The following is a 57,448-nucleotide window of genomic DNA, read 5'->3' as shown; positions in this document are numbered from 1 at the left end:
GCGCCTGGGCTTGGGAAGCCGGAGCCTGAGAAGCAGGAGCCTGGGAGCTCGGAGCCTGGGCCGTCTGTGGCTGAGGCGTCTGTGGCTGGGAAGCCTGAGCCGGCTTGTTCTGTGCCGACGGCGCTGCCTGCGGGGCCGGGGCTGCCTGCACGGGCGCTTGCGGCTGAGCGGGCGCCTGCGGCTGAGCCGGCGCGGAACCCTGCGGCCGACCCTGCTGCGGCGCCTGAGGCGCACCCTGAGCCGGAGCAGCCGGCTTCTCCTCGTCCACCGGGTCGAGCAGCGGCACGACCTCCTGCAGCGCGGTGCGCACGTTGTGGAGCTGGTGCGACAGCCGGTTGCGGAGGTTGCGGAGCTGGTCGACGCGCTGCGTGGCGGCGGTGGTGCGGCGAGTGGCCTCCTCGGTGGCCTCGCGCACGCGGCGGTTCGACTCGTCGGTCGCTTCCTGGATGCGCGCGGTGGCCTCGGTGACCGAGTCGTGGCGGCGGCGGTTGGCTTCTTCGGTGGCCTCGCGGATTCGGCGTTCCGCGTCGGCCTTCGAGGTGGCCTGTTCCTGCGCGATCGCGGCGCGGACCCTGGCGGCTTCCTCGGCCGCCTCGCGCATGCGGCGGTCCGCCTCGCTCTTGGAGGTGGCCTCCTGGGCGGCGAGGGTGGCCATCGCCTCGGAGCGGCGGGCGGCCATGGCGATCTCGAAGTCCTCTTCGACGGTCACTCGGCGCTGCTCGGACTCGTCGGCGATCTTGCGGGCGGCGCTCTCGGCCTCGGAGACGATCTTCTCGGCCTCGTTGCGCGCGGTCTCCAGCACGCCCTTGTGCTCTGCCTCCATGGCGGCGCGGCGCTGGTCGAGCTCGGCGATCAGGGTCTCGTAGCGCTGGCGCAGCACACCCGCGTCGGCTTCCGCCTTGGCGCGGATGTGCCCGCCTTCGGCTTCGGCACGGGCCTTGATCTCGTTCGCCTCGTCCTGTGCCAGCCGCAGCATGCGCTGGAGGCGCTCGGAGAGCCCCTCCAGCGTCGTCGGCGGCAGTGACAGGCGCTCCACCTGGTTGCGCATCTCGGTGATCTCCGAGCGTGCGGCTTCCAGCTGGCGCGCCAGGTCGGACGTCTGGGAGACGGCGGCATCGCGGTCCGCGGCGAGCAGCCGCAGGTCCGAGTCGAGGCGTTCGAGATGATCCTCGACCTGAGCACGGTCATAACCGCGCTTGACGATGTCGAAGCCGGATCCCAGTGGGACGAGGTCACGGTCGTCGGCGAGGCCCATGCCCCTCACGCTACCCGTTCGGGTAACCCCAGAAGGTCACACACCCCGGAATCGATTGATAGCTGTGAGGTGCTGCGCGCGTAGTTCGTGATCCAGCACACCAAGACCTTCTTCCGGCGCAAGGCAGAGCACGCCGACCTTGCCCTGGTGCGCGTTGCGGTGCACGTCGTGCGCCGCCTGGCCCGTTTCGTCCATTGAGTACACCTTGGACACTGTCGGGTGGATCTTTCCCTTTGCGATCAACCGGTTCGCCTCCCACGCCTCGCGGTAGTTCGCGAAGTGCGAGGAGATGATGCTCTTGAGGTTCATCCAGAGGTAGCGGTTGTCGTACTGGTGCATGTAGCCGGACGTCGACGCGCACGTGACGATCTTGCCGCCCTTGCGCGCCACGAACACCGACGCGCCGAACGTCTCCCGGCCGGGGTGCTCGAACACGATGTCCGGGTCCTCGCCACCGGTCAGTTCGCGGATGCGCGCGCCGAACCGCTTCCACTCGCGCGGGTCCTGCTCGTGCTCGTTCTTCCAGAACTTGTAGCCCTCTGCCGAGCGATCGATGATCAGTTCGGCGCCCATGGAACGAACGATCTCCGCCTTCTCCGGCGAGGAGACGACGCAAACAGGCGTGGCGCCACCGTTCAGCGCGAACTGCGTGGCGTACGAACCCAGACCGCCGGACGCACCCCAGATCAGGACCGTGTCGCCCTGCTTCATGTTGGCGCCGTTGGTCGACACCAGCTGGCGGTACGCGGTGGAGTTCACCAGGCCCGGCGAGGCGGCCTCTTCCCACGTGAGGTGCTTGGGCATCGGCATCAGCTGGTTCGACTTCACCAGCGCGAGGTCGGCCAGGCCACCGAAGTTCGTCTCGAAGCCCCAGATCCGCTGCTGCGGGTCGAGCATCGTGTCGTTGTGGCCGTCCGGCGCCTCCAGCGGCACGTCCAGACAGTGCGCCACGACGCGGTCGCCCGGCTTCCACGCGGTGACACCGGGGCCGACCCGGACGACGACGCCGGCCAGGTCCGATCCCACGACGTGGTACGGCAGGTCGTGGCGGCCGCCCAGCTTCTTGAGGAAGCCGAACGTGGACACCGGCTCGAAGATCGAGGTCCACACGGTGTTGTAGTTGATCGCGGAGGCCATGACGGCGACCAGCGCCTCACCCGGCCCGAGCTCGGGCGTGGCCACCTCGTCGACGTGCAGCGACTTGCGAGGGTCCTTGTCCCTCGTCTCGAGGCCCGAGAACATGTCGGCCTCGTCCGCGTGCACGGTCACGCCCCGATAGCTGTCCGGAACGTCCAACGAACCGATGGCGTCCAGCTCGTCGGCCATGATCGCGTCAAGGATCTTCTGCACGGCGGCATTCCTTCCCTAGTGAGGGATAGTCGCAGGTTGCCGGAGGTTACTCAGGAGTAACCGATTCAGAATCCCGCTTGTGAGGGATTCCACTCGGAAGAGTTGACCGGGCGGCCAATCAAGGAGGACCATTGAGGTGTCCGAGAAGGAGGAGGTGGTGGAGATGACCAAGGCGTGGACCAGGTGGCAGGACTGGGCCGAGGTGGCGATCGGTGTTCTGGTGCTGCTGTCTCCGCTCGTCGTGGACACCTCGAACGCGGCCATGTGGACGATGATCGTGCTCGGCGCGCTCATCGCGCTCGACGGACTCGTCGAGCTCGCACGGCCCGCGATGATCTACGGGGAGTACGTGCAGATGGTGCTCGGAGCACTGCTGTTCATCTCTCCGTGGGTGATGGGCTACAGCGACCTGATGGCGGCCTCGTGGGTCTCCTGGGTCGGTGGCGTGCTCACCATTGCCGCTGGAGCGCTGGCGATGCCCTCCGCGAACGCGGCACACTCGGCCGCGGCCCAGCCGCACTGATCAGTCAGCAGACCTGTGGGCCCAGGAACGATCTTGGGCCCACACAGCCGTGAGAGGGAGACGCGTGGAGGATTCGGCCAAGGAGCGCATCCTGGCCGCGGCCGAGGAGCTGTTCGCCGACGGAGGCTTCGACGCCACCCCGACCTCGCGGATCGCCGAACGCGCCGGCGTGCCCAAGGGCCTGGTGCACTACTACTTCAACCGCAAGAAGGACCTGCTCGCGGCACTGGTCACGCGGCTGCCGGACAGCACGGTCGACCACCGCAAGATCGTCGTGGCGGGGGACGTCGCCGAGTCGCTCAGAAGGCTCGTGGCCGCACTCGACGCGCGCTTGAACGCCTCACCGCTGCTGTCCCACCTGTTGTGGCGTGAAGCGGACACGCATTCGGCGGTCAGAGACGCGATGCGGGCGCGCTACGAGAACGTCGCGGCGCAGATCAAGCAGGTCATCCTGGCCGCGGGCGGAGCGGCCGTCGCGCTCAAGGACGTCGAGGCCGCCGCGGCGCTCCTCGCGCTTGCCGTCAGCTACCGGCATTCGGTGGCGAGGCACAGCGACGAGGAGGACCCGATCGACCGAGAGCTGAGCTTCGTGGCTAACGCGCTGGCTCGACCAGCTCGATGAGCACGCCGCCCGCGTCCTTGGGGTGCACGAAGTTGACCCTGCTGTCGGACGTGCCGCGCCGCGCCTCGTCGTAGAGCAGCCGCAGGCCCTTCGCCCGCAGCGCGTCCGCCGCGACGTCCACATCGGACACCCGGTAGGCGAGCTGCTGCAGGCCGGGCCCGGAGCGGCCGATGAACTTCGCGATCGTCGAGTCCTCGTTCAACGGCGCCAGCAGCTGGATCGCGGTACCGGCGTGGTCGCCCGGCGCGTGCAGCATCGCCTCGCGCACACCCTGCTCCTCGTTGACCTCCTCGTGGGCCACTTCGAGGCCGAAGTTGTCGCGGTAGAACGCGATGGCGACGTCGAGGTCGGGCACCGCGATGCCCACGTGGTCGATCGCGGTCACGAATCGAGCGATGTCTGCGTTCATAGCGGGCAAGGGTAACTACGTGATCGGTGCAGGTGCTCCTGTGCGGGGTCTCACACGATTACCGCCCAGTAGCCCCAGGTATGGTGCCTAGTTAACGACCGTTCGCTCTTCCAATGGAGGCAGTTGTGTCCGGTTCCGTGATCGTCGCCGGGGCGCGTACCCCGATGGGCCGACTGCTGGGATCGCTCAAGGACTTCTCGGGCGCCCAGCTGGGTGGCGTCGCGATCAAGGCGGCACTGGAACGTGCGGGCGTCGCCCCCGAGCAGGTGCAGTACGTGATCATGGGTCAGGTGCTCACCGCCGGCGCGGGCCAGATTCCCGCCCGCCAGGCCGCGGTGGCCGCGGGCATCCCGATGAGCGTCCCCGCGCTGACCATCAACAAGGTGTGCCTGTCCGGCATCGACGCGATCGCGCTGGCCGACCAGCTGATCCGCGCGGGCGAGTTCGACGTCGTCGTGGCCGGTGGCCAGGAGTCGATGACGCAGGCGCCGCACCTGCTGCCGAAGTCGCGCGGCGGGTTCAAGTACGGCGACGTGACGATGCAGGACCACATGGCGCTCGACGGCCTGTTCTGCGCGTTCGACCAGGTCGCCATGGGCGTCTCGACCGAGAAGTACAACGGCCGCTACGGCGTCACGCGCGAGGAGCAGGACGCGTTCTCCGCGCGGTCGCACCAGCTCGCCGCCAAGGCCGCCGAGAACGGTGTCTTCGAGGCCGAGATCGCACCGGTCTCCATCCCGCAGCGCAAGGGCGACCCGGTCCTGTTCAGCACGGACGAGGGTGTGCGTGCGGACACCACCACCGACTCGCTCGGCAAGCTGCGCCCGGCGTTCGCCGCGGACGGCACCATCACCGCGGGCTCGGCGTCGCAGATCTCCGACGGCGCGGCCGCCGTGGTCGTGATGAGCAAGGCGAAGGCCGAGGAGCTGGGCCTCGAGTGGATCGCGGAGATCGGCGCCCACGGCGTCGTCGCGGGCCCCGACGCCTCGCTGCACGAGCAGCCGTCCAACGCCATCAAGGCCGCCTGCGCCAAGGAGGGCATCGACCCCGCCGACCTCGACCTGATCGAGATCAACGAGGCGTTCGCGGCGGTCGGCATCGTCTCCTCCCGTGAGCTCGGAATCTCCGAGGACAAGGTCAACGTCAACGGCGGCGCCATCGCGCTGGGCCACCCGATCGGCATGTCGGGCGCCCGCATCGCGCTGCACCTCGCGCTGGAACTGCAGCGCAGGGGCGGCGGCGTGGGTGCCGCGGCGCTGTGCGGTGGTGGTGGTCAGGGCGATGCTCTGATCATCCGCGTGCCCTCCAAGGCCTAATGTCCTTGGCTGTGGCCACAGCTGTTGACGTACCAGGACTGGTCGACCGCGCGCGTGACGGCGAGCCGCGCGCGGTCGCCAGACTGATCTCCCTGGTGGAACAGGGAAGCGCCAGGCTGCCCGAGGTGGCCGCGGCGCTCGCCCCGCACACCGGGCACGCCCAGGTCGTCGGCATCACCGGCGCTCCCGGCGTCGGCAAGTCGACCTCCACGAACGCGCTGGTGCGTGCTTTCCGTGAGCAGGACAAGCGCGTCGCGGTGATCGCCGTCGACCCGTCCAGCCCGTTCTCCGGCGGTGCCCTGCTGGGCGACCGCGTGCGGATGGGCGACCACGCCACCGATCCCGGCGTCTTCATCCGTTCCATGGCCACCCGCGGCCACCTCGGCGGCCTGTCCTGGGCGACCCCGCAGGCGCTGCGGGTCCTGGACGCGGCAGGGTTCGACGTGATCATCGTGGAGACGGTCGGCGTCGGGCAGTCCGAGGTCGAGATCGTGGCGCTGGCCGACACGACGCTCGTGCTCCTCGCACCGGGCATGGGCGACGGCATCCAGGCGGCGAAGGCGGGCATCCTGGAGATCGCGGACGTGTTCGTGGTCAACAAGGCCGACCGCGACGGCGCCGACCAGACCGCGCGCGACCTCAAGTACATGATCTCGCTGGGCCGCAAGGACCGCGAGGGCCCGTCCTGGCGCGTGCCTGTCGTGAAGACCGTGGCGGCGCGCATGGAAGGCCTCGACCGCGTCGTCGAGGCGATCACCGAACACCAGTCGTGGATGGCGGAGCACGGCGAGCTGACCGAACGCCGCCTGCGCCGCGCGGGCGCCGAGATCGAGGCGATTGCCGTCGAACGCGTCCGCACCCGCTTCGGCCCCGTCGACCAGCTCGCGAAGCGCGTGGTCGAGGGTGAACTCGACCCCTTCGCCGCCGCCGAGCTGTTGATCAGCGGTAACCTGCCGTCATGACCGCTTGGGGAGCGCCTCCGCCTGTCGTCATCGACCTCGGCAAGAGCGACACCCGCAAAGTCCTGATCGGCGGCTCGGTCGCCGGGATCCTCGGCATCCTCGCCCTGGTCGGCGCCGTCACCGCCTTCATCGACGGCGAACCCGTCGGCGGCAGCATCGCGGCCGTCATCGGCGTCGCCTTCACGGGCATCGGCGTGATGGCCGTGGTCAAGTGGAAGACGATCTCCCGGCCGCGCAAGCTGGTCATCGAGCAGCAGGGCATCCGCCTGGACGACCCGCAGGGCATGCCGTGGGCCGTGGCCTGGCAGGAGCTGGGCGCGATCTCGATCTCCCGGACCCAGGAGCGCGCGGTCCAGCTCGCGGACGCCCTGGTGCGCAGGACCCTGGTGCGGGTCGACCTGCACCCGCGCGATCCGCAGCAGTTCCGGCCGGCGCACCCGACGATGGAGCCGATGTGGGAGTTCCACCGCGTGCAGAACGGCTACCGCCTGCCGCTGGGTGACTCGGCCGGGTTCATCGGGCCGATGGACCACGCGCTGCGGACGTTCGCCCCGCAGATCTACCGCGGGGTCATCGACGAGGGGTTCACCGTCGGGCTCCACTGAGCCATCCGAGACGCACCTCTACTCTCAGTAGTCCCAAAGTTCACTGTTTGCAGTGATGGTCTCCCCCTTGACTACGCTGGGGAGTTACCCTCAGTCGTTCGTACGGTGTCACTTCTATCCCCCCAAGGGGTGAAGCCGTGGGCGGCAAGGTGAGCACGGAACAGCGAGTGCTGGACGTCGTGCTGTCGTTCGCCGAGGACGACACCCTTCCCGAACTCCTCCGCCACGTCGTCGTGTCCGCGTGCGATCTGATCGAGGCCCCCTACGGCGCGCTGGCCGTGATCAACGGCCACAAGGGGCTCACCGAGTTCACCGCCCACCACGACGGCCAGGTCCAGATCACGTCCGGTGACCCGCGCTCGATCGGCACGGCGGACTTCCTGGGCGCGCCGATCAAGGTCCACGACGAGACGTTCGGCAACCTCTTCCTGTCGGGCAAGCCGGAGTTCAGCGCACGCGACCGCGACATCCTCACCGCGCTGGCGACGGCGGCGGGCAGTGCCGTGGGCCACCTGGACCGCTACGAGCAGGGCCGCAAACGCGAGGTGTGGCTCAGGGCCGCCGCCGAGGTGACCACCAGGCTGCTGATGGGCACGGACGGCCGCGACGCCCTCTACCTGGTGGCGAGGACCGCGCGCAGGACGGCGAAGGCCGACTTCGCGGCGGTGGTCCTGCCCGACCACAACGGCGACCTGGTCATCGAGGTGACCGACGGCGGCACGTACGACGCCGAGGGCACGCGGGTCCCGCGCGAGGGCACGGTCACCTACCGGGTCTTCGAGTCGGGCCGGGGCGAGTGCCACGACGAGGGCAAGCTGCCCGTGGTGCCGGGCCCGTCCGCGATGGTGCCGCTGACCGTGGGGGAACGGACCATCGGCGTCCTCATCGTCGCCCGCCCGCGCGGCGAGCCCGGCTTCGACGACCCCGACCTCATCGAGGCCTTCGCCGCGCAGGCCGCGCTGGTGCTGGAGTTCACGCGGGCGAAGGGCGACACCGAGCGGCTCGCGGTGCTGGAGGACCGCGACCGCATCGCGCGGGACCTGCACGACCTGGTCATCCAGCGGCTGTTCGGGCTCGGGCTCGGGTTGCAGGGACTGACCGGCACGAGCGTGCGGCCGCAGACCGCCGAGCGGATCAGCGGGTTCGTGGAGGAGGTCGACCACACGATCCGCGAGATCCGCCGCACCATCTTCTCCCTGCAGGAACCGCCGACCGGGGGCACGAGCCTGCGCGGGCACCTGCTCAACGCGGTGCACGAGTCCGCGCAGCTGCTGGGGTTCGAGCCGGACGTGTCGCTCGAAGGGCCGTTGGACACCGTCGTGCCGGACCAGGTCAGGCCTGACCTGCTCGCGACGCTGAGGGAGGCGCTGACCAACGTCGTGCGCCACGCGAACGCGAAGCACGTCGCTGTGGCCGTGAGCGTCGACCGCACCGTGACGAGCGTCGAGCTGATGGTCAAGGACGACGGCAGAGGCTTGCCGTTGGCTGACGATTCCGGTGACGCGGCCCATCACACGGGCGGCCTCGCGAACATGGCGGCTCGGGCGCGGCGTCACCACGGCGACTGCGCGGTGGACTCGATCCCCGGTTCCGGGGTGAGCATCACCTGGTTCGTCCCACTGGTGCTGCAGGAGGCGAGATGGCGATAGCGGTGCTGTTGGTGGACGACCACGAGATCGTGCGGCGCGGACTCGTGCAGTTGCTGGCACAGGCGGAGGACATCAAGGTCGTCGGTCAGGCGGACAGCGCCACGTCCGCGGTCGCGCAGGCGCCGCGGCTCAAGCCCGACGTGGCGATCATCGACGTGCGGCTGCCCGACGGCGACGGCGTCACGGTGTGCCGGGAGATCAGGAGCCTGGTCGATCCGGCGCCCGCGTGCCTGATGCTCACGTCCTATTCGGACGATGAGGCGCTGTTCGGCGCGATCATGGCGGGCGCGGCCGGGTACATGCTGAAAGAGGTGTCCGGTAACGATCTCGTCGCCGCCGTACGCACCCTCGCCTCCGGCGGGTCGCTGCTGCACGCCGGCGTCACGGCCACCGTGCTGCAACGGCTCCGCGGCGGGCCGGAGGAGGATCCGCGCTATGCCGCGCTGAGTCCCCAGGAACGCCGCATCCTCGACCTCATCGCCGAGGGCATGACGAACCGGCAGATCGCGAACCGGCTGTTCCTCGCCGAGAAGACCGTGAAGAACTACGTGTCGTCGTTGCTGCACAAGCTCGGCTTCGACCGCCGCACCGAGGCGGGCGTCTACGCGGCCCGCCGCAGACGCACGCACCCCGGCACTTTCTGAGCCTGTTGCCAGAAGTTGTGTCCGTTACTCGCCCGAGCGGCCCCGCGCCTTGCCTTGATGGCGTCTGCAAGTACCACCAACTCAACATCAACAGGCGCTTTCCTACTACCAACAGGCGTGCGGGGCCGGGAGAGCCAGGCTAGGCGATCTTCGGCATCGGAGCCCCGGCCACCGCCGGAACCTCCTTCTCCACCAGGCGTTCCGTCTTCGCCCACGTGTTGCGCCCTGCGAAGTGCCGGTACAGCGCGCGCAGCGTCGAGACCGAGCCCAGGATCAGGAAGAACGGGTAGGCCAGGCTGACGAGCAGGCATCTCCACAGCGGCTCGTCGCCGTTCTTGAGCCGGTGCACCACGCCCCAGATCAGGCCGGGCAGCACCAGCGCCACCAGCCAGATCCCCAGCGCCAGCAGGACGTTCGAGCTCTCCGCGGTGAAGCCGCCGATCGCGTGGCCGGAGAGCTGCGCGTAGAAGTTGACGCCCACCAACCCGGTGATGAGCAACGTCATCGGCGCGACCAGCCACGGCGTCAGCAGGTACTGCAGGAACTCGAGCAGCGCGACGGACCCCACGTGCTTGGCCCTGATCAGCTTCGGCACGTACCCGAGGCACTGCAGGTTGCCCTGGCCCCACCGGGTGCGCTGGCGCAGCAGCCGCTGCACGTCGATCAGGCCCTGCTGGGTGATCGTCGCGTGCGTGGCGTACCGGACGCGCTGGCCGGTCAGGTGCACGCGCAGGCCGAGCTCCAGGTCCTCGACCAGGCACGCGGACCACGGCGTCTCGCCCAGGCCCATCAGCGTGCTGAGCCGCACGAACTGGCCGTTGCCACCGAGCCCGACCGTGCCGACGACGTCCCGCAACGACTGCGAGGCGTCCACCACGCAGCTGAACTCCAGGTCCTGCAGGAACGCCAGCAGGTTGGTGCGGTTGTGGATCCGGACACGGCACTGCACGGCACCGACGGCGCGTTGCGCGAAGTACGCGGAGATCTCGGACAGCATGCCGGGCTCGCCGCGGCCGTCGCCGTCGATCACGCCGACGATCGTGCGGTGCACCATGCCCGCCTCCTCCGCGATGCCGCGGATGTAGCGGAAGGCGTGGTTGAGCGCCTCGCCCTTGCCCTTGCGGGCCTCCGGCGGGTTGCGTCTGAGCACGTGCAGCCGATGGTCGTCGATCTCGGCCAGCACGTTCGGCGTGCGGTCGTCGGAGCCGTCGTCCACGACGACGACCTGAACCGGTGTGCGGGCTCCGTCCAAAGCGAGTGCGGAGCGCACTGTGTTGGCTACGACACGTTCCTCGTTCAATGCCGGAATGATGATCCAGTACTGCAACGGATGGCGCGAAGGCACTTCCGGTCCGCCCGGTTTCGGGCGCCACCAGACGAACAGTGCGAGCACCAGGTTGTAGAGGGGCCAAAACACCAGCAAGACGAGCATGAACGTGGCGAATTGTGTCGTGTCGCTCATGACACAAACCTGTCTACAAAAGCGGTTGCAGAGGCAATAACAGTTGTGTGGAGGTGAGGCTTGCTCATTCTGTGCTCCTGGTAACGAAGCGCTGGGCCGGTGCGAGATACCAGACAGCAGGGCCAGGAGCTGGTGTTCGTGGCGAGAGTAGGGCTAGCGGAGCAGAGCGTCAACGGCCATATCGGGGACGAATGGACCTTCGTTACACGAGGTTCGCAAAGGTGATCACCGATATGGCGGTACCCCGGAGAGCCGGGTACCAATTGATTGTCAGCGGAGATGAACCGCTGCGGTGCTGGCGCACGTTCGCCGCGCGTGCCTGAAGAGTCCAAAGAGGTAAAAGATGGGACTAAGTGCCCTGGTGCCCGGCCCTCGGCAGTTCCGCGCGGGCGAGGTTCCCGAAGTTTTCCTGATCGCAGGAACGCGGCCGGAAGCAGTCAAGATGGCTCCGGTGGCCGCCGCGATGTTCTCGGGCGGCCGCATTCGGCCGGTGCTGGTGAACTCCGGCCAGCACCCCGAAATGGTCGACCAGGCGCTCGAGTCGTTCGGCTTCGCGGCCGACGTCAGACTCAAGCTGAACCGCGTCACCGGCGGCCAGGCGGAGCTCACCAGCCAGCTGATCGAGGAACTCGACCGGCTCTTCACCGAACGCACGCCGGGCGCCGTGCTCGTCCAGGGCGACACGACGACGACGCTCGCGGGCGCGCTCGCCGCGTTCTGGCGGCAGATCCCCGTCGTGCACCTCGAGGCCGGCCTGCGCTCGCACGACCTGACCTCGCCGTTCCCCGAGGAGGGGAACCGCAAGATGGTCGGCCAGCTCGCGTCGCTGCACCTCACGCCGACCGGTGACTCCGCCGCGCACCTCGCCGCCGAGTCGCTGCAGGGCAACAACGTCCTGACCATCGGCAACACCGTGGTGGACGCCGTGCTCGACGTCGCAGCCCGCCGCGCGCCCTACGGCGACAGCAGGCTGCAGGAGATCGAGAACCGGGTCCACGGTGGACAGTCGCGGCTCGTGCTGGTCACCACGCACCGCCGCGAGTCGTGGGGCGAGCCGCTCGACCGCGTGCTGCACGCCGTGGTGGACATCGTGCGGGCCCGTCCCGACGTCGAGGTCGTGCTGCCCGCGCACCCGAATCCCGCTGTGCGTCAACAGGTCGTGGACGTGCTCGGTGGCGTCCCCCGCGTCACGATCACCGACCCGCTGCCGTACGCGCAGATGGCCAGGCTCCTCGCGCAGTGCACGCTGGTGCTGTCCGACTCGGGCGGCATCCAGGAGGAGGCGCCGTCGTTCGGCGTTCCGGCGCTGGTGCTGCGGGACGTGACCGAACGGATGGAGGCCGTCAACTCGGGCTGTGCCGTCCTCGTCGGCACCGACCGCGAGCGCATCACGTCGCTGACCCTCGAACTGCTCGACAGTCCTTCCGCGCGCGAGGCGATGACCGCGGACGGCAACCCGTTCGGTGACGGGCTCGCCTCCGTGCGCACGGAACAGGCACTGGCCTGGCTGCTGGGCCTGCAACAGCAACGACCCGCCGAGTTCGCTCCGTACGCGGGCAGCGCGACCGTGCGCATGTCCGGAGAGGTAGATGTGGCATGAGAAGCCGACTGCTCAAGGTCGCTGCCGGGGTTGCGCTCGCGGTCGCGATGGTGCCCGCGCCCGCCGCCCAGGCCGCGCCGATCTCGCTCAACCTGGACCCGGTCGGCGAGCTCGTCGAGAACGCGCTGCCCGCGCCGCCGAAGCCGCAGACCAAGCCGGCGGCGACCAGCCCGCGCATCGCCAAGCGCACGACCCAGCCGGGCGTGGTCTCGACCGCGCTGAGCTCGCTGGGCCTGACCGCGCAGGCCGCTGCCGCCGGCACGAACGGCGGCGCCGCGCCCGGTGCGAAGGCCACGCAGAAGACGTTGGTGCTCTACGACAGCACGGGTCCGTGGGCCTGGCTCGGCGAGGCGTACGCGGTGCAGACCGGCAACCTGGTCTCGCACGGCAGCTCGTACGTCATGCACCCGGTCGGGTCCTATGTGGCCGGTGAGATGTCGGGCTACACCGGCGTGATCTACATCGGTTCGACCTACGACGAGCCGATCCCGGTGGCGTTCCTCGACGACGTGCTGGCGGGCAGCAAGCCGGTGCTGTGGATGGCGCACAACATCTGGCAGCTCACCGCCCGCGCGCCCAGCTTCGCCACCACGTACGGCTGGAACTGGGTGCAGTACGACTTCGGTGCCGCGACCACGGTCCGGTACGAGAACACCGACCTCGGCCGCAACGCGCTCGCGACCCCGTCCGGTCTGATGATCACCTCGATCACGAACCCGGCCATCGCGTCCGCACCGGCGATCGCGACGGGTTCGGCGGCCGGCCCGATCAACTGGGCCACCAAGGCCAAGAACCTCACCTACATCGGCGAGGTCCCGTTCAGCTACGTCGACCACGGCGACCGCTACCTGGCGGCGGCGGACCTGATCTCCCGCGTGTCGAACCCGACCATGGTCGACCGCAAGCGGGCGCTGGTGCGCATCGAGGACGTCGGCCCCGACGCCGACCCCAACGAGTTGCGGGCGGTCGCCGACTACCTGTACGCGCAGAAGGTGCCGTTCAGCATCGCGGTCTACCCGCGCTACGAGAACCCGCTGGGCGCCGACAACAACGGCGTGCCCGAGGCGGCGAACCTCAACCAGAAGCCGCAGGTCATGAGTGCGTTGCGGTACATGACCCAGCGCGGCGGCACCATCCTGATGCACGGCTACACGCACCAGTTCGGCAAGGCGGTCAACCCGTACGACGGCCGCAGCGGCAACGACTTCGAGTTCTACACGGCCCACGTCGACGCGAACGACAGCGTGATCTACGACGGCCCGGTCCCCGGTGACTCGGCTGCGTGGATGCAGGGCCGGATCAACTCGGCGACGAACGCGTTCGCACTGGCGGGCTTCGGCAAGCCGGCCATCTTCGAACCGCCGCACTACGCCGCGTCCGCCGTGGACTACCAGGTCATCCAGCAGAACTTCGGCAAGCGCTACGACCGCGGCCTGTACTTCGGCGGCTACTGCCCCGGTGGCGCGTGCGGCACCGGCACCCCGCAGTACGACAAGATCTACGGCCAGTACTTCCCGTACCTGGTCCGCGACGTCTACGGCTCCGTGGTGGCGCCGGAGGCGGTCGGCAACGTCGAGCCGGAGCCGTTCAACAACCACCCGGCCCGCCTGCCCGCCGACCTGGTCAAGACGGCGAACCAGCTCAAGGTGGTCGATGATGGCGTGGCGAGCTTCTTCTACCACCCGTACCTCGGTACGACGTACCTGCAGCAGACCGTCGCGGGACTGAAGGGCGCGGGCTACTCGTTCGTGTCCGTCGGCACCCTGATGGCGGGGTAACAGGAGGTTCTTGGTGCGCTGGTTGTGGGCGGTGCTGCTCCTGGCCGGATGTTCAGCCGGTCAGGGCGGCCCGCCCACACCCGGTGGCGTCGACGAGGGCTGGGAGGTCACCGTCTACTACACCGCCGTCGAGTCGTTCCACACCGGACCGTCGGCGCCCGTGCGGGGATGCCTGGTCATCGACTGCGAGAACGGCGACGACGTGCTCGGCACGTTCCCGCAGTCGTTCGCGAAGGCGGTGAAGGACGAAGGTACCGGCCGCACATCCTCCGGCCGGTACCTCAACTGGTCCTACGACAAGGGCTACTGGCTCGACACCGAGCCGCGCGACTCGTTCGGCAAGCCCCTGAAGCCCTTCGTCTCCGCAGCCGCGGACGGGATGCGGACGGGGTCACGGATCAAGCTCGTCTCCTGTGGACAGACGCCCGAGGGCGGCAACGTCGACGCGGCCGTGTGCCAGAAGCTCGCGGCCTCGTCCTGGGAGATCACCGACGAGTTCACCCCTGGGCTGGGCGGGGAGCGGCACATAGATCTGTACCTGGGGGAGGAGACCGGGCCCCGGTTCACCGAGAGCGCCTGGTACACCACGTTCTCCCAGGCGGTGCTGGAGGTTCACCAGCCGAGCTGAGCCGCCAGCCGGTGCGCCTCGGTGAGCGGGTTGCCCTTGCTCTCACCCGGTACCGGCAACGGCACACCGGGGCAGCTCAGGTCCTTCGCCGGCACCACGCCGTCGACGAGGTAGCTCTCCACCACGTCGTCGACGCAGTTGTTGCCGCCGAACCCGTAGATGCCGTGGTCACCCTCGTCCAGCACGGTGAGCATGCGCGAGTTGGCGAACCCGGCATGCGCCCGTTGCGCGCCTCCGAGAGGCGTCGCGGGGTCGCGCACCGACTGCACCATCAGCGCCGACTCGATGCCCTTGCTGTTGGGACGCTTGAGCTGGACGTTCGGGCGGTCCCACCACGCGCACGGGCCGGTGATCTGGTAGCCGCCGACGAGCGAGTACTTCCTGACGCTCTGGTTCCCCTCGCGCTCCAGCGACTTCCGGTCCCCGCGGAACGGGGTGTCGTTGCACAGGATCGACATCTGCGTTCCCATGATCGAGTCCGGGTACTGCCGCGGTGCGGCCAGTGAGATCGGCAGGGTGCCCGCGACCAGCGCGAGCAGCTGGGCCGTGCCCTCGAAGGAGCCCTTGCTGTAGAGGCCGCTGAAGATCACGGCGTCCAGCACGACCGGGGTGACGACGGCGCCGTCGGGCAGGACGTAGGGCTGCTCGACCAGCCGTGCGCGCGTGGTCTCGTAGCTCTGCCGGACCTCCTCCGCGGTCTTGCCGAGCCCGAACGCGGTGTCGTACTCGGCGACCCACGGCAGGAAGTCCGTGCGGAACCTCAGCTCGGAGCCTGCCGGGAGGTTGTTGAAGGCCGTCTGCCACGACTCGGTGAACTCGATGTTGGAGTCGAGCACGATCTTGTCGAGCGTCTTCGGGAAGAAGGTGGCGTAGTGGGCGCCCATCCAGGTGCCGGCGGAGTAGCCGAGCCAGCTGACCTTCTTGCGGCCGAGGAGCTGGCGGAGCAGGTCGAGGTCGCGCACTGTCTGCTCGGTCGTCAGGTGACGGCCGAGCTCGCCGGACTTGGTCTGGCAGAACTTCGCCTGCAGTTCCATGCCGCCGTAGAGCAGGTCGAGGTTCGCCTTGCCGCGGTCGCGCCAGTCGGTGGCGAGGCGGTGCTGGTAGCCGCCGCAGGTGGCGTTGTCGCTGGCACCGGTACCGCGCACGTCGATGCCGTAGATCTCGGCGTTCTCGCTGAGCTTCGGCCGGTTCAGGTAGACCATCGGGAGCGAACGGCCCTCGCCGCCGGGCCCGCCGGGGTTGGTGAAGATGGTGCTCTTCGCCTTGCCGTTCAACGGAACCGTGCGGCTGACCGCGATCGTGACGGTCTTGCCGTTGTCGGGGTTGTGCCAGTCCATCGGCGCGGTGAACGTGCCGCACTGCAGCCGTTCGAATCCGGGATCGTCGTTGCACAACTGCCAGGTGATCTCCTGGCTCGCGAACCTGGTGCCTGCCACCGCTTGCGGTGCCACGAGCACTGTCGCGGCCATGGTCGCGGCGGTCACTACCGCCAATTGCCTTCTCACGAGAGACTCCCCCTCATCGTCGGAAGGAACGGGCCGGTCTCACGCGGAGACCGGCCCGTCTGGTCACCACCCGAGCTGGACCGCCAGCCTGCGCGCCTGCTCCAGCGGGCCGGCCTGCTGCTGACCCGGTTCTGGCAGAGGCACTCCGGGGCAGGACAGGTCGCCGGACGGCGTCACGCGGTCGACGAGATAACGCTCGACGACGTCGTTCACACAGCCGTTGTCGAGCCCGTAGATGCCGTGGTCACCCTCGTCCTTCACGGTCAGCATCCGCGATCCGGCGAACCCGGCGTGCGCCCTGCGCGCACCCTCGATCGGCGTCGGTGCGTCCCGTTCGGACTGCACCATCAGCGTCGGCGTGACGCCGATTCCGGTGGGCTGCTTGAGAGTGACGTTCGGCCTGTCCCAGTACGCGCAGGGACCCATGAGCTGGTAGTAGCCCAGCAGCGGCCACTTGGCGCCGTCCCTGGCCGCGTCACGCTCCAGGAACTTGCGGTCACCGCGGAACTCGTTGTCGTTGCAGATGATCGAGTGCAACGTGGCGTTCTTGGCGTCCGGGTAGGACGCCTGGGCGCTCATCGGCGTCGGCAGCGTGCCGGCCAGTTCGGCGAACTTGCGCGCGGTGCTGTCGAACGCGTACTTGCTGTACTGGCCCTGGACGAGCACCAGGTCCAGCGTGACCGCGTAGTACGTGCCCTCGGGCAGGGTGACGGGCTGCTGTGCGAGCTTCGCGCGTGTCCGCTCGTAGCTCTGCCGCACCTCTTCACCGGTCTTGCCGAGGTGGTAGACGCTGTCGTACTTGGCGACCCACGGCGCGAAGTCGACGCGAAACCGCCGCTCGAAGCCCATGCCGAAGTCGCCGAACACCGACTGCCACGTGCCGGTGAACTCGGTGTTCGAGTCGAGCACGATCTTGTCGAGCGTCTTGGGGAAGTAGGTGGCGTAGTAGGCGCCCATCCAGCTGCCGCCGGAGTAGCCGACCCAGTCGACCTTCTTGCGGCCGATCACCTGGCGCAGCAGGTCCAGGTCCTTCACGGTCTGGTCGGTGGTGATGAACCTGCCGAGCTCACCGGACTTGGTCTGGCAGAACTTCGCCTGCAGCTCCATGCCGCTGTAGATGAGGTCGAGGTTGGCCTTGCTGCGGTCACGCGGGTCCGTCGAGCCGAGCGTGTCGAACCCGCCGCACGTCACGTTGCTGCTGGCGCCCGTGCCGCGCACGTCGATGCCGTAGATCTCGGCGTTCTCGCTGAGCTTCGGACGGTCGAGGTAGATCATCGGAAGCGTGCGTCCCTCGCTGCCAGGTCCGCCGGGGTTGGTGAAGACCGCGGTCTTCGCCTTGCCGTTCAACGGAACCGTGCGGCTGACCGCGATGGTGATGGTCTTGCCGTTGCGCGGGTTGTTCCAGTCCATCGGCGCGGTGAAACTGCCGCACTGCAGCCGTTCGAATCCAGGCTCGTCGGTGCACTGCTGCCAGGTGATCTTCTGGTCGGCCAGGCCGGTCGCCTGGGCCTGCGGGGCGACGAACAGCGATGTCGCCGTGACGACGGCGAGTGCCGCCGCGATCTTGTTGCGGTACATGCGTTTCCCCCTTCTACCAGCCGAGCGTGGTGGCGAGCTGCCGGACCTTCGCGAGCGAGTTCTGCCCGCCCTGTCCGCCGGGAGCAGGCAGTCCGACACCGGCGCACCTCAGGTCCGCGGCGGGAGTGACGCCGTCGACGAGGTAGCGCTCGACGACGTCGTCGACGCACGGGTTGCCGAAGCCGTAGATGCCGTGGTCACCCTCGTCGTCGACGGTGAGCAGCACGGAGTTCCTGAAGTTCCGGTGTGCCCGCTGCGCCTGCTCGATCGGCGTCGCCGGGTCGCGCACCGACTGCACCATCAACGTCGAGGCGACGCCGATCCCGGTGGGCTGCTTGAGCTTGATGTCCGGCCGGTCCCAGAACGCGCACGGGCCGGCGACCTGGGTGTAGCCGACGAGCGGCCACTTGGCGCCGTCCTGCGCGCCGTCGCGCTCCAGGTACTTCCTGCCGCCGTGGAACGGAGTGTCGTTGCAGAGGATCGAGTAGGCGGTGCCCATTTGGGCGTCCGGATAGCTGGCCAGCGCGTTCATCTGCGCGGGCACGGCACCGGCCAGTTCCGCGAGCCTCTGCGCACCCTCGGAGAAGCTGCCCTTGCTGTAGAGCGTGGACCTCAGCACGAGGTCGAGCGTGACGCCGTTGTACACGCCGTCCGGTCGCGTGACGGGCTGCGCGTTCAGCTTGGCGCGGGTGCGTTCGTAGGACTGGCGAACCTCCTCGCCGGTCTTGCCGAGGTGGTAGACGCTGTCGTACTTCGCCACCCACGGCAGGAAGTCGACGCGGAACCGGCGTTCGAAGGCCATGCCCCAGTCGTCGAAGATCGGTTGCCACGGCAGGGTGAAGTCGACGTTGGAGTCGAGCACGATCCGGTCGAGCGTCTTGGGGAAGTAGGTGGCGTAGTAGGCACCCATCCAGCTGCCGCCGGAGTAGCCGAGCCAGCTGACCTTCTTCTTGCCGAGCACCTGGCGCAGCAGGTCGAGGTCCTTCACCGTCTGGTCGGTGGAGACGTACCTGCCGAACTCGCCCGACTTCGCCTGGCAGAACTTCGCCTGCAGTTCCATGGCGCCGTAGAGCAGGTCGAGGTTGGCCTTGCTGCGATCACGCGGGTCGACCTGTCCGTCGGTGTTGAAGCTCCCGCACGTGACGTTGCTGCTGGCGCCCGTGCCGCGCACGTCGATGCCGATGATCTCGGCGTTCTCGCTCAGCTTGGGCCGGTCGAGGTAGAGCAGCGGGATCGTGCGGCCGGGGCCGCCGGGACCGCCGGGGTTGGTGAAGACCGTGGACTTCGCCGTGCCGTTCTTCGGCGTGAGCCGGCTGACCGCGATCGTGATCGTCTTGCCGTTGCGCGGGTTGTTCCAGTCCATCGGCGCGGTGAAGCTGCCGCACTCCAGTCGTTCGCCGCCGGGCGGAAGTCCCGGGGTTCCCGGGGCGAAGCACTGCTGCCACTGGATCTGCTGGATCGGTTCCGCCAGTGCCTGTGGTGCGATGAGCAGGGATGTCGCTGTCACAACGGCAAGTGCCGCCGCGGTTTTCCTTCGTCGCATTCGAGCCCCCTCCAATGTGCTTCTAGCTCATCGGTTCTGGGGGGTCCTGAACATCCGCTGAAGGATGACTGAGTTGTACGACTTGGGTCTTAGCCCACCCGGCCAGGAGACCATGACATGCGTCATGAAGGCCCCGAAAGGCCGAAGGGCCGTCCCCCAGGTGGGAACGGCCCTCCGAGCGCCGAACGTCAGCAGGACTGCTTGTAGAAGTACTTCGAGTTGGCCGACGCGTCGTCCTTCGTGATGGCGACCAGGTCCGTCTCGATGTTGCGCTTGTTCTCCTTGCCGTCGATCGCCGCCAGGGCCTGCTCGACGCCCTGCTTGCCGATCGTGCCGGGGTCCTGCGCGATCAGGGCCTGCACGGTGCCCGCCTGCAGGTCCTGCACCTGCTTGGGCGACGCGTCGAAGCCGACCAGGTTCACCGTTCCGGTCTTGCCCGCGTTCCGCAGACCCGTCGCCGCGCCCTCACCGGTGTTGAGGTTGGTCGCGAACACGCCGATCAGGTCCGGGTTCGCGGCCAGCGTCGCGGTCACCTTCGAGGCCGCGGTGGCGGGCTCGTTGTCGGTGTACTGCTGGCCGATGTACTTGAGGTTCGGGTAGGCCTTGATGGCGTCCTCGAAGCCCTTGGCACGGGCGTCGGTCGTGGACGTGCCGGCCTTGGTGTTGAGCACCAGCACCGAGCCGGACTTGCCGGCCGAGAGCTTGTTCAGCGTCTCGGCGGCGAGCTTGCCGCCCTGCTCGTTGTTGGACGAGATGGAGGAGACGCCGATCGAGGTGTCCTGGAGCTTGGTGTCGACCTCGACGACCTTGATGCCCGCGTCCTTGAGCGACTTCATCGGGCCGGCCATGGCCTTGTCGTCGGTCGGCGCGATCAGGACTGCGGCCGGCTTCGACGCGAGGATGCCCGTGACGATGGGGGTCTGCTGGGCCGCGTCGAACTTCGCCGGGGCCTGGGTGTCGAACTCGTAGCCCGCGGCCTTCGCCGCCTCCTCGAAACCGCACTGCATCGAGATGTAGAACGGTTCCGCCGTGATGCCGGGGATCAGCACCAGCTTCTTGTTCGCGGCCGAGTTGCCCGAGTTCGAGTCACCAATCTGCCCACCCCCGCCACACGCGGCGAGCAGGAAAGCGGCTGAGACGGCCACTGCGGAGCGGATCTTCATTGGTCCAGCACCTTTCCTAACGTTGGTTGCGCGCCCGCCGCCGTGTCTGGTCCAGCCACACGGCGGCCACCAGCACGATCGCCACGGCGATCGGCTGCCAGAACTCCTTGACCCCGATGATCACGAGGCCCTTCTCCAGCACGGCCGGGATGAACACGCCGAAGACGGTGCCCAGCACCGAACCCATGCCGCCGAAGATGCTCGTCCCGCCCAGCACGACGGCGGCGATCGCGTTCAGGTTGTCCGTCTCGTGGCCGGTGACGACCGCGACGCGGAAGAACGCGTTGCCCATGAACCCCGCGAGACCCGCCAGGGTGCCCGCGAGCAGGTAGACCTTCGTGAGGTGGCCGCGCACCGAGATGCCGACGCGCCTTGCCGCCTCCTCGTTCGAACCGACCGCGTAGGTGTAGCGGCCGAAACGCGTGGTGGACAACAACAACGCGCCGAGGGCGGTGACGATCGCGGCCACGATCACGATGTTCGGGATGCCGAAGTACGTGCCGGAACCGAACGTGCGGTTGAGCTTGTCCGGGATGCCCGACACGTTGGAACCGTTGTTCAGCAACAGGGCCGCACCCTGCGCCGCACCGAACGAGCCCAGTGTGACGATCAGCGGCGGGATCTTCGCCCGCGAGATCAGCAGACCGTTGAGCAGGCCCCAGACCGCGCCGCTGACCACCGCGACCAGCAGGCCGAACCCGATCACGCCCCAGCCCGCGTTCGTCGCGTCGCCACCGGACACCGAGTTCATCGCCATCGCCGAGGAGACCGACGCGAACACCAGCACCGAACCCACGGACAGGTCGATGCCGGACGTGATGATCACGAACGTCATGCCGACCGACAGCACCAGCAGCACGGCGGTCTCCGCGAGCAGGAACTGCAGCGTGGTCACCTGGAAGATCGCGTCCGGGCGGATCGCGCCGAACGTGGCGACCAGGACCAGCAGCACCAGGCCGATCCACAGCGTGTTCGCGCCGGTCAGACGCTTGAGCAACGGGGTGCGCTGCTCGTCCGGCAGAGTTGACATCGTTGTCTTCTCATCCGTCATTACGCGGCGTCCTCCTGGGTCAGCGCACCCGTCATCGCGCCGACGAGCTCCTCGACGCTGGTCTCGGAGGCCTTGAAACGGGCCACGCGCCGGCCGAGGCGCAGCACCTCGACGCGGTCGGAGACCGACAGCACCTCGGGCATGTTGTGCGAGATCAGCACCACGGCGATGCCCTCGTCGCGCACGCGCTTGATCACTTCCAGCACGCGTTCCCGTTGCACCACACCGAGTGCGGCCGTCGGCTCGTCCATGAACACGAGCTTCGACGCCCACGCCACCGACCGCGCGACCGCGACGGACTGCCGCTGGCCACCGGACAGCGCCGCGATCGGCACGTCGATGCTCTGCAGCGTCGCGCCGAACCGGGTGAAGTGCTCGGCGGCCTGCCTGCGCATCGCCTTCTTGTCCAGCACGCCCAGGAGACCCAGGACGCCGGGCTTGAGGATCTCCCTGCCCAGGAACATGTTCGCGGCCGGGTCGAGGTCCGGCGCGACCGCGAGGTCCTGGAACACCGTCTCGATGCCGCGGTCGCGGGCGTCGTTGGGGGAGCCGAGCACGAGCGGCTCGCCGTCGAACAACAGCGTGCCGCTCGTCGGCTGCTCCACCCCGGACAGGCACTTCACCAGGGTGGACTTGCCCGCGCCGTTGTCGCCGATCAGCGACACGACCTCGCCGGGGTAAGCGGTGAACGCGGCACCGCGGAGAGCCTCCACGGTGCCGTAGTTCTTCGTGAGATCACGAGCCTCCAGCAGTGGCTGGCTCAAGGCGTCACATCCTCCACAGCGGACAGCACAGGTGGACGGCAGCGGATCGCCACCAGGTCTCCGGTCAGCCCCAGCTCGCCGGCCGCGTGCGGCACGACGACGGTGCTGCCCTTGTGCACTGGCAGCTCACCGAGCTGACCGGCACCCTCCAGCACCACCAGCACGGCGAACGACGGCTCCAACGCGAAGGAGCCCTCCACGTGCAGGCGGTCGGCCTGGAAGAACGGGTCCGCGGCGTGGCCGAGCAGGTCGACCGACGGCGCCCACTTCTCCGACGTCTGGTGCACCAGCTCCTCGAGCTTGCCGCTCCAGCCCTGCCGGTCCACGCAGTCGAGCGCCACGTCGTAGCCGAGGCCGAGGTGGCCGATGTCGGCGTTGGCGAGGAAGCCCTGCCACTCCAGCGTCACCGAGAAGTCGGTGGGCTGCTGCAGTTCGACGATGAACACGCCCTCGCCGATCGCGTGCGGCACACCGGCGGGCACGAACACCGTGTCGCCGGGCCGGACGCAGACCGGGTTCAGCGCGTCGAGCATCGCCGTGGTGTTCTGCGTGGCGACCCAGTCCGCGACGGTCGCCGCCGGCACGTCGTCGCGGAATCCGATGTAGACGGTCGGGTTCGACCCCGTGGTGCCGACGACGATCCACGCCTCCGTCTTGCCGTGGCGGCAGTTCAGGTGCGAGGACGCGAAGGCGTTCGACGGGTGGCAGTGCACGGGCAGGCGCTGGCCCGCGTCGAGCAGCTTCACCAGCAACGCCGTGTCGCCGCCGAACTTCGCCGCGTGCTCCGCGCCGAGCCACCCCGCCGGGTCGGCCTTCACCGCGTCGCGCAGGAGAACGCCGTTTGGCAACGTTGTCAACCCGGCGTCGTCGCGACCGTAGAGCGTCGTCGTCGACGCCACCCAGTCCTCGGGGCCGAAGTCGCCGCTCGTTCCGCCGCGCAGCGCGGCGATCGCCTCACCGCCGCGGTAGAACTGCTTCGGCTGGTTGGCGGGCAAGTTGACAGGCTGGTGGAGAACACCAGAACTCACGCGTGGACCTCCCCGGATCCTCGTGGCACCAAACGCACCGGCAGCACGACGCGGCGCGGTGGTGAGTTGTCGCCGTCCAGTCGGGCGAACAACAGATCGGTAGCCGCCTTGCCGAGCGCGCTCGCGTCGTGCGCGATCACGGTCACCGGCGGAGACAGCAGGTCAGCGAGTTCGAAGTCGTCGAAGCCCACCAGGGCGGGCCGTTCCGCCACTCCCGCGAGCGAACGCAGGATGTAGACGGTGATGCGGTTGTTGCCGGCCACGATCGCCGTGGCGGGCTCGCGCATGTTCTGCAGGCGCTGCAACGTGGTCGCGACGCTGTTCTCGTCGTGCGGTCCCATCGCCACGAGCTCCTCGTGGTACCCGATGCCCGCCCGCACGCACCCCTCGCGATAGCCGCGCAGGCGCTCGTTGGCGGTGAAGATGTCCGGCGCGTCCCCGAGGAACGCGATGCGGCGGTGCCCGTGCGAGGCCAGGTGCGTGACCGCTTCGACGGTGCCGCCGATGTTGTCCACCAGCACGGTGTCGGCCACGACGTCGCCGGCGGGCCGGTCCAGGAACACCACGGGCGTACCCGCGCGCATCTCCGGCACCAGGTAGCTGTGCTGCAGCCCGGCGGGCACGATCAGCAGCCCGTCCACCCTGCGCGAGCAGAACTCCAGCGCCAGCTCGCGTTCACGGCCGGGGTCCTCGTCGGACGACCCCGAGATCACCTGTCTGCCGCGCAGACGGGCGATTTCCTCGACAGCGCGGGTCACACCGGAGTAGAACGGGTTGCCGACGTCCTCCAGCACCAGCCCGATCGTGCCGGTGGACGAGCCTCGGCGCAGGTTGCGGGCACTCAGGTTCCGCCGGAACCCGAGCTGGTCGATGGCCGCCAGCACGCGCTCTGCGGTGGACGGGTGGACGCCCGGTTCGTCGTTGACCACGCGTGAGACGGTCTTGATGCTGACGCCCGCGAGCCGCGCGACGTCGTTCATCGTCGCACGACGTACCTTGCGCTGACCGGCTACGGGCCCGCTGGGGGACAACGTTGTCATAGTGGCCGTATCTCACCTTGGCTTTACGGCCTTGTCAACAGTTCCGGACCGGTCAAGGCCGCGAACGCCTATGGCTCACAACGCCGCCTGCGACGCGACGAGCCGGGTCATGTGCGACGACGGCGTGACGCCCAGTTCGCGGTGCAGAAGTGCGCGGTAGTGCTGGTAGTGCCGCAGGGCCGACCCGCAGTTGCCCTGGGAGAGGTGCGCCGCGATCACCGTCCGGTGCGCCGTCTCCCGCACCGGGTCGATGGAGATCGCGGTGAAGGCCGCCTCCAGCGCGGCGAGGTGCGCGCCGGCCGAGATGAGGTGCTGGGCGATCGCCTCCAGCGCGTGCAGCCGGACCTGCTCCCACCGGCGCCGCACGGGAGCCAGCCAGTCGTCGGTCCAGTAGGGCAGCACGTCCCGGGACAGGGCGGCGACCAGGCCTTCCGCGCACGCCGAGGCAGTGGCGCCGACGACGTGGTGGGCAGCCTCCACCGCCCCGCAGAAGTCGACGGTCAGCGCGGGCGAAAGCCGCAGCCGGTCCACCGAGGGCTCGACGACCGGCCGGTCCGTCGCCCGGCGCAGGTGCCACAACGCCTGCCGCACGTTGGCGGTCGCACGCTGTCTGCGGCACTCGGGCCACAGCTGCTCGGCGGCGGCCTGCCGGCTCACCGCCTCGCCGTGGTGGATCGCGACGTAGGCGAGCAGTCGCTGCGCGCCCTTGGGCAGCGCGACGTCCCCGCATCCGACGTGCAGCTCGAAACCGCCCAGCAACACCAGATGCGCGTCATCGGCTTCTCTCATCGCGGTCCTTCCTCCGGCCGTCCCGAGCATCACCCGGCCGCGTCTCCAGGGCATCTCTCGCTCACCTGCCGCGGCGTCCTGCCCACTGCAGGCCGCCGACGGGCACTCAGTCGTGCGGACTCGACCTCCACCCGGTAGGGAACGAGCGGCAACGGCGCGTCGCCGGTTCCCCGGTCGTTCGCCCGGCGCCCGTAACGCCAATGGCCCAACGGAACCCGCTCGGCCCAGTCCAGCCCATCGAGTGACGCCGACGGCCCGGTGACAGCGGTGCGCGCGCCGCGAAGACCCGCTGGAGACGGCCGCCCCGGAGCGTGTGCCGAGGAGCCAGCGCGGCCCCGACATCCAGCACAGGAGCGAGACCATGACGGACGGCCAGAAGAGCGTGGAGATCCGGATCGCCCCGGAGGACCTCAAGACGCTGAAGGACAACGGCTACAAGCTCTGCTTCGCGAAGAAGGTCAACGACACCTACAACGTCGTGTGGCAGTCGGCCGACAAGTACCTTCCGAAGAACACCTTCACGTGGAAGCCGCAGTACCAGTTCTTCGCCACCGACAAGTTCGACACCACCGTCCAGGTGGACGTCTCCACCGGGCCGGTGGACGTCGTCCTGGGCAACGAGCTGACGCTCGACGAGGACGGCAACCTGGGCAAGCCGTTCTCCGGCAAAACGTCCACGGCGATCACGTTCAACAACAACTTCGGTTCGATCCACCCAGGGCTGTCCGCGTACTCGAAGGACATCCACGGCAAGGCGACGACGACCCCGATCTACGTGTCCCCGGAGGAGATGGTCTCGGGCAGCGACGTCCTCACCCCGGTGGAGGCCGTCCAGGTCTGGTTCGAACAGAAGATCAAAACAGGCACCATGTTCAGCACGGCCAGGTCCAAGGCCATCGACATCGACCTGACCAGCACGGACTCCGAGGTCCGGCTCTACAGCGGCGAAGCGTGGACGACGCCGGTGCAGAGCGAACTGTCCGTGGACCCCAAGATGATCCTCACGATCATCGCGGGCCTGACCACCGCCGTCATCGCACACGACATCGCCACGAAGATCGCCACGATGCTGACCGGCGTCTACAAGGACATCACGGTCGACGTGTCCGCGGGGCAGGACACGAGCGTGAAGATCGTGTACAGCGAGCGGGCGGCCCTCGCCGGCAGCCGCCTGCACGAGACGCGGCTGCTGCGGATGGATCCGGCCACGGTCGACCAGCTCACCGGGCTCACGATGGACGCGTTCGAGTCCCTCGGCGTCGGCTACAAGACGCTGAGCGCGACACCGGCCGGTTGAGTCGCCGATGTCCGGAATCGGACAAGTGATCGCCACGGACTTGACCTTGCCCGTGTGCGCTCAGCGATGATCTGGTGACGGACCGCGTTGTAGCCCGGTCCGCCGAGTAGGCCCCCGGGCCGGGATGCGCATGCGGCGGCGGTCGCACCCCGGCCCGGTCCCTCGGCTCCCGGACCACCCGACCGGACCACAGCGGCACCCCGCGCCACCCCAAGATCCCAACTAGGGTGAAACCCGTGGACGCACTGGATCCCGTTGAGTCGGTCAACACCTTCATCGGCACAAAGGACGAGGGCAACACGTTCCCCGGCGCGTCCATGCCGTTCGGCAAGGCGCACAGCAGCCCGATCGGCTCGCACTACGCCGGCTACCGCTACGACGACCAGCAGATCCGCGGCTTCGGGCACTTCTTCCTGTCCGGCGCGGGGTGCTGGGAGCAGGGCGGCCTGGTCCCGATCCTCCCGGTCGACCGGCTGCCGTCGAGCTTCGACCACAAGCGGTACGCCAGCGGGTACTCCCACGACGGCGAGATCGGCAAACCCGGTTACTACAAGGTGAAGCTGGACCGGGGCATCACCGTCGAGTGCACGGCGACCACGCGCGCCGGTGTCGAGCGGTACACGTTCCCCAGCGGTGTCAAGGGTTCGCTGCTCGTGAACGTCGGGCAGGCCAACGACAAGGAACCCGTCAGCGCCAGTTCCGTCAGGGTCGTCGGCGACCGCACGATCACCGGAACCGTGGAGACGCAGGCGTTCTGCGGCGGCCGCCCGTACGTCACCTACTTCACCACCACGTTCGACCGCCCGTTCACGCAGTTCGGCACGTGGGGTCCGGCCGGACCCAAGCCGGGACAACGGGATTCCGCCGGGGGCGCGGGACTTCGCGGCGCCTGGGTCACGTTCGAACCCGGCCCGGTCACCGCCACCACCGCACTGTCGCAAGTGGACGAGGCAGGTGCCGCGCACAACCTGGAGGCCGAGACCGCGGGGAAGACCTTCGACGACCTCCGCAACGAGGCCCAGGACGCCTGGCGCCGCGAGCTCGGGTGCGTCGAGATCGAGACGGACGACTGGGACGAGCGCGCGGTCTTCTACACCGCGCTCTACCACGTGCTGCTCCAGCCGCTGACCGGCAGCGACGCCGACGGCAGGTACCGCGGGTTCGACAACCGGATCCACCAGGCCGACGGCTGGACCTACTACGAGTACTACTCGCTGTGGGACACCTACCGCGCGCACAACCAGCTTCTCGCGTTGATCCGCACGAAACGGTCGCAGGACATCGCACGCAGCATCCTGGCGATCCACGAACAGGGCGGCTGGCTGCCGCGCTGGGCGTACGCGAACCAGGAGACGAACTGCATGACCGGCGACCCGGTCACGCCGTTCCTGGTCGACCTGTGGCGTTTCGGGCACCTCAAGGGCTTCGAGGAGCAGGCCTACCGCGCGCTGCTGCAGAACGCCGACGGTGTCCCGCCGCAGAGCTCCCGCTTCCAGGGCCGCTCCGGCAACCCGAACTACCTCGCCAGTGGTTTCGTCCAGTACGACAAGCGCTTCCCGAAGAAGGGCCAGGACACCGACCCGCACCACGGCGCGTCGGCGACCCTGGAGTACGCGCTGGCCGACGCCACGCTCGCGATCATGGCCGAGGCGCTGGGCCACACCGCGGACGCGGAACGGCTCCGCACACGCGGCCTCAACCACCGCGCCCTCTGGGACAACAGCGTCACGGACCGCGGCTTCACCGGGTTCCCGCGGCCGAAGCTGCAGGGCGGCGCGTGGCTCAGCCCGTTCACGCCGCAGGGATCGGAGGGGTTCCACGAGGGCACGGCGTGGCAGTACCAGTGGTTGTGCCAGCACGACATCGCCGGGCTGATCACGGCGCTCGGCGGCAAGGCCGCGGCCGAGGCGCGGCTGGACGACTTCTTCGCGTATGCCGACCTCCTCGTGGACCCGAAGAGGACTGTCCGCGAGAAGTGGGTCGTGGGCCCGTACGACTACTACAACCAGTTCAGGTACAACCCGAACAACGAGCCCGATCTGCACGCCCCGTGGATGTACGCGCTCATCGGCAAGCCGGAGAAGACATCGGTGGTCGTGCGCGCCGCGCAGACGTTGTTCGTCAACGGACCGGCGGGTGTCACGGGCAACGACGACCTCGGCACGATGTCGGCCTGGTACGTGTTCAGCGCGCTCGGCATGTACCCCGCGGTGCCGGGAACTGGCGAGTTCGTGCCACATGCGCCGAGGTTCACCAAAGCCGTCGTGCACCTGGAGAACGGCAAGGACATCGTGATCAAGGCGGAGGCCGCCGACGTCACGAAGACGCAGGTGGTGCAGCGGATCCGGAGCGGCTGGCGCTCGAGGGCCAAGGACCGGATCGAGCTCGCGGAGCTGGTTTCGGGCACCACGCTCGAGGTAGACCTCCACACACTTTCCAACTGAGACGTCGGAGGGGTCGTAGGCTCGTGCGATGGGCATCTGCGCGAGCTGCGGCAAGGCGTTCGCGCCCATGCCGTCACGGGCGCGGTACTGCTCGAACGCGTGCCGCCAGCGCGCCTATCGCCGGCGCACCGCCGGTACGTCCACTGTGGTCGCCGAGCTGCCCGCCTACTCCGACGCGTTCGTCGGCAGGGAGAGCGAGCTGGGCGAGCTGCTTTCGTTGCTGCGCAAGCACAGGATGCTCACGCTCGTGGGACCGGCCGGTGCCGGGAAGACGCGGCTCGCGGTCGAGCTCGCCGGACGTGCCAGACGCGCGGAGGTCCGCACCGTCGAGCTCGGCAGGCTGAGCAGACCTGAGCAGGTGGTGCAGGCCTTCGCGGAAGCCGTTGGGGTGTACCAGCACGCGGGTGTCGCGCTGCGGACGACGGTGCTCCAGGAGTTGGGCAACCGCCGGATCCTGCTGCTCGTCGACAACTGCGAGCATCTGGTCGAAGAATGTTGTGCCGTCGTGGACGCGCTGCTGTCGCGGTGCCCGAACGTGCAGGTCCTCGCCACCAGCAGGGAGGCGCTGAGATCCGTCGGCGAGGTCGTCTACCCGTTGCACGGCATGGCCGACGCGGCCCGGCTGTTCACCGAACGCGCCGGCACCACCGGTGACCAGGACGCGATCGCCGCGATCTGCGCGCGGCTGGACGGCCTGCCGCTCGCGGTGGAACTGGCCGCGAAGCTTTCCAGGTCCGTGGCGCTGCCCGAGCTCGCGGACCGCCTCGACCAGCGGCTCGACCTGCTGACGGACGCCGGTGAGCAGACGCGGCACCAGAGCCTGCGCGCGGCGATCGCGTGGAGTCACGACCTGCTGACCACGTCCGAGAAGGAGCTGTTCCGGCGGCTCGCGCTGCTGCCGGGCGGGTTCGGGCTGGAGATCGCCGGGGTCGTGCACGGCGGCGAGGTGATCGGGCTGCTCCTGGCGTTGCAGGCGAAGTCGTTGGTGGTGCGGGAGAACGACGGCCGCTTCCGGATGCTCGAGTCGGTCCGCCTCTACGCCGCGGAACGGCTGCGGGAGCACGGCGAGCACGAGGTGACGGCCGAGCGGATCATCGCGTGGCTGTGCGAGAAGGGTGAGCCCGGCATCTCGTCGTCGATCCTCACGCCGGAGCAGGTCAGGACGCAGCACCAGGAGTACGACAACGTGGTGTACGCGTTCGCCCATCTGGTCGCATCGCGCGACGACCGGCGGCTGATGCTCGCCACGATGCTGCTCAGGGTGTGCTTCGACCGCGGCTACTTCGCCGAGGCGGGCGCGGTGCTGATGCAGGTGCTGGGCCAGTCGCCCGCAGACGCCCGCTACCGGATCCTGGCGCTCGAGTACGCGTCTCTGCTGGCGGGCCACGAACAACGGCACGACGAGGCGGTGAGGTACGCCGTCGAGGCGCTGGAGGCGGCGGAGGCCAGCGGGCAGGACCTGATCATGTGCCGCCTGTTCCGGACGTTAGCGAGCGCTTACGACGGCCTGGGCGATGTGCCGAACACCGCACGGGCGTTGCGCCGATCGATCCAGCACGGCGTACGTAACGGCAACGACGTGAGTGTGGCTGTGTCGCGCCAGAACCTCGGCTGGCGGATGCTCGTGCAGGGCGACGTGGACGCCGCCGCCGCGCTGGTCGACGACGCGTTGCCGGTGCTCAGAGTCCATGCACGGCAGGACGTCGTGGCCATCGCGGTGCACACGGCGGGCTGCATCGCGATGGAACGCGGTGATGTGGCGGCCGCCGGGGCCCGGTTCGCCGAGAGCGCGAGGATGACGGCGGACACACCGCGGGCAGTGCTGGAGTCGATCGAGGGCCGCGGTCTCGTCGCGATGCTGTCCGGCCGGCACGAGCTCGGTGTCCGGCTTCTGGCCGCCTGTCAGCAGATGCGCACGGCGTGGGTCGTCCCGCCGGAAGCGTGGTGGCGGCGGAAGATGACCGCCGCACTGGACTCCGCGCGGGAATCCCTGTCCCAGGCGGCTTTCCAGCGAGCGCTCGGCGCCGGCCGGGCCATGGACGCGCGGCACGCGCTGGAAACCGCGCTGGACAAGGAGATGGCGGGCGACCCGGTGCTCAGCGACCGGCAGCGGATGGTCGTCGAACTGGTCGCGCAGGGCCTGACGAACGCGCAGGTCGCGGCCAAGCTCGGCATCTCGCACCGCACCGTGGAATCCCACGTGCACAACGTGAAGACCGCGTTGAATCTTTCGTCTCGTGCGCAGCTCACGGCCTGGACCCAGGCACACTGACGCGTCCAACTGAGACGTAACGCTGCGGTTCATCCGGATGACTTCCCGCCTCCTGCCGTTCATTGTGGGTACAACAACGGAAGGGGAGGGCGACGTGGAGCCGTTCCGCATGCTGCACCCCGACCTCGTGCCGCAGCGGCGCGAGTCGCTGCAGCACGCCGCGTCCATGCTCGTCCAGATGGGCCTGGACGACACGGTGCTCTCGGCGTCGCCCGTGCACCAGCGTCTCGCGCGCGTCGTGCTCGCGAGCAGCGGCGTCATCGAGTGGACGCCCGGCTACCGGGTCCAGGACCCCGCCGTCGACGAACAGTTCGGCATCGAACGGGTCGGCGGCGACCGCGGCGGCGTCTTCCTCTCCGCCGTCCTCATCGCGTACCTCGACGTGCTGGAGAACGCCGCCAGGATGGGCACCTCGATCCCGGAGGACTCCTGGCGCGCCCTGCTCTGGGCCCCGACCGCGCTCTTCGACCACGTGCTGCGCCGCCCCCAGGTCGGCATGACCGTCGTGACACCCGGCTGCGGCACCGAACACCTGCCGGCCGAACGCACCCAGGCCGGCCAGCGCCTCTACCTCGCCCTCATGCAGGCAGTCCGGTTCGCCGTCAGCGGCGTCGTCCGGGCCCAGGACGACCGCACCCTCGTCGAGGACTGCGTGACGCTCGCGACCGCCTGCCTGCGCGCCGCGGCGGTGGCGCTCGCGTTCGCCGCCGACGTCCCGGGCGACGCTCCGGCACCGGTCGTGGAGACCGCGGAGCACCGCTACCTGTGGCAGGTGATCAGCGAGGTCCGCGCGGCCGTTCCGCGTGCGCGCTTCGAGCAGTTCGCGGCGGCGCTGCGGAGGTTGAACGACGTCTACACCGCATGCCCGTTGCTGGTGTCCGGCGGCTGACCCACTTCGTCTCGACTTCGCGGCGACTTTCGTCTTTCCGCCCCGCGGACCACCACCCGCTGACCTACCGTCTCGCCCATGACGGAGGAACGGTCGGCGGTCGTGGTGCGGGACGTCCGCAAGAGCTACGGCGAGCTGAAGGCGGTGGACGGGGTCTCGTTCACCGTGGCCGAGGGAGAGTTCTTCGGCATCCTGGGGCCCAACGGCGCCGGGAAGACCACCACGCTGGAGATCGTCGAGGGGCTGCGCAAGCCCGACAGCGGTGAGGTGCGGCTGCTCGGCGAGAGCCCGTGGCCGCGCAACGTGAAGTTGTTGCCGCGCATCGGGGTCCAGCTGCAGGCGACGTCGTTCTTCGACAAGCTGACGGCGAAGGAGCAGCTGCAGACGTTCGGCGCGCTCTACGGCGTGAGTGCCGGCACGGCCGCGGACATGCTGGAGCTGGTCGGCCTCGCGGACAAGGCGAACGAGCAGGAGAACAAGCTCTCCGGCGGCCAGCGCCAGCGGCTCTCGATCGCGTGCGCGCTCGTGCACGACCCGGACATCGTGTTCCTGGACGAACCGACCGCGGCGCTCGACCCGCAGGCCCGCCGCAACCTCTGGGACGTGCTGCGCGCCATCAAGGAACGCGGCAAGACCATCGTCTACACGACGCACTACCTCGACGAGGCCGAGATCCTCTGCGACCGGGTGGCCATCATGGACACCGGCAGGATCCTCGCGCTCGACCCGCCGGCGGTGCTGGTGCGCGGTCTCGACGCGCCGACCCACGTGACGCTGCAGAAGGGCGCTCTGTCCGTTGTGGACGCTTCCGCACTCGACGGCGTCGACGACGCCCACGAGGACGAGGTGTCGCTGACGCTCTCCACGCGCCGCCCGGCACCCGTGCTGTCGGCGCTGGCCGAGCTCGGTGCGCTGGACGGGCTGCAGGTCCGTACGGCCACCCTCGAAGACGTCTTCCTCAACCTGACCGGGCGGGAGTACCGCGCATGACCGCGTTCAAGACGCTCTCGGTGGCGATGCTCAAGGGTTTCGTCCGGGACAAGGTGACGCTGTTCTTCACCTTCCTGTTCCCGTTGATGTTCCTCGTCATCTTCGGCCTGATCCTGCGCGACGTCGGCGCGGACAAGACCAAGATCGCGGTGGTCGGCGACGGCCCGATCGTGTCCGCGCTGCGCGACAGCGGCGCGCTGGAGCTGGAGTCCTACAACGACGAGAGCTCCGCCGTGCAGAAGGTGAAGGACGGCGACCTGCCCGCCGCGCTGATCATCCGCGGGCAACGGCTCGACGTCCGGTTCGCGCAGAGCGACCAGGTCAAGTCCGCGACCGTGCTCGGCATCATCAACGGGTTCGTGGACAAGGCGAACCTCGCCGCGACCGGTCAGCCGCCCCAGTTCACGTTCGCGGCGGAGAAGGTCGAGGACGCGTCGCTCAAACCGATCCAGTTCCTGACGCCCGGCATCCTGTCGTGGGGTGTGGCGGTGTCGGCGGTGTTCGGTTCGGCGCTGACCCTCGTGTCGTGGCGGCGCAAGCAGGTGTTGCGGCGCATCCGGCTGGCGCCCGTGTCGGTGACCTCCGTGCTGTCGTCGCGGATCCTGGTCAGCGCCGGTGTCGCACTGGTGCAGGGCGCGACCTTCATCGGCATCGCGTCGCTGCCGGTGTTCGGGTTGCAGCTGTCAGGGCAGTGGTGGCTCGCGATTCCGTTGCTGCTGCTGGGAACCATCGCGTTCTTCGCGCTCGGCATGCTGGTCGGCGCGTTCGCCAAGACCGAGGAGGCGGCGTCGGCGGCCGCGAACATCGTGGTGCTGCCGATGGCGTTCCTGTCCGGCACGTTCTTCCCCGTTGACCAGGCGCCCGCGTGGCTGCAGACCGTCTCGAAGATCTTCCCGTTGCGGCACATGAACGACGGCATGCTCGACGTGCTGGTGCGGGGCAAGGGGATCGAGGCGCTCGCGATGCCGGTGACCATTCTGGTCGGTTTCTCGCTGGTGGTCGGATTTGTGGCCTCCCGCGTCTTCAAATGGGAGGAATAGGACAGGGGTGGGTGCCGTGTGCCGCCGGTCACGGTTCATGATGGGGAACCATGACGTTCTCCAGCGTGGTCGGACGGTTCCGCATCCTCGCCCTGGCCGAGGCCCTCTCCTGGGCGGGCCTGCTGCTCGGGATGTTCTTCAAGTACGTCGTCGTGCAGAACGAGATCGGCGTGAAGATCTTCGGCCCGATCCACGGCTTCGTCTTCGTCGCCTTCATCCTCGTCACGCTGATGACGAAGGAACCGCTGAAGTGGGACGCCCGCACGCTGGTCCTGGGCCTGCTGTCGAGCATCCCGCCGTTCGGCACGGTGATCTTCGAGCGCTGGGCCTCGAAGACCGGCCGCCTCAGCGAACCGGCCGCCGAGCAGCTCTGAGCTGACGCTCGGGGTCGCCGCGGTGGTAGATCCGCTCCGACTCCTCGATGTTGTCCAGGAACTGCTGGTACTGCACCGCGAGCAGCAGGTGCGCTGCCCGGCGGGCGGTGCCGAGGGCTTCGAGCGGGCGGCTGTCCGGCCGATGCCGTAGCCACGCCTCGCTCCACACGCGGCGGATCAACCCGTGCAGCTCGGGCCGGCAGAACTCGATGAGCCTGCCGGCGTCGAGCGCGGGGTGACCCCACACGACGTCGGACCAGTCGATGACCACCCCGCTGCTGAACCAGTTGCCGGGGTGGAAGTCGCCGTGCACCAGCGTGTCCGGCAGCCCGAACGACGGCATCGGCACGACGCACGGCCGCACCCGAGGCTCGCCCGCCAGTGCGTTCTGCACCGCGACCCAGCGCGGCACGATCTCCTCGATGTGCTCGGCCTTGGTGTCCCAGCAGTCCTCACCCGCGGCCTCACCGATCAGGACGCGGAGTGGCGCCGCGGCGATCAGTTCGGGGACCAGGCCGGGGTCGTGCGCGGCGACCATCCTGATCACCTCGCCCTCGTTCGCGAAGAACGGCGGGACGGCCTTCAGCCACGCGGAGCCGTTCGCGGTCGGCAGCCGGTGCACCGAGGACAGGTTCCACGACTTCACCTGGACCGGCGGGCCGGTGCGTTCAACCTGCGCGTCGGCCCAGTCGACCAACGACGACGGGCCGCCCAGCCGTGCCCACGGCAGCCTGTGCGGGGCGTCCGGTGCGGGTTCCTCCGCCGGGTGCAGGTGCGTCCGGTCGGGTTCGCCGTGCGCCTCGACGTGGTAGGTGACCAGGCCGCCGCCGGATCGTTCGCCACCCTCCGCGGAGATCAGCCTGAGCACGCTCGTCCGGACGCCCAGCAGCTGTTCCAGCACCTCGTTGACGGGTTCGGTGTCGGCCCACCACCGCGAGGAGACCGGCAGGGCGTCCGTGCGGCCGGCGAACCCGCTGGGCGTGCTGACCAGGGCGATGATCGACCGGTCCGTCACGGGCTCACCAGGCGCAGTGCCTCGCGGAGCTCGATCTGCGGGTCGCCCTCGTGGTAGATCCGTTCGGAGACCTCGATGTTGTCCAGGAACTCCTGGTACTTCACGGCGTTGTGCAGCCGGGACGCGCGGGGCGCGACCTTCAGCGCCTCCAGCGGCTCGCTGTCCGGGCGGTGGGAGAGCCACGCCTCGCTCCACACCCGGCGGATGTGGTCGTGCAGTTCGGGTTTGGCGTTCTCCATGAGCCGGCACGCGTCGAGTGCGGGATGGCCCCAGACGGCGTCGGACCAGTCGATGACCACTCCGCTGCTGCGCCAGTTGCCGGGGTGGAAGTCGCCGTGCGTCAAGGTGTCCGGCAGACCGAAGTCCGGCATCGGCACCGCGGACTGCTGGAGTCGTGGCTCGCCCGCGAGCGCGTGCTGGACGGCGACCCAGCGCGGCACGACGTCCTCGATCTGCTCGGCCGTCACGCGCCAGCAGTTCCCGCCGTCGGCCTGGCTGAGCAGCACCCGGCCTGGTGCGCTCGCCAGCACCTCGGGCACGAGCGTCGGGTCGTGGGCGGCGACCGTCTTGATCACCGCGCCCTCGTCGGCGAAGAACGGCGGCACGGCCTTGAGCCACACCTGCCCCTGCGCGGTGGGGATCCGGTGCACGCTCGACAGGTTCCACGTGCGCACCTGGACGGCCGGCCCGGTGCGGGTGATCACCGTGTCCGCCCACTCCACCAGCTCGGACGGCCCTCCTGGCCGTGCCCACGGCAGCCGGTGTTCGGCGTCCGGCTCAGGGGCGTCAGCGGGTTCGAGGAGGGTTCGGTCGGGTTCGCCGTGCGCTTCGACGTGGTACGTGACGACGCCGCCGAACGGCACCTTGCCACCCTCGGCCGAGAGCAGGCGCAGGACACTCGTCTCGACGCCGAGCAGCTCCCGCAGAGCGGTGTTGATCGGCTCGACGTGGTTCCAGTTCGGTGTCTCGACCGGGATCACCCCGGTGCGGCCGGTGAACCCGCAGGGAGTGCTGACGAGCGCGACGATGGAGCGGTCCGGTCGATCCCACATGGGCCCATCAGGCCACAGAACGGCCCGGTCGCCCAACCGAATTAATCTTCGAAGTCGCCGCTCGCCCGCCGGACCTTGGCGAGCAGGTCCGTGAGCTGCTCGGTCTGCCGGTCGGTGAGGCCCTTGAGGCCCAGGTTGACGTCGACGACGGCCGCGGTCGCGCTCTCCCGGCGCTGCAGGCCCGCGTCGGTGATCTCGACCAGGGTCGTGCGGCGGTCGGTCGGGTGCGGGGTGCGACGGACGAGGCCGTCGCTCTCCAGCCGGTCGACGATGTTCGTGACGCTCGTCGGGTGCAGCTGCAGGCGCTCGCCCATGACCCGCATCGGCAGCGCGCCCTTGCGGGAGAAGTAGAGCAGCACCAGCGCCTCGTAGCGCGCGAACGTGAGCCCGTGCGGCTTGAGGGCTGCGTCCACGGCGGACTGGATGATTTGCTGGACACGCATGACGCTCGTGACGGCGGCCATCGATGTGGAGGAACCCACTCGGTCGTCCCACAGCTCGGCCGCGCGGGCGATCGGATCGAACGGCAGCGGTGTCATGGGCACCGAAGCTACCAGTCAGTACAACTCGTGGATCAGCAGGAGGCACGTGTGCTCGTCGCGTTCAGTGTTGCTCCGTCCGGATCGGACGAATCAGGAAGCGTCGCGAAAGCCGTCGCCGAGGCGATCCGGGTGGTGCGGGAGTCCGGCCTGCCCAATGAAACGAACGCGATGTTCACCTTGGTGGAGGGCGACTGGGACGAGGTGATGGACGTGGTCAAGCGCGCGACGGAGGCGGTGCAGGCCAGTGCCTCGCGCGTGTCCCTCGTGCTCAAGGCGGACATCCGGCCCGGCTATTCCGGTCAGCTGACGGCCAAGGTCGCACGGGTCGAGGAGCACCTCTCCGACACTCCGTGATGCGGGCTCCGCCGCCGGTCGTGGCCGGTGTTCGGCGGTCCGGAAGTGGGGCGTGGCGCAGAGGCGTCGCCCGTCTCCTCGGATGGCCGAACGCTCTACGCCGGCCCGGTGAGCGGACCCGTGCACCGGCGTTCACTGGGTTAGCGTGTCTGGCGTGGACGCGAGGCAGCTGTGGTTGAGGTTCGAGCCCTACCACGACGTCACGTACTTCACGCCCGAGTCCCGCGCGGCGACGGACGCGCTGGGCTGCAAGGGCGGCTGGATGGGCTACTTCGGCATGCGCGCCGCACCGCTGGGCGCCGCGTCGCCGGAGCTGGTGACGGCGGTCTTCTACAACTTCGCGCCGCGCATGGTGCACCGTGCGCTGCCGGACGCGTGGGCGATCGCCTCGCCGCTGGAGTTCGTCGAGGCGCGGCTGGCGGGCGTGGACGGTGCGTTGCGGCGCCTGCTGGGCTCGGTGGACACGCCGGAGATCGCCGAGGCCGCCGAACTGGCCCGTGCGGCGGCTCTGGCTGCCCCGCTGGCCGGACGCCCGCTGGCGGCCGCGAACCGCGCGTTGCCGTGGCCCGTCGAGCCGCATCTCGCTTTGTGGCACGCCTGCACGATCCTGCGCGAAGCCCGCGGAGATGGTCATGTGGCTGCGCTGGTGGCCGCCGGCGTGGGACCGTGCCAAGCGCTTGCGCTCTACGCGCGTGAACATTCCCTCGACCCGGCATGCATGCGAACCGCGCGTGGTTGGACTGTCGAAGAGTGGGAAGTAGTCGCCGATTCGCCCGGCGATCTTCTCTCGGTGGAACGAGCGACCGATGCGGCCGCTTTGACACCGTGGGAAGAGTTGGGTGAGGCCGGTACAACGCGGTTCATCGACCTGATGACTCCGCTCGCAATACGCATCGCCTCAGCCAACGAGGCAATGCGCGTCAACCCGATGGCCCTGGACCCGGTCCGGGAACTAGCCGTGCCAGGATGGAACACGTGACAAGGCCTGATCCTCGCAAGACCGCCGCACTGTCCGCCGCGCTCTCGGGCGCCGTCGACCTGGGTGCACTGAAGGCCCGAGCCGACGCGGCCCGCACCGCCTCCGCCGCGCCCGCCGCCGGTGCGCCCGCACCCGACAACGGCTCCGCGCCGTGGATCGTGGACGTCACCGAGGCTTCTTTCCAGGCTGTGGTCGAGCAGTCCCTGCAGGTGCCCGTCGTGGTGCTGCTGGGGGCCTCCTACAGCCCCGAGTCGCAGCAGCTGGCTGCTTCGTTGACGCGGTTCGCCACTGCGTCTGGTGGGGCCTGGATCCTGGCCCGCGTCGACCTGGAGGCCTCGCCTCGTATCGGGCAGGCCTTCGGGGTGCAGTCGGTGCCCACGACTGTGGCTGTGGCTGCCGGCCAGCCCATTGATGCTTTTGCCGGGCCCATTGCCGACGCTGAGTTGTCGCAGTGGATTGCTCGGTTGCTGGATGCTCTGCGGGAGCGGTTGCCGGGGATTCGGGCTGGGGAGGCTCGGGCCGGGTCTGTTCCCGTCGCTGAGGAAGAGGTTGTCGAGGATCCTCGGATTGTTGCCGCTGAGGAGGCTTTCGAGCGGGGGGACTACGCGGCCGCTCAGGGGTATTACTCGGACATTCTCGCCTCTGAGCCCGGGCATGAGCTGGCCAAGGAAGGGCTTGCTCAGGCTCGGTTCGCTGAGCGGGCCGAGGCTGTTGATCCTGCGGTGATCGCCAAGGCTGATGCGGCGCCTGAGGACATTGACGCTCAGTTGGCCGCTGCTGATGCTCAGGTTGCCGGGCAGATGGTCGAAGAGGCTTTTGTTCGGTTGGTTTCTACTGTCCGGCGGGTTTACGGGGAGGATCGGGATCGGGTTCGGCAGCATTTGGTCGGGCTGTTCGAGCTGTTCCCGGCCGATGATCCTCGGGTTGCTGCGGCTCGGCGGAATCTGGCCTCGGCGTTGTACTGACGCGTTCGTTGCGTAGTGGGCGCGTCGGTGGGTGTTGTTGTCAGCTGCGGCGCCGTTCCAACAAGACGGTGTCCCGCCATTCACCGTGGTGCTGTGCGATTCGTTCCCGTACGCCCACCGTGCGGAACCCCGCCTTGTGGTGCAGGGCGATGCTCGCCCGGTTCTCCGGGAAGATGACCGCCTGCAGGGTCCACAGGTCGTCCGCGTCCGCGGACTGGACCTGGTGGTGCAGCAGGGTTTTGCCCACGCCCCTGCCCTGGGAGGCGGCGGCCACGTAGATCGAGGTCTCCACCACTCCCGCGTAGCACTCGCGGGCCGAGACCGGGGTGGCTGCCGCCCAGCCGGCGATCGTGCCGTCCACCTCGGCGATCCAGCGGTGGTCCGGTAGCCACTTGGACTCCAGGGTTCGGCGGGACGGGACGTCCGTCTCGAACGTCGCGTTGCCCGAGGCGATGCCCTCGCCGTAGATGCGGCGGACGTCTGACCAGTCTGCTGTGGTCATGGGGCGGATGGTCACGCCTGGCATCGGGCGGACCGTGCCCGAGGACAGGGCGCCCATCACCGCGTCTGCCGCGTGGGGGAGGCCCGTGCAGCACGCCGGGTTGACGGTGACGAGGGTGGTCGTGCCCTCGCGCTGGATGTGGAGGAAGCCGACCTCTGCCAGTTTGCGCACGTGGTGTGAGCAGGTGGACTGGCTCACGCCCAGCAGTGTGGTCAGTTCGCCGACGGTGACCGGGGCCGCGGCCGAGGCCACGTGGTGGAGCAGGCGGACCCTGGTCGGGTCGGAGAGCGTCGAGAACCATGAGGCGTAGGTCGTGGCTTCATCGGTCAGCACCGGTCAAGTATCGACGGTGGTCGATGGAGGAATCAAACCGAATACTTCTTCACGCAGAACGAGAGGCCTCGGAAGAAGCCGTCCGTGAACGCTTCCACGCGGGCGAAACCCGAGGGGACGGCCTTGCCGTTGACGTCGGACGCGATGAGGCTGTCGTCTGCGAGGAGCTCGGCCACCGCCTCGTCGAGGTCTCCTGGGGACAGGCGCAAGCCTGCTGCGGCGTCGGGGCGGTTGGTGAGGCCCGCCCAGGCTCCTGTGAGGCAGGCGGTGCGTTGGCCTGCGGCGTCGTCGTCCAGCTTGAAGCCTGTGGCGTGCTGGATGGAGAGCGAGAAGCGGGAGGCGATGACGGCGAACGCCGCGAAGTCGCCGATGCCGCCCTTCGTGCCCTTCTTCGGGGGTGTGCCGATCTTGACCAGGGACGGGAGGTCGAGCTGGAGCTGGTTCACCGCCGGGCAGTACGAGGCCGGTGAGGTGGTCTGGGCGTCGGCGCACGGTTTGATGCCCGCCCTGTCGAAGGCCGGGAAGGCCGCGCCGCTCGACTTGTAGGCGTCGCGGAGGGACTCCTCCAGGGCGCGCAGGTACTTCTCCTCGTCGATCTTGGCGTTGCCGCGGCCCTGGCCCTCGTCGGTGTCGGAGAGGTCGAAGGGACGCTCGGTGATGCGCTTGCCGATCTCGGCCTCGTTGATCTCGGCGCAGCGGGCAGCGCCTCGGGTGAAGCCGAACTGGAAGGCGGAGACGCGGTCGAACGCGCTGCCGTGGGCGCCCTGCTTCTCGAACGACGTGCCCGCGCTGTCGCGGATGAAGAACATCGTCTGCAGCACCTGGTTCAGGCCCTCGCCGGTGGAGAGCTCGAAGTGCTTCGACTTGTTCTCGGCGATCCAGCGCATGAAGACGCCGGTGTAGCAGTCGGCCTGCTGCTCCTTGACGATCGACGGGGTGTTGGCGCCGATGTTGGAGGCCGGGCCGAGCTTGTACTGGACGGCGTGGCCCATCTCGTGCGCGAGGACCGTCACGACGGCCATGGGGCCGAAGGAGTCCTGCAGCATCGGGAGGAGCTCGCCGCGGTCCCACGTGATGCTGTCGTCCAGCGCGCAGTAGAACGCGTTGGCGATGCCCGTGGTGTTGAGCTTGCAGACCTCGACGCCCTTGCCGTTGGAGTCGTAGGAGATGAAGCGCTTCACCGGCTCGAACTTCTTGCCGGGGAACGAGTTGGGGAACTCGCCCTTCCAGAACTCCTGCACGTCGGCGAGGGTGTTGATCGCGAGGCGGTCCATCTCGCCGCCGTCGCCGTTCTCCACGCTCAGGTCCGCGTCCTGCACGCCCTTGCGCGGGCCGGACGGGCCGTTGGAGATCTCCAGGCCCGCGACCTTGGTCGGGTCGGGGCGCTCGCCCTTCGGTTCGCCCTCGACCACGGAAGCGCACGCGGTCAAGGCTGCGGTCACGGCCAGCGCGACGGCGATTCGTCCGAATCCCATGGTCAGACCCTACTAAGCGGGTTCTTCGGCCGTTCGGCAAGTACCTTCGGCCAAACGTGAAATTCCCTCACCCTCTGGGGTGATTCCAAGACTGCGCGTACTCGTTTTCGTTGTCCTGCCTGCGTTTCGGGGCGCACAGTCCCTGCGACGTAAGCCTTCAGCGTGGAAGGAGTTCGGCGGTATGGGTAGAACGCGCTGGGCACGGTTCGTCGGGGTGATGGGGATCGGTGTGGTCGGTGCCGGTGCCCTCCTCTTCGGCATGTCCCAGGGAGCGCTGGCCGCCTCGTTCGCGGTGTCCGGCACCAATTTCAAGGTGTCCGCCGAGAACTTGACGGGCCAGGGATTCGTCCAGTTCGGCGGTGTGGACGCGGGTGCGGGGAAGGTGCACGTCGTCGCGGTCAGCGGGTTCAAGACGGCGAGGCTCGACAAGTTCTGCCAGTCGGTGTTCGTCCCCGGCATGCCGATCGTCGGTGACGTGACGATGCGCATCACCGCGGACGGAGTGGGCGGCATGTCCGCCGAGAACCTGGTCGTCAACCTCACGGACCTCAACGGTGACCTGGTCCTCGGCAACCCCGAGATCGGCGTCGACGCCAGCAAGGTGACGAAGGGACCGGACAACCTCAGGGGTCTGCCGGGCTCGTTCGGCCTGCAGGCCGACACGGCGAACATCACGTCGCTGCAGCAGACCGCCTGGGCCACCACGGCCCAGACCATCAGGTTCAAGGGCATGAACCTGACCATTCGCCAGGGGAAGCAAGAGTGCTTCTGAACTTCTGGCGCGGCTTCACCGCGTGGCGACGTGGCCGGCCCTTCTGGGCCGGTCTCTTCGTGGCCGTGGGCGCGCTCCTCGTCCTGTTCCCGCCGTTCGCCGGACTGAAGTTCGGCGACCTGATGATCTCGATGCAGACGCTCGGTGGTGTCTCCGCGCTGTTGATCGGGACGCTGCTCGGGATCTGCGCGGCCGCGTTGTGGACGCAACCCAGGTTCCGGCTGGCGTCGGGCATCGTCACGGTGCTGCTGTCGCTCGTCGCGATCGTCGTGACCAACTTCGGTGGCTTCATCATCGGCACCATCTCGAGCCTGATCGGCGGCGCGCTCGCCGTGGCGTGGACGGACGTGCCCAAGAAGCCGGACGAGCCGAAGGAGCCCAACGAGCTCCAGGAGCCGAACGAGCCGAACGAGCCGGAGCCGACCCAGAGGGTTCAGCCCACATGATGCGAACACAGCCGCTGGCCGCCGTGGCGATGGTCGCGGTGCTGGCGCTGCAACCGCCGTCGAGCACCGAGCCACCGCCGTCGTCCGCTCCCGGCAGCAGCTCGCCGGCCCCGACCAGCACCACGTCGGAGCCACCACCCGCGTCGAGCACCAGCGTCACCCCACCGCCGACGTCGTCGTCCGTGCCGGCCGTGCCTCCCGGCACGGAGCCGTCCTCGACGCCGGCGCCCCCGCCACCGGCCCCTGCACCGGTGGCGTCGGGAGGACGCGAGTGGACCCTGACGGCGTCCAGGCTCGACCTCGGCGGCCTCAACTTCGTCGGGATCGTCGACTCGCTGGTGAACGGCCAGGTCATCAAGGTCCTGAAGTTCACCGCGAACGACATGAAGATCAAGGACTTGGTGCAGTCCGGCGAGATCTCACCGGGCGTCCGGCTGGTCACGACGGCACGGCCGGGCAGCACGTCCACGGTGTCGCCGGGGCGCATCGAGCTGTTCACGGTGCAGCTCAAGGGCAACCTGGACATCCTCGGGATCAAGATCCCGGTGGACTACACGGCGGCGCACCCGCCACCGCTGAACGTGCCGTTCGCGACGTTCACCGAGGTCACGGTGCGCAACACCGACCTGATCGGCGGCACGTTGAAGATCCCGGGCGCGCGGATCTCGGTCGTGTCCGGCTAGGAACCGGTCGAAAGACGCTGAAGCCCGCACCAGGCCATGAGCCGGTGCGGGCTTCCGCTCGTTCTCAGCAGGTCAGATGCCGCACTTCTTGGCGCCCTCGAACACGCCCTCGCGGAACTTCGCCACCCGCTCGAACCCCGGATCCACCGGGTTCGCGCCCTTGGCGTCACGGGCCGCGTAGTCGAACTGCAGCAGCACCGTCACGGCCTCGTCGAAGTCGCCGGGCGAGAGCCCGAACCCGTCCTTGCGCTGGAAGACCGCCCCCGTGTACGCCCCGGCCAGGCACAACGCCGCCGCGGAGGCGCCCTCGCCCTCGGTCGGCTTGCCCAGCACGGCGAGCTCCGCCATCGCGTACCTGGTCGCGATCAGCGTGCCAGTCGCGTAGTCGCCGAGCTCCTTGTGCAGGAGCGGCAGCTCGTCCTTGGTGTCGATCTTGATGGTCTTGTCCGACGGGCAGTACGCGACGGGGCCCTGGTCGCCGGAGCACGTCGGCTCGGTCTGGGAGGCCTCCGCGCGCGGCGACGGCCAGGTCTTGCCGGCGGTGGTGGCCAGGTTCTTGAAGAAGCCGTCGAGGTCGGGCGTGACGGACTCGAGCATCTCCGAGAACGGCAGGTTGCCGCCGTTCGCGCGGTCCTTGGTGCTGGTGAACGCGCGCTGCGTGAACTGGCGGTTCTGCACCGACATGGCCGCGCAGAACTTCGTACCCTGCTCGTAGCCGTCCTGGAACGCCGCCACGCGGTCGAACGCGCTGCCGTGCGCCTGCTCGTCCTCCGGGGAGGTGCCGACCGGGTCGCGGAACGTGATCAGCGCGCCCAGGGCCTTGTCCAGGGCGTCCGCGTTGATGTCGAGGCGCGGCGACTTGCCGTCCGTCACGTTGCGCACGAACGAACCGGCGAAGCAGTCGGCCTGCGCCTCGGTGAGGATCGTCGGGTACTTGTCCGGCTCGCGGCGCTCGGCCTCCGGCGTGATGCCCATGCGGTTCTGCACGGCGTGGCCGACCTCGTGCGCGAGGACGACGACCACGGCGGCCTCGCCGAAGCGCTCCTGCAGCACGGGCAGCAGGGACGCCCTGTCCCAGGCGATCGCGTCGGCGGCAGGGCAGTAGAACGCGTTGCCCTCCACGTCGGCGGCCTTCTGCGTGCACGGCGGCGGCTTCGCGGTGGAGTCCGCCGTGTCGACGGAGAAGTAACCGCCGCTCAGCGGCTTCCAGGCCTTGCCGAACGTCGCCTGCGACGAGTCCTTCCAGAACTCGTCGATGTCCGTCAGCGCGGTGGCGGCGAGCTTGTCGATCGGGCCGTTGTCCGTGCCCCGCACCTGGATGGTGGTGCTGGAGGCCTCTTTCTTCACCACCTTGGCGGCACGAGGACGCCCTGGGACCTGGGCTGTGCACCCTGCGGCAAGCAGGGCGGTGACGACGATCAGCGCGATGCTCCGGTGCCGCATGGAACCATTGTGCCTGCCGGCCGGCTCGAGGGGCGTCGTAGTCGTCCAAGTCAGGCGCATACAAGGGGCAACGTGCGGCGGACTGATCAGGTTCACCGGGCTGGAGTCGCCCGAACGACTTACATTTCCATTCGTGCGCGAATTGTTCTGCGCCGCGTTGCTCCTACTGGGCCCTCCCACGGGGGCCGATCCGACCATGCCCGGTTGCGTCGGCGGCATCGCGCCGGACCCGCGCGCCGGGGTGATCACCGGCCCCGGCACCGCCTACTCGGTGCTGAAAGCCGTCCCCGGAGGCGTCTACGACCTCTCCGTCTGGGCAGGCAGCCTCAGGCCGGGACCCACGACGGCGACCGGGCTGCAGTTCCTCGACGACACCGGCGCCCAGACCGGGCGGGTCTACTCCCTCCGGCCTGCACGCAGGGAGCCGAAGCGCCAGAACAGCTACGGCATGGTCGCGCCGGGCAACGCGGCCACCGTCCGGTTCTTCGCGACCACGGCCACGGAGATCCATTGGGAGTGCGTGTTCCTCAGGGTGTCCGCCTACGACCTCGCGCTCGAAGCCGGGCAGGACACCCTGAAGATCACTGTCACCAACACCGGCAGCGAACCGCTGACCGGCCTGAGGATCACCGGCTGCGGGGAACCGTTCGACCTGGAGGACCAGGTCGTGCGCACCTGTCCCGGCACGGCGCCGGCCACCGCGACGGTGTCCGGCGCCCTCTACTGGAACGGCGCGCTGCCGGACCGCTCAGAGCGTCTCGATCTCGGTCACCGGGTCGGGGACCAGCCACAGCACACCGGACGGCGGTAGCTGCAGGAGCGCGGAGTACGGCCGTCCGTGCCACGGCCTGGCCTCGGCCTCGACGCCGCCGAGGTTGCCCACACCGGAACCGCCGTAGTGCGCGGCGTCGGTGTTCACGAGCTCCTTCCAGCGTCCGGAGGAGGGCAGGCCGACGCGGTAGTCGTGGTGCGGTGACCCGGAGAAGTTCGCCACGCAGGCGAGCGTCGAGCCGTCCTCACCGATCCGCAGGAACGACAGCACGTTGCCCGCCGAGTCGTTCGCGTCGATCCACTGGAACCCCTCCGGCGTGACGTCGTGCGAGAACAACGCCGCCGCCGTCTTGTACACCGAGTTCAGGTCCCGCGTCAGCGACTGGATGCCCTGGTGCAGCGGCTCCTGCTCGACGAGGTGCCAGTCCAGCGACCGCGACTCCGACCACTCCTGCCGCTGCCCGAACTCACCGCCCATGAACAGCAGCTGCTTGCCCGGATGCGCCCACATGAACGCCAGCAGCGAACGGACACCCGCGGCCTTGTTCCAGTCGTCGCCGGGCATCCGCTCCCACAGCGAGCCCTTGCCGTGCACCACCTCGTCGTGCGAGAGCGGCAGCACGAAGTTCTCACTCCACGCGTACACCAGCGAGAACGTCATCTCGTTGTGGTGGAACGACCGGTGGATCGGCTCGCGCGACAGGTAGTGCAGCGAGTCGTGCATCCAGCCCATGTTCCACTTGAACCCGAACCCGAGCCCGCCCAGGTGCGTCGGTCGCGTGACACCCGGCCACGCCGTCGACTCCTCGGCGATCATGACCACGCCGGGGTGCCGCCGGTACACGGTCGCGTTCAGCTCCTGCAGGAACCGCACCGCGTCCAGGTTCTCCCGGCCACCGAACTCGTTGGGCAGCCACTGCCCCTCGGGCCGCGAGTAGTCGAGGTAGAGCATCGACGCGACGGCGTCCACGCGCAGACCGTCGAGGTGGAACTCCTCGATCCAGTACAGCGCGTTCGCCACCAGGAAGTTCCGGACCTCGTTGCGCCCGAAGTCGAAGACGTACGTGCCCCAGTCCAGCTGCTCACCGCGGCGCGGGTCGGCGTGCTCGTACAGCGGCGTGCCGTCGAACTTCGCGAGCGCCCAGGCGTCCTTCGGGAAGTGCGCGGGCACCCAGTCGACCAGCACGCCGATGCCGCGCTGGTGCAACGTGTCCACGAAGTACCGGAAGTCGTCCGGCGACCCGAACCGCGAGGTCGGCGCGTAGTACGAGGTGACCTGGTAGCCCCACGACCCGCCGAACGGGTGCTCGGCCACGGGCAGCATCTCGATGTGGGTGAAGCCCATGTCCTCGCAGTAGTCCGCGAGCTCCGTGGCCAGCTCGCGGTACCCGAGACCGGGCTTCCACGAGCCGAGGTGCACCTCGTAGGTCGACATCGGCGCGTTCGCCCATTGCGTCGCCTCGCGCCGGGCCTCCCACTCCGCGTCCTGCCACTGGTACTCGGACCGCGTGACGACCGAGGCGGTCTGTGGCGGGACCTCCGTCGCGAACGCCATCGGGTCGGCCTTCTCGTGCCAGATCCCGTCCTGGCCGAGGATGCGGAACTTGTACCGCGAGCCCACCACGACGTTCGGCAGGAACACCTCCCACACGCCGGTGGAACCCATGGAGCGCAACGGGTTCGCACGCCCGTCCCAGCCGTCGAAGTCACCGGTCACGCGCACACCGCGCGCGTTCGGCGCCCACACGGCGAACGAGACACCGGTGACGTCACCGGAAGCCGTCTCGTACGAGCGGACATGCGCACCGAGCACGTCCCAGAGCCGTTCGTGCCGGCCCTCGCCGATCAGGTGCAGGTCCAGCTCGCCCACGGTCGGCAGCCACCGGTACGGGTCGTCGACCTCGACGGCAGGGCCACCGTTGTACTTCACCAGCAGCCGGTAGTCGCCGGGCGCCTCCGGCAGCTCTCCCTCGAACAGCGCGTCGGCGATGCGTGGCAGCTCGACCTGCTTGTCGCCCCACGCCACCGCGACCGACGTCGCGCCTGGCCGCAGGGCCCGCGCGATCACCTGGTCGCCGACGGTGTGCACACCCAGCACCGAGTGCGGGTCGTGGTGCGCACCTGACAGGAGCCGGTCCAGGTCGGCCTTCACGGCTTACTCTCCTCCGCTAGTCATCCGGGCGATCGACGACAGCGGAACCGTCAACCACTCCGGCCTGTTGGCGTGCTCGTAGGCGACCTCGTAGACCGCCTTGTCCAGCTCGAACGCGCGCAGCAGGTGCGCGTGGTCCCGCGGGTCGCCCGCCACCTCGGCGTAGCCGTCGCAGAACGCCGCCCGGTTGCGCTTCGTCCACTCCATCGCGCGGTAAGCGAGCTGGTCGTCGTCGGGCTGGCCGACGAGCAGCTGCCGTGCCGCGTAGTCGAACGACCTCAGCATCCCCGCCACGTCGCGCAACGGCGACCGCAACGCGAGCCGGTCCTCGACCTTCGCCGCCGGCTCGCCCTCGAAGTCGATCAGCAGCCAGCCGTGCACGGTCCGCAGCACCTGGCCCAGGTGCAGGTCGCCGTGGATGTGCTGGATCGGGATCGCGCCGATGTGCTCGCGCGCCTCCTCGAACGCGGCGCGCAACGGCTCCTCGTGGCGGCCCAGTTCGGGCACCGCCTCCAGCACGACGCCCAGCCGGCGCTGCATGCCCTCGATGGCCCGCGAGATCGCGTCGTCGTCGGCGATCCGCGTGCCCAGCGCCTCGGCCAGGTCGGCGTGCACCTTCGCGACCGCGTGGCCGAGTCGTTGCGCCTCACCGGCGAAGTCGCCACCTACCTCGAACGCGTGCAGGTCGGCCTCGGCCATCAGGTCGCGCACCGAGGTCTTGGCCATGTCCCAGCCCTCGACCGCGTCCGGCAGGAACTCCTGCAGCATCGCGAGGGTGACCTGCTCGCCGTTCAGCTCGGTCGAGATCGCGCCCAGAGGCTGCGCGATGTGCTCGCAGCCGACCGAGCGCAACGCGCGGTGCATCGTGAGGTCCCGGTTCTCGCCGTTGGCGAGCTTGCGGAAGATCTTCAGGATGTACTGCTGGCCGTAGATCAGCGACGTGTTGGACTGCTCGACGCCGATCGGCCGCCCGCGCAGGCCCGACCGCAGTTCGGTGCCGGGTTCGTGCGCGAACGTGATGCCGTCGACCTCGTGCCCGGTGGCGATCCGGTCGAGCAGGACGCCGTTGTGCTCGGGATCGAGCAGCACGTCCCAGGCACCGGTGCTCAGGCTCAGCGCGCCCTGGTAGTGCTCGGTGCGGCCGGGCTGTTCCACCTCGAAGATCACGTGGACCAGGTCGCCGTCCACCACCGTCGTCCTCAGTGGACGAACGGCCGTGATCGGTTTGTCCTTGCCGCCGAACCACCGCGCGGCCGGAAGCAGATCGGGCAGTGAGGCGACCAGCTTGTCTACTAGTTCGTGGGGGTCGGTCACAACGGCCTCCGGTGAAGGTCCCAGCCCTTGAAAAAGGGCGAGATCCGGTCTCTGCCAGGCGTCTCCGGACGGAGCCGCGTCGGCCCAGTCGCACGCCTCGCCGCCCACCAGCCCATCGTCTTGCACGCCATTGTGCTCCCGGTATGTTGTGTTGCATGCGGACGGCGTACAAGTGCCGGGCCTACCCGACTCCCGAGCAAGCCGCAGTCTTGAACCGTGTTTTCGGGTGTGTGCGTCTGGTGTGGAACAAGACGCTGAGTGAGCGCCAGTTGCGCTACCGAACCGAGAGTGTGCGCACCTCTTACAGGGAAACCGACTGCACTCTGACAGCATGGAAACGCACCGAGGAATTCGCGTTCCTGTCGGAAGTGTCCTCGGTGCCCTTGCAGCAGACTCTGCGTCACCAACACACCGCGTTTGTGAACTTCTTCGCCGGACGAACCCGTTACCCGCGATTCAAATCCCGCGTTGGACGTCAAAGCGCGCACTACACCCGCTCGGCGTTCCGGATGCGTCACGGAGTGCTGACGCTGGCCCGAACCAGCTCGCCACTGCGTTTCGTCTGGTCCTTCGACCTGGACGCCGCGACTCTGGACCCCACGATGGTCGTCGTTTCCCGTGAGTCGGACGGTCGCTGGTACGTGACGTTCACCGTGGACGCCGCGACGGTCGCGCCAGCGGCTCCCACCGGCCACTCCGTCGGCGTGGACCTCGGGTTGAGCAGCTTCTTGGTGACCAGTGACGGGGAGCGTGTCGCCAATCCGGCGCACCTGGCCCGCAAAGCGCGAAGCCTCGCCCGCTACCAACGCCGCTTGGCCCGTTGCCGGCGAGGGAGCCGCAATCGCCGCAAAGCCAAGGTCAAGGTCGCTCGTGCGCACCGCAAGGTCCGTAATGCCCGCGAAGACTTTCTGCACCGCACCACCACAAGACTTGTTCGCTCGGCAGACGTGATCGCGATCGAGGACCTGTCGGTGCGGAACATGATCCGCAATCGCAGCCTCGCTCGTGCCATCTCCGACGCGGGATGGGGTGAGTTCCGCAGACAGTTGGAGTACAAGTGCGCCCGTGCCGGTCGGACGTTGGTTGTGATCGACCGTTGGTACCCGTCCAGCAAGACGTGCTCGATCTGCGGGCATCGGCTCGCTGAGCTGAAGCTTTCGACCCGGCACTGGACGTGTCCGGACTGCCGCACCCGGCACGACCGGGACCTCAACGCGGCGAAGAACATTCCTGCGGCTGGTCGAGTCGTAGCCCGAGGTGACTCGGGTGATGCCTGCGGAGCTGATGTCAGACGGCAAGGGTTCTCCTTTCCGCGATCGGCAGTGAAACAGGAAGCCCGCGCCGTGAGGCGCAGTCCGTAGGGACTACCCGCCGCAAGGCGGGCGGGAACCTCGTCCTCGTGGCGGGGGAAGTCAACTCATCTCGCTGTCGTTCGCCTCTACCAGCTGGAACCAGTAGAAACCGTGACCTGGAAGGGTCAGCAGGTAGGGGAGTTCCCCGATCGCGGGGAATTTGACACCTCCGGTGAGCTCCATCGGCGTGTAGTCGCGGTGCTCGGAGAGGTCCAGCTCGACGGGTTGCGGGAAGCGTGACAGGTTGTTCACGCAGAGCACGATGTCCTCGCGCCCGTCAGGACGCTTCCACTGGCGCTTGAAGGCGAGCACGCTCGGGTTCGAGCCGCCGAGCTCGGTGAAGTCGCCCTCGGCGAACGCGTGGTGCTGCTTGCGGACCTCGATCATGTGCCGGGTCCAGTTGAGCAGCGACGACGAGTTGTTGAGCTGCGCCTCGACGTTGAGGCCCTGGTAGCCGTAGACCGGGTCCATGATCACCGGCAGGTAGATCCGGCCGGGGTCGCACGACGAGAAGCCGGCGTTGCGGTCCGGGGTCCACTGCATCGGCGTGCGCACCGCGTCGCGGTCCTGCAGCCAGATGTTGTCGCCCATGCCGATCTCGTCGCCGTAGTACAGAACCGGCGAGCCGGGCAGCGACAGCAGCATGGCGGTGAACAGCTCGTGCTGGTTGCGGTCGTTCTCCAGCAGCGGGGCGAGCCGTCGGCGGATGCCGATGTTCGCCTTCATCCGCGGGTCCTTGGCGTACTCCGCGTACATGTAGTCACGTTCCTCGTCCGTGACCATCTCCAGCGTGAGCTCGTCGTGGTTGCGCAGGAAGATGCCCCACTGCGCGTTCTCCGGGATCGCCGGCGTCTGCGCCAGGATCTCCGAGATCGGGAACCGCGACTCCCGCCGCACCGCCATGAAGATCCGCGGCATCAACGGGAAGTGGAACGCCATGTGGCACTCGTCGCCACCCACGGCCTGATCACCGAAGTACTCGACCACGTCGGACGGCCACTGGTTCGCCTCGGCCAGCAGGACGCGGCCGGGGAACTCGTCGTCGACGACCTTGCGGCACTTCTTGAGGAACTCGTGCGTGCGCGGCAGGTTCTCGCAGTTCGTGCCCTCCTCTTCGAAGAGGTACGGCACGGCGTCGAGGCGGAAGCCGTCGATGCCGAGGTCCAGCCAGAATCGCAGACAGTCGAGCATCGCCTCCTGCACGTCCGGGTTCTCGTAGTTGAGGTCCGGCTGGTGGCTGAAGAAGCGGTGCCAGTAGAACTGCCCGCGCACCGGGTCGTAGGTCCAGTTCGACGACTCCGTGTCGACGAAGATGATCCGCGCGTCGCTGTAGCGCGAGTCGTCGTCGCTCCACACGTAGTAGTCGCCATAGGGACCCGTCGGGTCCTGACGGGACTGCTGGAACCACGGGTGCGCGTCGGAGGTGTGGTTGAGCACCAGGTCGGTGATCACGCGGATCCCGCGCCGGTGCGCCTCCTCCAGCAGGTACACGAAGTCCTCGACCGTGCCGAACTCCGGCAGCACCGAGCGGAAGTCGCTGATGTCGTACCCGCCGTCGCGCAACGGCGAGGCGTAGAACGGCGGCAGCCACAGGCAGTCGATGCCGAGCCACTCCAGGTAGTCGAGGCGCGAGGCGAGTCCTCTGAGGTCGCCGGTGCCGTCGCCGTTGGAGTCGCTGAAGGCCCGGACCAGGACCTCGTAGAAGACCGCGCCCTTGTACCAGTCCGGGTTGGGCTTCGCCTGCCTGGCGGACTTGAAGTCCTCCGCCTGGGGTTCGATCAGCAAACCGTCGTCGTTGACGGCTTCTCCGGTGTGCGGGACACCTTCCAACCCGAGTGCAGCGTCGGGACGGGAGTCGTCGGCCATTGTTCCCACCTCGTCGGGGGTTGTGCGGTTGATCAGCTGAAGCGCCGCTGAAGGCTGACGACGTGCGCGGTGGCACGCCACGGTTCGAGGCGGACGTAGTTCGCCTGACCCCAGTCCCAGGTCTCGCCGGTGACCTCGTCGTGCGCGATCACGCGTTCGTGCCAGTCGAACCCGAGCTCCGGCAGGTCGAGGTACAGAGTCCCCTCCTGCGCGTTGTGCGGGTCGAGGCTGACGACGACCACGACCGTGTCGCCGGTCTCCGGGTCACGCTTGGAGAAGGCGACCAACGCGTCGTTCTCGATGGTCTGGAACCTCAGCGTGCGCATCTGCTGAAGCGCCGGGTGCGCCTTGCGGATGTGGTTCAGCTTGCGCAGCCACGGTTCGAGCGAACGCCCGTCCGCCAGCGCTCGGGCGTAGTCCCGAGGCCGCAGCTGGTACTTCTCGGAGTTGAGGTACTCCTCGCTGCCGGGTTTCACGGCCTCGTGCTCGAACAGCTCGTAGCCGCTGTACACGCCCCAAGTGGGGGAGAGCGTGGCCGCGAGTGCCGCACGGAGCCCGAACATTCCGGGGCCGCCGTGCTGCAGCGACTCGTGCAGGATGTCCGGCGTGTTCACGAAGAGGTTCGGCCGCGCCTCGTCCCAGTGGTCGCGGACGTCCTCGCCGAACTCGATCAGCTCCTGCTTGCCGGTCCGCCACGTGAAGTACGTGTAGGACTGGGTGAAGCCGAGCTTCGCCAGGCCGTAGAGGCGGGCCGGGCGGGTGAAGGCCTCTGCCAGGAACAGCGTGTCCGGGTAGACCTCCTTCACCTTCCAGATCAGCCACTGCCAGAAGTCCGGCGGCTTGGTGTGGGGGTTGTCGACCCGGAAGATCCGCACCCCGTGCTCGGCCCAGAAGAGGACCACGCGCAGCACCTCGTGGTAGAGGCCCTGCGGGTCGAGGTCGAAGTTGATCGGGTAGATGTCCTGGTACTTCTTGGGCGGGTTCTCGGCGTACATGATCGTGCCGTCGGGCTGCGTCGTGAACCACTCCGGGTGCTTGAGCACCCACGGGTGATCAGGCGCGCACTGCAGCGCGAAGTCGAGAGCCACTTCCAGGCCGAGGTCGTTCGCCCGCGCCACGAGCGCGTCGAAGTCCTCGATCGTGCCGAGCTGCGGGTGGATCGCGTCGTGCCCGCCCTCGTCCGCGCCGATGGCCCACGGTGATCCCGTGTCCTCCGGCGTCGCGACGAGCGTGTTGTTGGGGCCCTTGCGGTTGACCCTGCCGATGGGGTGGATCGGCGGGAAGTAGACGACGTCGAAGCCCATCGCCGCGACCCGGTCGAGCTCCTTGGTCGCCGTGGCGAACGTGCCGTGCACCGCCTGGCCGGTCTCGTCGATCCCGCCCGTGCTGCGCGGGAAGAACTCGTACCAGGAACCGAACGCGGCCTTCTTGCGGTCGCACCAGATCTTGTGGGACTTGCCCTTGGTGATCAGCTCGCGCACCGGGTGCTCGAACATCAGCTTTTGCACGTCGGCCGCGAACGCCGGCGCGACCCGTTCGGCCAGCGGCCGGTCCTCGTCGCGCAACGCCGTGGCCGCGGACGTGAGAAGTGCTCGCTCTTGTCGCCTATCGGGTCGCCTTGCCACCCGATCGAGTAGCTGGGCACCGATTTCGAGATCATTTGCGAGATCACCGGGACCCTGTCCCGCCGCGATCTTCACCTCAACGGCGTGGTTCCAGGTGCCCCAGGGGTCACTCCACGCATCGATCCTGAAGGTCCAGGCGCCTTCTTGGTCCGGAACCACGGTCGCGCCCCACCGATCGAGGCCGATCCCGACCTCGTGCATGCGGGTCTGGCGAGCGACTCGGTCGTTCGGTCCGCGCCAGCTGACTGTCGCCGCGAGTTTGTCGTGTCCCTCGCGCCACACCGTGGCCGCAACCGGAATGTGTTCCCCCACAACGGCTTTGGCTGGATATCTACCAGCCGACACCACCGGGGATACGTCGTCGATACCGAGTCGTCCGCTCATCGGCAACGCCCTTCCGCCGTGTCGCTCCGCGTCAATACGTAATCCTGCCTTGCTCGATCAAGCCGTCTGACAGCGGGTTACCCCTTGTAGATCCGTACCCCGCCACTGTCGATCGCACACCTTGAGCGCTCATCGTGTCCAGGGTCTCTCGGCCACGTTGTCTCCACTTGGTGTCCTCTTCATTGGACTCTTCCCGGCAACTCACCGTGTTAAGAGGGCGCTACGGGTACCGTGCGCGCGTGAACAAGCTTGGAGGTCGCTACGTCCTGCTCGATCAGCTCGGCGCCGGTGCGATGGGCGTCGTGTGGCGAGCACGCGACGAGTTCCTGCACCGTGACGTGGCGGTCAAGCAGCTGCTCCTCAACGACGTCGAGTCGAACGAGTTCCACGAGGCTGTTCAGCGCGCCATGCGGGAAGGCCGCATCGCGGCCAGGCTGCAGCACCCGAACGCGATCGCCGTGTACGACGTCGTGGTCGAGGACGACGGCAAACCGTGTCTGGTCATGGAGTACCTGCCGTCCCGCAACCTGTCGGCGATCTTGGACGAGCGTGGCCCGATGCCGCCCCAGGAGGCCGCCCGCATCGGCTCGCTGGCCGCGGGGGCGCTGGCCGCCGCCCACGCCGCGGGCATCGTGCACCGCGACATCAAGCCCGGCAACGTCCTCATTGGACGTGACGGCACCGTCAAGATCACCGACTTCGGCATTTCGCGCGCTTTGGGCGATGTGGCCGTGACCAAGACCGGCATGCTCGCGGGCACCCCCGCGTACCTGGCGCCGGAACTGGCCCGCGGCGCGGAGCCCGCGCCGCCGTCGGACGTCTTCTCGCTCGGCGCGACGATCTACGCGATGACCGAGGGGGAACCGCCGTTCGGCAAGAGCACGAACGACCTGGGCCTGCTCTACAAGGTCGCGCGCGGCGAGACCCGGCCGCCGATGCGCTCGGGCCCGCTCACCGGCCTGCTGGTCAGGCTCCTCGCGAACGAACCGTCGCAGCGCCCCACCGCGGCCCAGGCCGCCGAGGAGCTGAAGGCGATCGCGGCGGGCCAGCCCGTCCCGGTCACCCGCGTGATCCCGCCGCGCCCGATGACGCCCCCGACCGGCACCGCCGTGATGGGAGCGGCCGGCCCCGGCACGCAGGGCCCGCGCCCGATGCCGACCCAGCAGGCACCGCGCACCCGCCCGCCGGCGCCGTTGCCCTCGACCTACGACGACGACCCCTACGACGACTACGAGCCCGAACCCGAGCAGAAGAAGAACCGCGGCCTCGCCATCGCCGCCGCGATCCTCGGCGTGCTCCTGATCTCCGGCGTCGCCTACGCGATCATCTCGAACTACGGCGACAAGTCGACCGCGACCGGCCCCAGTTCCTCGCCGACCACCACGTCGCAGACCCAGAAGCCCACCAACGAGCAGCCGACGTCCAAGGCGCCGACCACCACGACCGAGAAGCCGCCGCCGTCGCAGACCAAGCCGAGCCAGCCGACGTCCACGAAGCCGCCGGCGACCAAGTTCACCCCGGCCCAGGTCACCCAGTTCGTGAAGGTGCACTACGGGAAGCTGCCGGGCAACGTCGTCAGCGCCCGCGCGGACTGGGACCAGGACCAGGCGCCCAGCGAGGCGGGCGAGAAGGCGTTCTGGGGCAAGTACTCCAAGGTCGTGATCAAGGAAGGCCCGCTGACCGACGCCGGTGACGACGGCACGTTCACGGTCACGACGGCGCTGGAGCTGACCGACAAGGAGACGAACGAGGCGAAGGCCGCGGAGCACGTGCTGACGATCTCGGGGAAGGGCGAGAAGCTGCTGATCACCGGTGAGGAGCGGAACTGACCTGCGCGGCGAGGTCGTCGCGCCCTGGGTCGCTGACCCGACCGGGTGACCCAGGGCCTGCGCATCATGGCTGCTCACGGCCCGTCCCCGTCTTGACCGGTTCTGCAAGTCGTTGCAGGTCTGACCGGGAACGTTGTCAGCCCCCAAGGGGTGGCAGGTAAGTTCGCTCGTCATGCGAGCACTTCGCCGGTTCACCGTCCGAGCCAGCCTGCCGGAGCCCTTGTCCGCGCTGAGCACGCTCGCCACCAACCTGCGCTGGACGTGGCACCCGCCCACGCAGGACCTCTTCGCCTCGATCGACCCCCGTGTCTGGTCCGAGGTCGGTGGCGACCCGTTGCGCCTGCTTTCCGTCGTCGACGCCGGGAAGCTGGAGTCACTCGCGAGAGATGAGCAGTTCCTGCTCAAGCTGCACGCGCTGGCCACCGATCTGGAGCGATACGTCCAAGGCCCGCGCTGGTATCAGCGCAGGCAGGAGGAGATCACCCAGCGCCGCGAGCACGGGGCGCCCGACACGCCGTTGCCCACGAGCGTCGCCTACTTCTCGATGGAGTTCGGCGTGCACGAGGCGCTGCCGAACTACTCGGGCGGTCTCGGCATCCTCGCCGGCGACCACCTGAAGGCGGCGTCTGACCTGGGCGTTCCGCTCATCGCGGTCGGTCTGCTCTACCGGTCCGGGTACTTCCGGCAGTCGTTGTCCCTCGACGGCTGGCAGATCGAGCACTACCCGGTGCTCGACCCGCGCGGGCTGCCGCTGGAGCTGCTGACCGAGCCGTCCGGGCTGCCGTTGCTGGTGCACGTGGCCATGCCCGGCGACCGGATGCTGCGCGCGAAGATCTGGAAGGCGCAGGTCGGGCGCATCCCGCTGTTGCTGCTCGACTCGGACGTGGAGCAGAACGACGAGGACCTGCGCGGCGTCACGGACCGGCTCTACGGCGGCGACCAGAACCACCGGATCCGCCAGGAGATCCTCGCCGGCATCGGCGGGGTCAGGGCGGTCAGGACCTTCTGCGAGCTCACCGGGCAC

At 68.7% G+C, this 57,448-nt stretch carries 50 protein-coding genes (2 of these 50 cut by a window edge); 27 read left to right on the top strand and 23 right to left on the bottom strand.

The window, feature by feature from the left end; translation table 11 throughout:
- On the bottom strand, positions 1-1,255 hold the 5' portion of the coding sequence (locus ACSHWB_RS07250) for a chromosome segregation protein (protein ID WP_439661299.1). Its footprint begins 59 nt before the window's first position; the window shows 1,255 of its 1,314 coding nt (coding positions 1-1,255); the start codon lies at positions 1,253-1,255; the stop codon falls past the left edge of the window.
- A gap of 36 nt (positions 1,256-1,291) precedes the next feature.
- Positions 1,292-2,581 carry a crotonyl-CoA carboxylase/reductase gene (gene ccrA / locus ACSHWB_RS07245; RefSeq protein ID WP_439664541.1) on the bottom strand — a complete coding sequence of 430 codons (1,290 nt, stop codon included), beginning with the start codon at positions 2,579-2,581 and terminating at the stop codon, positions 1,292-1,294.
- A 187-nt stretch (positions 2,582-2,768) separates the two neighbouring features.
- On the opposite strand from ccrA, the gene ACSHWB_RS07240 reads away from it, so the two are divergent.
- Together ACSHWB_RS07240 and ACSHWB_RS07235 are read left to right on the top strand one after the other, a co-directional pair.
- Positions 2,769-3,128 carry an SPW repeat protein gene (locus tag ACSHWB_RS07240; protein WP_439664540.1) on the top strand — a complete coding sequence of 120 codons (360 nt, stop codon included), beginning with the start codon at positions 2,769-2,771 and terminating at the stop codon, positions 3,126-3,128.
- A gap of 64 nt (positions 3,129-3,192) precedes the next feature.
- On the top strand, positions 3,193-3,750 hold the full coding sequence (locus tag ACSHWB_RS07235) for a TetR/AcrR family transcriptional regulator (RefSeq protein ID WP_439661298.1): 558 nt from the start codon (positions 3,193-3,195) through the stop codon (positions 3,748-3,750).
- Here the strand turns inward: ACSHWB_RS07235 and mce are convergent.
- Entirely contained in the window at positions 3,722-4,159 is a 438-nt protein-coding gene (gene mce, locus ACSHWB_RS07230) for a methylmalonyl-CoA epimerase (protein WP_439661297.1), read from the bottom strand. The two genes, ACSHWB_RS07235 and mce, sit on opposite strands and share 29 nt — an antisense overlap.
- A gap of 125 nt (positions 4,160-4,284) precedes the next feature.
- Here mce and ACSHWB_RS07225 point away from each other — a divergent pair, with 125 nt between their 5' ends.
- The 5 genes from ACSHWB_RS07225 (at position 4,285) to ACSHWB_RS07205 (ending at position 9,335) form a co-directional block, all read left to right on the top strand.
- Positions 4,285-5,475 carry an acetyl-CoA C-acetyltransferase gene (locus ACSHWB_RS07225; protein ID WP_439661296.1) on the top strand — a complete coding sequence of 397 codons (1,191 nt, stop codon included), beginning with the start codon at positions 4,285-4,287 and terminating at the stop codon, positions 5,473-5,475.
- 11 nt (positions 5,476-5,486) lie between these two features.
- Positions 5,487-6,437, top strand: a complete 951-nt coding sequence (gene meaB, locus ACSHWB_RS07220; protein WP_439661295.1) for a methylmalonyl Co-A mutase-associated GTPase MeaB — start codon at positions 5,487-5,489, stop codon at positions 6,435-6,437.
- Positions 6,434-7,042 carry a hypothetical protein gene (locus ACSHWB_RS07215; protein ID WP_439661294.1) on the top strand — a complete coding sequence of 203 codons (609 nt, stop codon included), beginning with the start codon at positions 6,434-6,436 and terminating at the stop codon, positions 7,040-7,042. Before meaB ends, ACSHWB_RS07215 begins: the two co-directional genes overlap by 4 nt.
- A gap of 137 nt (positions 7,043-7,179) precedes the next feature.
- Positions 7,180-8,691 (top strand): GAF domain-containing protein, encoded by a 1,512-nt coding sequence (locus tag ACSHWB_RS07210; RefSeq protein ID WP_439661293.1) that lies wholly within the window; start codon positions 7,180-7,182, stop codon positions 8,689-8,691.
- Positions 8,682-9,335, top strand: a complete 654-nt coding sequence (locus ACSHWB_RS07205; protein WP_439661292.1) for a response regulator — start codon at positions 8,682-8,684, stop codon at positions 9,333-9,335. The genes ACSHWB_RS07210 and ACSHWB_RS07205 overlap by 10 nt, the downstream gene beginning before the upstream one ends.
- Before the next feature lie 139 nt (positions 9,336-9,474).
- Here the strand turns inward: ACSHWB_RS07205 and ACSHWB_RS07200 are convergent, their stop codons facing one another.
- A complete protein-coding gene (locus ACSHWB_RS07200) occupies positions 9,475-10,797 on the bottom strand; it encodes a glycosyltransferase family 2 protein (protein WP_439661291.1) in 1,323 nt (440 codons plus the stop codon).
- A gap of 343 nt (positions 10,798-11,140) precedes the next feature.
- On the opposite strand from ACSHWB_RS07200, the gene wecB reads away from it, so the two are divergent.
- Genes wecB through ACSHWB_RS07185 form a run of 3 tightly spaced genes read left to right on the top strand, consistent with a single transcriptional unit; the run spans position 11,141 to position 14,803 of the window.
- Complete coding sequence (wecB, locus tag ACSHWB_RS07195; protein ID WP_439661290.1) at positions 11,141-12,397, top strand: non-hydrolyzing UDP-N-acetylglucosamine 2-epimerase; 1,257 nt, start codon at positions 11,141-11,143, stop codon at positions 12,395-12,397.
- A complete protein-coding gene (locus tag ACSHWB_RS07190; protein ID WP_439661289.1) occupies positions 12,394-14,175 on the top strand; it encodes a DUF2334 domain-containing protein in 1,782 nt (593 codons plus the stop codon). The genes wecB and ACSHWB_RS07190 overlap by 4 nt, the downstream gene beginning before the upstream one ends.
- A gap of 13 nt (positions 14,176-14,188) precedes the next feature.
- On the top strand, positions 14,189-14,803 hold the full coding sequence (locus tag ACSHWB_RS07185; protein ID WP_439661288.1) for a hypothetical protein: 615 nt from the start codon (positions 14,189-14,191) through the stop codon (positions 14,801-14,803).
- On the opposite strand, the gene ACSHWB_RS07180 is transcribed toward ACSHWB_RS07185, so the two are convergent.
- The 9 genes from ACSHWB_RS07180 to ACSHWB_RS07140 all read right to left on the bottom strand — a co-directional run bounded on the left by ACSHWB_RS07180 (position 14,788) and on the right by ACSHWB_RS07140 (position 25,264).
- Positions 14,788-16,308: an alpha/beta hydrolase gene (locus tag ACSHWB_RS07180; protein ID WP_439661287.1), complete on the bottom strand. Its 1,521-nt coding sequence runs from the start codon at positions 16,306-16,308 to the stop codon at positions 14,788-14,790. The genes ACSHWB_RS07185 and ACSHWB_RS07180 overlap by 16 nt on opposite strands.
- 63 nt (positions 16,309-16,371) lie before the next feature.
- Positions 16,372-17,886 carry an alpha/beta hydrolase gene (locus ACSHWB_RS07175; RefSeq protein ID WP_439661286.1) on the bottom strand — a complete coding sequence of 505 codons (1,515 nt, stop codon included), beginning with the start codon at positions 17,884-17,886 and terminating at the stop codon, positions 16,372-16,374.
- Between the two features lie 13 nt (positions 17,887-17,899).
- The gene (locus ACSHWB_RS07170; RefSeq protein ID WP_439661285.1) at positions 17,900-19,393 is read right to left on the bottom strand and encodes an alpha/beta hydrolase; all 1,494 of its coding nucleotides are present in this window, start codon (positions 19,391-19,393) and stop codon (positions 17,900-17,902) included.
- A 224-nt stretch (positions 19,394-19,617) separates the two neighbouring features.
- Entirely contained in the window at positions 19,618-20,592 is a 975-nt protein-coding gene (locus tag ACSHWB_RS07165) for an ABC transporter substrate-binding protein (RefSeq protein WP_439661284.1), read from the bottom strand.
- Between the two features lie 16 nt (positions 20,593-20,608).
- Positions 20,609-21,622: an ABC transporter permease gene (locus ACSHWB_RS07160; RefSeq protein WP_439661283.1), complete on the bottom strand. Its 1,014-nt coding sequence runs from the start codon at positions 21,620-21,622 to the stop codon at positions 20,609-20,611.
- 20 nt (positions 21,623-21,642) lie between these two features.
- Positions 21,643-22,407 (bottom strand): ATP-binding cassette domain-containing protein, encoded by a 765-nt coding sequence (locus ACSHWB_RS07155; protein ID WP_439661282.1) that lies wholly within the window; start codon positions 22,405-22,407, stop codon positions 21,643-21,645.
- Complete coding sequence (locus tag ACSHWB_RS07150) at positions 22,404-23,402, bottom strand: class I mannose-6-phosphate isomerase (protein WP_439661281.1); 999 nt, start codon at positions 23,400-23,402, stop codon at positions 22,404-22,406. The genes ACSHWB_RS07155 and ACSHWB_RS07150 overlap by 4 nt, the downstream gene beginning before the upstream one ends.
- Before the next feature lie 29 nt (positions 23,403-23,431).
- A complete protein-coding gene (locus ACSHWB_RS07145; RefSeq protein WP_439661280.1) occupies positions 23,432-24,415 on the bottom strand; it encodes a LacI family DNA-binding transcriptional regulator in 984 nt (327 codons plus the stop codon).
- A gap of 135 nt (positions 24,416-24,550) precedes the next feature.
- Positions 24,551-25,264 carry an AfsR/SARP family transcriptional regulator gene (locus tag ACSHWB_RS07140; protein ID WP_439661279.1) on the bottom strand — a complete coding sequence of 238 codons (714 nt, stop codon included), beginning with the start codon at positions 25,262-25,264 and terminating at the stop codon, positions 24,551-24,553.
- 361 nt (positions 25,265-25,625) lie between these two features.
- Between ACSHWB_RS07140 and ACSHWB_RS07135 the strand changes: the two genes are divergently transcribed.
- The 7 genes from ACSHWB_RS07135 to ACSHWB_RS07105 all read left to right on the top strand — a co-directional run bounded on the left by ACSHWB_RS07135 (position 25,626) and on the right by ACSHWB_RS07105 (position 34,570).
- The gene (locus ACSHWB_RS07135) at positions 25,626-26,561 is read left to right on the top strand and encodes a hypothetical protein (protein ID WP_439661278.1); all 936 of its coding nucleotides are present in this window, start codon (positions 25,626-25,628) and stop codon (positions 26,559-26,561) included.
- A gap of 236 nt (positions 26,562-26,797) precedes the next feature.
- The gene (locus ACSHWB_RS07130) at positions 26,798-29,005 is read left to right on the top strand and encodes a GH92 family glycosyl hydrolase (protein WP_439661277.1); all 2,208 of its coding nucleotides are present in this window, start codon (positions 26,798-26,800) and stop codon (positions 29,003-29,005) included.
- Between the two features lie 28 nt (positions 29,006-29,033).
- The gene (locus tag ACSHWB_RS07125) at positions 29,034-31,277 is read left to right on the top strand and encodes a helix-turn-helix transcriptional regulator (RefSeq protein WP_439661276.1); all 2,244 of its coding nucleotides are present in this window, start codon (positions 29,034-29,036) and stop codon (positions 31,275-31,277) included.
- 94 nt (positions 31,278-31,371) lie between these two features.
- Positions 31,372-32,166, top strand: a complete 795-nt coding sequence (locus tag ACSHWB_RS07120; RefSeq protein ID WP_439661275.1) for a hypothetical protein — start codon at positions 31,372-31,374, stop codon at positions 32,164-32,166.
- A gap of 78 nt (positions 32,167-32,244) precedes the next feature.
- On the top strand, positions 32,245-33,156 hold the full coding sequence (locus ACSHWB_RS07115) for an ABC transporter ATP-binding protein (RefSeq protein ID WP_439661274.1): 912 nt from the start codon (positions 32,245-32,247) through the stop codon (positions 33,154-33,156).
- Complete coding sequence (locus tag ACSHWB_RS07110) at positions 33,153-34,196, top strand: ABC transporter permease (protein WP_439661273.1); 1,044 nt, start codon at positions 33,153-33,155, stop codon at positions 34,194-34,196. Before ACSHWB_RS07115 ends, ACSHWB_RS07110 begins: the two co-directional genes overlap by 4 nt.
- Positions 34,197-34,246: 50 nt before the next feature.
- Positions 34,247-34,570 carry a DUF3817 domain-containing protein gene (locus ACSHWB_RS07105; protein WP_439661272.1) on the top strand — a complete coding sequence of 108 codons (324 nt, stop codon included), beginning with the start codon at positions 34,247-34,249 and terminating at the stop codon, positions 34,568-34,570.
- Here the strand turns inward: ACSHWB_RS07105 and ACSHWB_RS07100 are convergent.
- Genes ACSHWB_RS07100 through ACSHWB_RS07090 form a run of 3 tightly spaced genes read right to left on the bottom strand, consistent with a single transcriptional unit; the run spans position 34,542 to position 37,176 of the window.
- Positions 34,542-35,585, bottom strand: coding sequence for a phosphotransferase family protein (locus ACSHWB_RS07100; protein ID WP_439661271.1), 1,044 nt, complete (start codon positions 35,583-35,585; stop codon positions 34,542-34,544). The genes ACSHWB_RS07105 and ACSHWB_RS07100 overlap by 29 nt on opposite strands.
- A complete protein-coding gene (locus ACSHWB_RS07095; protein ID WP_439661270.1) occupies positions 35,582-36,637 on the bottom strand; it encodes a phosphotransferase in 1,056 nt (351 codons plus the stop codon). Before ACSHWB_RS07095 ends, ACSHWB_RS07100 begins: the two co-directional genes overlap by 4 nt.
- A 41-nt stretch (positions 36,638-36,678) precedes the next feature.
- On the bottom strand, positions 36,679-37,176 hold the full coding sequence (locus tag ACSHWB_RS07090; protein WP_093592887.1) for a MarR family winged helix-turn-helix transcriptional regulator: 498 nt from the start codon (positions 37,174-37,176) through the stop codon (positions 36,679-36,681).
- Between the two features lie 51 nt (positions 37,177-37,227).
- On the opposite strand from ACSHWB_RS07090, the gene ACSHWB_RS07085 reads away from it, so the two are divergent.
- The 3 genes from ACSHWB_RS07085 (at position 37,228) to ACSHWB_RS07075 (ending at position 39,477) form a co-directional block, all read left to right on the top strand.
- The gene (locus ACSHWB_RS07085; RefSeq protein WP_439664539.1) at positions 37,228-37,533 is read left to right on the top strand and encodes an MTH1187 family thiamine-binding protein; all 306 of its coding nucleotides are present in this window, start codon (positions 37,228-37,230) and stop codon (positions 37,531-37,533) included.
- Between the two features lie 154 nt (positions 37,534-37,687).
- Positions 37,688-38,512: an SCO6745 family protein gene (locus ACSHWB_RS07080; RefSeq protein ID WP_439661269.1), complete on the top strand. Its 825-nt coding sequence runs from the start codon at positions 37,688-37,690 to the stop codon at positions 38,510-38,512.
- A complete protein-coding gene (locus tag ACSHWB_RS07075; RefSeq protein WP_439661268.1) occupies positions 38,509-39,477 on the top strand; it encodes a tetratricopeptide repeat protein in 969 nt (322 codons plus the stop codon). Before ACSHWB_RS07080 ends, ACSHWB_RS07075 begins: the two co-directional genes overlap by 4 nt.
- Before the next feature lie 40 nt (positions 39,478-39,517).
- On the opposite strand, the gene ACSHWB_RS07070 is transcribed toward ACSHWB_RS07075, so the two are convergent.
- Both ACSHWB_RS07070 and ACSHWB_RS07065 read right to left on the bottom strand, forming a co-directional pair.
- Entirely contained in the window at positions 39,518-40,312 is a 795-nt protein-coding gene (locus ACSHWB_RS07070) for a helix-turn-helix domain-containing GNAT family N-acetyltransferase (protein ID WP_439661267.1), read from the bottom strand.
- Positions 40,313-40,344: 32 nt separating this feature from the next.
- Positions 40,345-41,787: a neutral zinc metallopeptidase gene (locus ACSHWB_RS07065; protein WP_439661266.1), complete on the bottom strand. Its 1,443-nt coding sequence runs from the start codon at positions 41,785-41,787 to the stop codon at positions 40,345-40,347.
- A 181-nt stretch (positions 41,788-41,968) separates the two neighbouring features.
- Between ACSHWB_RS07065 and ACSHWB_RS07060 the strand changes: the two genes are divergently transcribed.
- Genes ACSHWB_RS07060 through ACSHWB_RS07050 form a run of 3 tightly spaced genes read left to right on the top strand, consistent with a single transcriptional unit; the run spans position 41,969 to position 43,688 of the window.
- The gene (locus ACSHWB_RS07060) at positions 41,969-42,559 is read left to right on the top strand and encodes a DUF6230 family protein (protein WP_439661265.1); all 591 of its coding nucleotides are present in this window, start codon (positions 41,969-41,971) and stop codon (positions 42,557-42,559) included.
- Positions 42,550-43,005, top strand: a complete 456-nt coding sequence (locus ACSHWB_RS07055; RefSeq protein WP_439661264.1) for a DUF6114 domain-containing protein — start codon at positions 42,550-42,552, stop codon at positions 43,003-43,005. The genes ACSHWB_RS07060 and ACSHWB_RS07055 overlap by 10 nt, the downstream gene beginning before the upstream one ends.
- The gene (locus ACSHWB_RS07050; protein WP_439661263.1) at positions 43,002-43,688 is read left to right on the top strand and encodes a hypothetical protein; all 687 of its coding nucleotides are present in this window, start codon (positions 43,002-43,004) and stop codon (positions 43,686-43,688) included. Before ACSHWB_RS07055 ends, ACSHWB_RS07050 begins: the two co-directional genes overlap by 4 nt.
- A gap of 72 nt (positions 43,689-43,760) precedes the next feature.
- Here ACSHWB_RS07050 and ACSHWB_RS07045 read toward each other — a convergent pair whose 3' ends face one another.
- Complete coding sequence (locus ACSHWB_RS07045; RefSeq protein ID WP_439661262.1) at positions 43,761-45,131, bottom strand: neutral zinc metallopeptidase; 1,371 nt, start codon at positions 45,129-45,131, stop codon at positions 43,761-43,763.
- A gap of 133 nt (positions 45,132-45,264) precedes the next feature.
- Between ACSHWB_RS07045 and ACSHWB_RS07040 the strand changes: the two genes are divergently transcribed.
- A complete protein-coding gene (locus tag ACSHWB_RS07040) occupies positions 45,265-45,942 on the top strand; it encodes a DUF7850 domain-containing protein (protein WP_439661261.1) in 678 nt (225 codons plus the stop codon).
- Here ACSHWB_RS07040 and glgB read toward each other — a convergent pair.
- Together glgB and ACSHWB_RS07030 are read right to left on the bottom strand one after the other, a co-directional pair.
- Positions 45,880-48,054, bottom strand: coding sequence for a 1,4-alpha-glucan branching protein GlgB (glgB, locus tag ACSHWB_RS07035; RefSeq protein ID WP_439661260.1), 2,175 nt, complete (start codon positions 48,052-48,054; stop codon positions 45,880-45,882). The two genes, ACSHWB_RS07040 and glgB, sit on opposite strands and share 63 nt — an antisense overlap.
- 3 nt (positions 48,055-48,057) lie before the next feature.
- The gene (locus ACSHWB_RS07030; protein ID WP_439661259.1) at positions 48,058-49,368 is read right to left on the bottom strand and encodes a maltokinase N-terminal cap-like domain-containing protein; all 1,311 of its coding nucleotides are present in this window, start codon (positions 49,366-49,368) and stop codon (positions 48,058-48,060) included.
- A gap of 155 nt (positions 49,369-49,523) precedes the next feature.
- Between ACSHWB_RS07030 and ACSHWB_RS07025 the strand changes: the two genes are divergently transcribed.
- Entirely contained in the window at positions 49,524-50,729 is a 1,206-nt protein-coding gene (locus ACSHWB_RS07025) for an RNA-guided endonuclease InsQ/TnpB family protein (RefSeq protein WP_439661258.1), read from the top strand.
- A 51-nt stretch (positions 50,730-50,780) separates the two neighbouring features.
- Here ACSHWB_RS07025 and treS read toward each other — a convergent pair whose 3' ends face one another.
- Together treS and ACSHWB_RS07015 are read right to left on the bottom strand one after the other, a co-directional pair.
- Complete coding sequence (treS, locus tag ACSHWB_RS07020) at positions 50,781-52,586, bottom strand: maltose alpha-D-glucosyltransferase (RefSeq protein ID WP_439661257.1); 1,806 nt, start codon at positions 52,584-52,586, stop codon at positions 50,781-50,783.
- 32 nt (positions 52,587-52,618) lie between these two features.
- Entirely contained in the window at positions 52,619-54,595 is a 1,977-nt protein-coding gene (locus ACSHWB_RS07015) for an alpha-1,4-glucan--maltose-1-phosphate maltosyltransferase (protein ID WP_439661256.1), read from the bottom strand.
- A gap of 239 nt (positions 54,596-54,834) precedes the next feature.
- Between ACSHWB_RS07015 and ACSHWB_RS07010 the strand changes: the two genes are divergently transcribed.
- Both ACSHWB_RS07010 and glgP read left to right on the top strand, forming a co-directional pair.
- Positions 54,835-56,424, top strand: a complete 1,590-nt coding sequence (locus ACSHWB_RS07010) for a protein kinase domain-containing protein (protein ID WP_439661255.1) — start codon at positions 54,835-54,837, stop codon at positions 56,422-56,424.
- Between the two features lie 172 nt (positions 56,425-56,596).
- Positions 56,597-57,448 carry the start of an alpha-glucan family phosphorylase gene (glgP, locus tag ACSHWB_RS07005; protein ID WP_439661254.1) on the top strand. Its footprint extends 1,737 nt past the window's final position, so 852 of the gene's 2,589 nt are visible here — the first part of the coding sequence; the start codon lies at positions 56,597-56,599; its stop codon lies off the right edge, out of view.

The sequence above is a fragment of the Lentzea sp. HUAS TT2 genome, from assembly GCF_051853195.1.
In the GTDB taxonomy this organism is placed as follows: Bacteria; Actinomycetota; Actinomycetes; order Mycobacteriales; family Pseudonocardiaceae; genus Lentzea.
This window is presented reverse-complemented; position numbering and strand designations above follow the sequence as displayed.

Bases quoted from the DNA above. Each gene is read 5' to 3' on its own strand.
- ccrA (WP_439664541.1), bottom strand. From the start codon at position 2,581: ATGGCCGACGAGCTGGACGCCATCGGTTCGTTGGACGTTCCGGACAGC.
- ACSHWB_RS07240 (WP_439664540.1), top strand. From the start codon at position 2,769: ATGACCAAGGCGTGGACCAGGTGGCAGGACTGGGCCGAGGTGGCGATC.
- mce (WP_439661297.1), bottom strand. From the start codon at position 4,159: ATGAACGCAGACATCGCTCGATTCGTGACCGCGATCGACCACGTGGGC.
- ACSHWB_RS07215 (WP_439661294.1), top strand. From the start codon at position 6,434: ATGACCGCTTGGGGAGCGCCTCCGCCTGTCGTCATCGACCTCGGCAAG.
- ACSHWB_RS07205 (WP_439661292.1), top strand. From the start codon at position 8,682: ATGGCGATAGCGGTGCTGTTGGTGGACGACCACGAGATCGTGCGGCGC.
- ACSHWB_RS07200 (WP_439661291.1), bottom strand. From the start codon at position 10,797: ATGAGCGACACGACACAATTCGCCACGTTCATGCTCGTCTTGCTGGTG.
- wecB (WP_439661290.1), top strand. From the start codon at position 11,141: ATGGGACTAAGTGCCCTGGTGCCCGGCCCTCGGCAGTTCCGCGCGGGC.
- ACSHWB_RS07190 (WP_439661289.1), top strand. From the start codon at position 12,394: ATGAGAAGCCGACTGCTCAAGGTCGCTGCCGGGGTTGCGCTCGCGGTC.
- ACSHWB_RS07175 (WP_439661286.1), bottom strand. From the start codon at position 17,886: ATGTACCGCAACAAGATCGCGGCGGCACTCGCCGTCGTCACGGCGACA.
- ACSHWB_RS07165 (WP_439661284.1), bottom strand. From the start codon at position 20,592: ATGAAGATCCGCTCCGCAGTGGCCGTCTCAGCCGCTTTCCTGCTCGCC.
- ACSHWB_RS07160 (WP_439661283.1), bottom strand. From the start codon at position 21,622: ATGTCAACTCTGCCGGACGAGCAGCGCACCCCGTTGCTCAAGCGTCTG.
- ACSHWB_RS07145 (WP_439661280.1), bottom strand. From the start codon at position 24,415: ATGAACGACGTCGCGCGGCTCGCGGGCGTCAGCATCAAGACCGTCTCA.
- ACSHWB_RS07140 (WP_439661279.1), bottom strand. From the start codon at position 25,264: ATGAGAGAAGCCGATGACGCGCATCTGGTGTTGCTGGGCGGTTTCGAG.
- ACSHWB_RS07135 (WP_439661278.1), top strand. From the start codon at position 25,626: ATGACGGACGGCCAGAAGAGCGTGGAGATCCGGATCGCCCCGGAGGAC.
- ACSHWB_RS07125 (WP_439661276.1), top strand. From the start codon at position 29,034: ATGGGCATCTGCGCGAGCTGCGGCAAGGCGTTCGCGCCCATGCCGTCA.
- ACSHWB_RS07115 (WP_439661274.1), top strand. From the start codon at position 32,245: ATGACGGAGGAACGGTCGGCGGTCGTGGTGCGGGACGTCCGCAAGAGC.
- ACSHWB_RS07110 (WP_439661273.1), top strand. From the start codon at position 33,153: ATGACCGCGTTCAAGACGCTCTCGGTGGCGATGCTCAAGGGTTTCGTC.
- ACSHWB_RS07105 (WP_439661272.1), top strand. From the start codon at position 34,247: ATGACGTTCTCCAGCGTGGTCGGACGGTTCCGCATCCTCGCCCTGGCC.
- ACSHWB_RS07095 (WP_439661270.1), bottom strand. From the start codon at position 36,637: ATGTGGGATCGACCGGACCGCTCCATCGTCGCGCTCGTCAGCACTCCC.
- ACSHWB_RS07090 (WP_093592887.1), bottom strand. From the start codon at position 37,176: ATGACACCGCTGCCGTTCGATCCGATCGCCCGCGCGGCCGAGCTGTGG.
- ACSHWB_RS07065 (WP_439661266.1), bottom strand. From the start codon at position 41,787: ATGGGATTCGGACGAATCGCCGTCGCGCTGGCCGTGACCGCAGCCTTG.
- ACSHWB_RS07060 (WP_439661265.1), top strand. From the start codon at position 41,969: ATGGGTAGAACGCGCTGGGCACGGTTCGTCGGGGTGATGGGGATCGGT.
- ACSHWB_RS07050 (WP_439661263.1), top strand. From the start codon at position 43,002: ATGATGCGAACACAGCCGCTGGCCGCCGTGGCGATGGTCGCGGTGCTG.
- ACSHWB_RS07045 (WP_439661262.1), bottom strand. From the start codon at position 45,131: ATGCGGCACCGGAGCATCGCGCTGATCGTCGTCACCGCCCTGCTTGCC.
- ACSHWB_RS07025 (WP_439661258.1), top strand. From the start codon at position 49,524: ATGCGGACGGCGTACAAGTGCCGGGCCTACCCGACTCCCGAGCAAGCC.
- treS (WP_439661257.1), bottom strand. From the start codon at position 52,586: ATGGCCGACGACTCCCGTCCCGACGCTGCACTCGGGTTGGAAGGTGTC.
- ACSHWB_RS07015 (WP_439661256.1), bottom strand. From the start codon at position 54,595: ATGAGCGGACGACTCGGTATCGACGACGTATCCCCGGTGGTGTCGGCT.